The following is a 57,671-nucleotide window of genomic DNA, read 5'->3' on the forward strand; positions in this document are numbered from 1 at the left end:
GCGCCCTTCGCGCTCGGAGGAGCGTGACGCCCGCATTTCCGCGATGATGTCGGTGAGATTCGCCGCCTCGCTCTCGACCGCCCCGGTCAGCGGATAGCAGCCGAGCGTGCGGAAGCGGACCATCCTGGTCTCGACCACCTCGCCAGGCAGCAGCTCCATGCGCTCGTCGTCGCGCATGATCCACGCGCCGTTGCGGCGCACGACCGGGCGCGGCGCCGCAAAATAGAGCGGCACGACCGGGATGTTCTCGAGCGCGATGTAGTCCCAGACGTCCTTCTCGGTCCAGTTCGACAAAGGGAAGACGCGGAAGCTCTCGCCCTGGGCCTTGCGCGTGTTGAAGAGCCGCCAGGGCTCCGGCCGCTGGTTCTTCGGGTCCCAGCGGTGCTGGGCCGAGCGTAGCGAAAATACCCGCTCCTTGGCCCGGCTTTTCTCCTCGTCGCGGCGGGCGCCGCCGAAGGCCGCGTCGAAGCCGTGCTTGTCGAGCGCCTGCTTCAAGCCTTGCGTCTTCATCACGTCGGTGTGGAGCCGCGAGCCGGAAGCGAACGGATTCACGCCGGCGCGCACGCCATCCTCGTTGATGTGCACGATCAGGTCGAGCCCGAGCCGGCTGGCGGTCTGGTCGCGGAAGGCGATCATGTCCCGGAATTTCCAGGTCGTGTCGACATGGAGCAGCGGGAATGGCGGCTTGCCGGGATAGAAGGCCTTCATGGCAAGATGCAGCAGAACCGCCGAGTCCTTGCCGATCGAATAGAGCAGCACCGGCTTTTCGCAGGTCGCGACCACCTCGCGGATGATGAAGATCGCCTCGGCCTCGAGCTTCTGCAGATGACTGAGCTGGATCACGCCAAAACCTCCGCGGCCGGCTTCGACCGCACCAGACGACCATCAGGGCCGACATGCAGGCCGCACTCCTTGGCGGCCTCCTCCTCCCACCACCAGCGCCCGGCCCGCTCCGGCTCGCCCGGCTGGATCGCGCGGGTACAGGGCTGGCAGCCGATCGAGAGGAAGCCCTGCTCGTGCAGCGGGTTGAGTGGGACATCGTGCTTGCGGGCGAAGGCCAGCGCCTCGTCGCGCGACCAGTCGAGCAGCGGGTTGAGCTTGATCAGGCCGCGATCGCGGTCAACCTCGGCGAGAGTGACCCCGCCGCGCGCCGCCGACTGGTCGGCGCGCAGGCCGGTGATCCAGGCGGCAGCCCCTGCAAGCGCCCGGCCGAGCGGCTCGACCTTGCGGACATTGCAGCAGGCCTTGCGGGCCTCGATGGAATTGTAGAAGCCGTTGATGCCATGGCCGCGCACGAAGGCTTCGACGGCGTCGTGCCGCGGGTAGAACGACGTGATCGTGATGCCGTAGCGTGCTTCGGTTTCGGCCCAGAGCGCGTGCACCTCGCCGAAGAGCCGTCCGGTATCCAGCGTCACGATCTCGATCGGCAGGTTCTGGGTGGCGATCAGATGGGTGACGATCTGGTCCTCGAGGCCGAAGCTGGTGGTGAAGACGAGGCGCCCGCCAATATGCCGCACCAGCCCTGCCAGACGTTCGGCGGCATCCGACTTTCCGAACGCAGCATTGAGGTTTTCGGCCTGGTCCTGCAACTCGAACATGTGCTTGCTCTGCCCGAGCGAGGCCGGCGCGGACAGCTAAACGCTACCCTCGCTTGCCGCCGCCCGCCATTATCGCCGGTCAGTGGACTGTTCTGCAAATCGAACAATCCACATAGGACCTGAACGACAACCAATCAATTTACATTAAGTAGCGTGAATTTCTTTATTTCACCGAAGAAGGAGAAAATCCTTCCCGGGCCGCGCGCGGTGAGCTGTGAACGCCGACGCGCCGGCCCCTTTGCCGTAGGAACTTTCGCTGCGGCGCCCGCGTTGAGCGAGCAGGCAGGCTGGGCCCTGCGACGCAACAAGGGGACCATCATGACGAATTCCGCGAACAAGGCGGTCGAGAGCTTGCGCAAGGAACAGCGCGAACAGCGCGAGCACGAGAAGAAGGCGGCTGGCAAGGGAGAGAGCGAACTGGACCGGGCGCTTGAGGACACTTTTCCCGCCAGTGATCCCGTCGCGCCACAAAGTCCGACCAAGCCCGGAGCGCCCAAGCACCGGAGCTGATGCTGACACATGCCGTAGAAGACGGCGCTACGCTCCTCAATCCTGACCTGACCAGATGGAAACGAGCATGCCTGACCGCGCCAGAGTTGATGCCTTCGTTGCCGCCGTCGTCAGCGGCGATCATGTCGGCGCGGTCCGCGACTTTTATACCGACGACGCGACGATGCAGGAGAACGCCAACGAGCCGCGCCGCGGCCGCGAGGCGCTGATGGCACATGAGGCGCGGGCCCTGGCGCGGCTGGAGAAGATGCATACTTACCCGCCTGTCGCAGTGTTGGTCGACGGCGACCACGTCGTCATCCGCTGGATTTTCGACGCGACGGATAAAGCCGGCGTGACGCGCCGCCTCGAAGAACTCGCCTTCCAGCGTTGGCAGGGCGATCGCATCGCCGAGGAGCGCTTCTTCTACGACACCGGAAGCGCCTGGCAGATCGTTGGTTAGGCCGACGGGACCGACCTCGAAGCCGGCTTCCGGCCTCGCGAGCTGACCAGAAATGCACAAATCGCCCTGGGCGACCCGGGATCCATTCCGGAACCTCTTTCGGGTAATCTCAGGAATGGATCCCGAATCTTCGCTACGCTCCGTCCGGGATGACGCTGTGGTTGAGGCCAAGGCCCATTGACTCTCAGCGCAGGCCGCTCCGCCCCACAGCCAGCTTCTCACCGATCTGGATGAACTTCAGCGGGTTGCGCGCCTCGTCCGACAGCCGCGTCTCGTAATGCAGATGCGGGCCGGTCGAGCGTCCGGTCGAACCGACGCGGCCGATGATCTGGCCGGCGGCGACGAGCTGCCCTTCCTTGACGTCGAACGCCGAGAGATGGCCGTAGCGGGTGGTGATTCCATTGCCGTGGTCGAGCTCGATCAGGTTGCCGTAGCCGCCGGCGACTTCGGCGCGCAGCACCTTGCCAGCGCCGGGCGCGCGGATCGGCGTTCCAGTCTCGCCGCGGAAATCCATGCCGGCATGCATCGCCGTGGCGCCGGTGAAGGGGTCGGAGCGCGGGCCGAAATTGCTGGTCGTGCTGTCGTCGCCTTCGAGCGGGCGCTGGAACGGCATGATCGCCGCAAGATCACGCCAGCGGCCGAAGACCGCCCTCGCCTCGCCGAGCTGCATCAGCGCATGTTCGAAGGTGCCAGGCTTCAACGCCACGCTCATCGGCAGCAATGGCCCGCCCATGCCGGGCCGGCCCGGCGGCAGCTTGACCTTGGCCGGGTCGAGCCCGACCTCGACGAGAGCCGCCTTCACCTCCTGCACACGTCCGACGAGCTGGCGCCCGAGCGCAGGAAGCTGCTGGTTCTGGCTGTTCTGCACCCGGTCGAGCGACTGGGCGAGTATAGCGATGCGCTGGTCGAGCGACATGGTCTCGGCTGCCTTGACCGCCGCCGCGACCTGGCGGCGCTGCTGCGCCAGGATGGCCGGATTGACGCGGTCGAGCACGTTCTGGCCGTCGGCGAACTGGGTGCCGCCCGGCGCTTGCGCCCCGCCCTGCGGCAGGATCGGCCCGACCGCCTGCCCGGTGAGCGCGCCGAGCAGGGCCTGGCGGGCCTCCAACTCGATCTGACGGGTGATCAGGTCGGCGAGCTGGTCCCCCGCTTTGCCCGCCATGGCGGGCTGGCCCGGCTGCGCCGGCAGGCCGGGCGAATTGCCGGAGGCGACGATCGCGCTGACGAGGCGGCGCTGCAGTGCCTTGAGCTTCTCATCATAGCTACTCTGTAGGATCGCCTGCTCCTGCTGGAGAACGGCGACGCGGCCCTTCTCCTCGTAAAGCAGGTAGCCGATTGCGCCGGTCGCGATGAGACTCAGGCAAGCCAGGAACCAGGGCAGAACGCTGCCCCGGCGGCGCGGTGGGCGCCCGCCAGTCGGTGGTTCGCGAAAGCGCCGTCGAGAGGCGCTCTCGCCCTCAGAGCCGGCGACAGCCGGCACCGCCTCGTCGCGCCGCTTCAGCCTGACCGGTTGCATCACCCTTCCATCCCCATGGACACCCCTCAGCCGAACCAGGCCGGCGGGCGCACGATCAGAACTTTGCCGGTCTTGTCGATCTGGATGTATTTCGCGCCGCCACTAGACTTCACTCCTTCCCAGGACTTCCGGTTGTGCTTCGGCCCGTAGTGACCGCTGCCATCCGACGCACCGCTCGACTCGGCGATGAACAGGGTATCCGGCGCGACATCGACATAGGAGATCAGCGCGATGTGGCCCGGCGCCCTGGTCTCGACCATGCGGCTGTTCATCCACACCATCATATCACCGACGCGGACCTGATCCTGCTCCCAAATCAGCGCGCTTTCCAGACCGGGCGCCTTGTTCTTGACCGCTCGGCCCACGAGAAACGGGCAGCTGGCCCCGCCGCTGTACTTGTCGACGTTGATGCGGCCGATCTCGTTGTAATAAGCGACGACGAAGCCGGTGCAGTCGACGCCGAGGCATTGATCGGCCCAGGCCTGAAGATCGCCCGGCCTCACCAGCCCGCTCCGCACCGCCATGGTCAGAATATGTTGGCAATCGCCCGGCGTGACCTTGCCCATGCTGGCCCGGGTGAACGCCTTCTGATCGATGCGATGATTGAGTTTCGCTGCCGCCTGCTGGACGGCCTTGCGCTTCTGTGCCCCGGCATCGGAATTATGGATGCCGATCATGTATTTGTTGATCGAGATGTAGTCATCGTCGACCTGGATGTTCCAATAGGCCTCCACCATGTCGCCGGGCTGGAAATGGTAGTTGCCAATATCACTCGCATTGTTGATGTCAGGCACGGTCATGCTCGCATCTCCTCTACTGCCAATCCGAACGAACGGCCGCCGCGGCCTGGTCGCGCACGCGGCGGATCGAGCATCGCAATCGAGGCGCACTGTCTTCGCCGTGGCGAAGCGGCCTACCGCCATCAGTTGCAGACGTAGTGGAACGCCCCATCCTGGACGGTCACCTTCGCCTCGGTCAGCGGCTTCTTCTCCAGTTGCAGGTTGAGGATGCTGCGCGAAAGAGCCGGCAGCATCGAGTTGGTGATGATGTTGTCGATCATGCGGCCGCCCGAATCCGGGTCGTTGCACTGGGCGACGATGTGCTCGACGACGGCGTCGTCATAGGTGAAGGCGGCGTTGTGGTTGTCGCGCAGACGCTTGCCGATGCGGCCAAGCTGGAGGCGCACGATGCCGGCGAGCATCTCGCCGGAGAGCGGGTAATACGGGATCGTCACTAGGCGGCCGATCAGCGCCGGCGGGAAGACCTTGAGCAGCGCCGGCCGCAGCGCCACCGCGAGCTCCTCCGGATCGGGCCTGCTCGTCTCGTCGCCGGCCATGCGCATGATCTCGTCGGTCCCGACATTCGAGGTCAGGATGATCAGCGTGTTCTTGAAGTCGATGCGGCGGCCGGTGCCGTCCTCCATCTGACCCTTGTCAAAGACCTGGAAGAACAGCTCGTGCACGTCGGGATGCGCCTTCTCGACCTCGTCGAGCAGCACCACCGAATAGGGCTTGCGTCTGACGGCCTCGGTCAACCGCCCGCCCTCGCCATAGCCGACATAGCCGGGAGGCGCGCCTTTCAAGGTCGAGACGGTGTGCGCCTCCTGAAACTCGCTCATATTGATGGTGATGACGTTCTGCTCGCCGCCATAGAGCGACTCGGCGAGCGCCAGCGCCGTCTCGGTCTTGCCGACGCCGGAGGGGCCGCACAGCATGAACACGCCGATCGGCTTGTTCGGATTGTCGAGCTTGGCCCGGCTGGTCTCGATGCGCTTGGCGATCATGCCGATGCCATGGCCCTGCCCGACCACGCGCTTGTTCAGCGTCGCGGCCAAGTTGAGCACGGTCTCGATCTCATCCTTGACCATGCGGCCGACCGGGATGCCGGTCCAATCGGAGACGACGGACGCGACCGACTGCTCGTCGACATGGGCATAGATCATCCGGCCTGCCGGATCGATCGCGCCAAGCGCATCGAATTTTTCGCGGAGGCTGGCGCGCGTGGCTTCGGGGTCGACAGCTGCGGCCTCGGCCGGACCCTCGCCATCGCCGGGCGCTTCCGCGGCCGGCTTCTCGCCGAGCTTGCCGCGCAGCAGCGTGATCTCCTCGACGAGCGCAAGCTCGGAAGCCCAGTCGGCTTCGAGCGCCTCCAGCTTCGCCGTCAGCGCAGCGCTCTCCTCCTCGATCTTGCCGAGGCGCTCGTCGGTGGCATCGCCGAGATCCTTGTCGGCGATCAAGGCGAGCTTCTCCTTCTCCAGCGCCGAGATCGCGACCCGCGCATCCTCGATCGCCGCCGGCGTCGCGGTCTGACTGATCGCGACGCGAGCGCAGGCGGTGTCGAGCAGGCTCACCGCCTTGTCGGGCAGCTGGCGAGCCGGGATATAGCGCGACGAGAGCTGGACGGCGGCGACGATCGCAGCGTCGGAGATGCGCACCTTGTGGTGCTTCTCCATCGGCCCGATCAGGCCACGCAGCATAGTGCAGCAGCGCACCACGTCCGGCTCGTCGACCTGGACCGGCTGGAAGCGCCGGGTCAGTGCCGGGTCCTTCTCGAAATACTGGCGGTATTCCGACCAGGTCGTCGCGGCGATGGTGCGCAGCGTCCCGCGCGCCAAAGCCGGCTTCAGCAGATTGGCGGCATCACCCGTGCCGGCAGCCCCGCCGGCGCCGATCAGCGTATGGGCCTCGTCGATGAACAGGATCACCGGCGTCGGCGAGGACTGGACTTCGTCGATCACTGAGCGCAGGCGCTGCTCGAACTCGCCCTTCATCGAGGCGCCGGCCTGCATCAGGCCGATGTCGAGGGCGCAGACCTTGACCCCGCGCAGCGGCGGCGGCACGTCGCCTGCGACGATGCGCTGGGCGAAACCCTCCGCGATCGCGGTCTTGCCGACGCCGGCCTCGCCGGTCAGGATCGGGTTGTTCTGGCGCCGGCGCATCAGCACGTCGATGACTTGGCGGATCTCGTCGTCGCGGCCGAGGATCGGGTCCATCGTGCCCGAGCGCGCCTTCTCGGTGAGATCCTGCGAGAATCGGTCGAGCGCCGTCGTGCCCTTGGCGCCCTCGGCCTGCTCGGCGCCGGGCGTGCCGGCAGCGCGCAGGCCCGAGCCGTCCATCGGCCGCAGGTTCTCTTCCTCGGAATCCTTCCAGATCTTGGCATGGCCGGCGGCGAGCTCCTCGACCGGGATCTTGCCGAACTCCTTCGAGATGCCGGTCAGCGCCCGCTTGAGCTCAAGCGATTTCAGTGCGGCGACGAGGACGTGCCCGGTCCTGATCTGGGTTTCGCCGAAGAACAGCGTGGCGTAATGCCAGCCGCGGTCGAGCACGTCGACGACGTTGTTGGCGACACCGGGCATCTCCGTCTCGTTCTTGCGGAAGCCCTCGATGACGCCGCCGATATCGGTGGCGAGCCGGGCCATGTCGAGGCCGTAATGCTGGGCGGTCAGCCCGATATCGGAGGAGCGCCGCTGCAGGATCTGGGCGAGCCAGTGGGCCAGCTCGACATTGCGATTGCCCGCCCCTTTGGCCTGCCGCAACGCCTGGATGAAGGCCTCATAGCCGACGCGGTTGAGTTTGCCGGTAACGGCTTCGAGACTGATATCGGCCATGGCTGCCTCCTTATCGTCGGTTCTGTGTCTGCTGGCTGCGCTTCAGCCGCATGCGTTCGGCGGGGTGGAAGCGGGCGTCGCGGCGCAGGCTGCCATCGGGCACGTTCCAGTTCGGTGAGATCCAACTCGACCAGCCGAGCGCGCCGGAGCGGCCGAGCTGCATCGGCTTGACCTTGCCGACCGGCAGAGCGAGCTCGACATCCCATTCGAACTGCTCGCCGAGATAAAAGAACACCGCATCGGCCAAAGGCTCGCAGCGGTCGCCGTTGGGCAGGAATCGGTTGAACTGCTCGAGGTCCCGGGCGACCAGCTTGACCCGGAACTTGTCCTCGACGCTGTAGACGCTGGCGCCGAGCAGGACGTTGCTGCCGAGCGCGCACTGGCCGCGACCGAGCTTGGTGCGGTCCTCCGGGTCGAAGACCAGGCGCATGCCGACGAACTGCTCGACCTCGACCTCGATGTCGAAGAGCCCGGCGAGCAGGCTGCGCAGGCGCGAGGCCGACTTGGCCTGCGCGCCGGCGAGCCCGGCATGGGCAAGCTTCTCGGGATCGGGGACGCTGTCGCGGTTCTGGTAGGGCGAGGAGCCCAGCCCCACCATGCTGCCGACATAGGCGATGAAGCGGTCCTTGTCGGGCCGGTCATGCTGCGCGACCGGCCGCGAATCCGCCCAGGCCCGGTAGAAGAGCTGCAGGAAGCGGTTGTTGAAGATGTCGAGGAAGCGCGGGAAGGCGTCGTCGCGGACGAGCTGCCAGTGATAGCTCTCCTCGGTCGTCGCCAGCGGCAGCGCGCCCTGCGGGCCGAGCAGGCCGAGGAACTTGACGAAGAGCCGCAGGCGCCCCTGCAGATCGCGATCGGCCTCGGCGAAGGTCGAGGCCGGGAAGTCCATATAGGGTTGCTCGCCGAGCGCGACATACTCATCCCGCCTGGCGGCGACGTCACCGATGCGCTCGCGCTCGGGGAAGCTGCGCTCGATCCGGCGCAGCACCGCGTAAAAGTCGTGCCGCCAGGGTTCGGCCCGCAGCCCTTCGACGAAAGGCGGCTCGACGCGCAGATTGTCGAGCGCGGACGGCGGCGGCAGGGATGGCGCGGTCTCGTTCACAGGATGCGCCTCGTGCCGGCGCGCGGCGGAAAGCGCATGACCTCGCCGCGCTCGACAGTGCGGATCACCGTCTGGGTGAAATGGTTCATCGCGGCGTATTCGGCGAAGAAGCGATCGAGGATCGCCCCCAGCAGGAAGACGCCGCTGCCCTCGAAGGCCTTCTCGTCGAAGAGCACGGTGACTTCGAGCCCCCGGGCGGCGCCCGTTCCGGCCCGCTGCGGGAAGCGCCGGATCACCGGGCGGCTGTCGACGCTCTTGATGCCGCGGATGCGGCGCTCGGTGGCGCTGTCGGCGAGATCGGCGAAGAGCGAGAGCATCTCGCGCAGTGCCTCGGCGTTCTCGCCGGCGCCGCGCTGGACCAGGCCGAGATGGTTGAGGCTGAGCAGGTTGATCAGCCGCCAAGTGACGACGCCGGTGCTCGCCGTCTCGGAGCGCAGCCTGAGCTGCGAGACGATCGGCTCGCGCGGCGGCGTCGGCCCGGCGAGGCAGGTCACGTCGAGCACGACATTGTCGATCAGGCGGAAATCGGCGCCGCCCGTGCCGGTCGGCAGATGCTCGGTGAGATGTCGGTTGGAGCAGAGGGCGCGAACGCTCAACTCGGCCACGGACGCGGCATCGGATACGGTAGCCGGCTCATAAAGTGAGATGAACATCTCGGTGCCGGTGTAGTCGGAGGCTCGCCCCTCGCGGCGCTCGGCTGCCGAGCGCCGGCGCGGGAGCCGCCTTTGCGTATAGAGCAGGCCGTGCGTCGGCGACGCACCTTCGGGCGAGGAATAGAGCGGGTGGACCGGCTGCTTGTCACGACCGCCGGTGTAATGCGCATAGACGTCGAGGATCGAGTGCGGCTCGTAGTCGAGCATGCGGCTGCGATCGGGCACGACATGGTATTCGTGCTCGTTCCGGCGCACCGGGATGCGGTCGGTGGTCTTCTCGAACAGATTGACCGCGGGCGCGGCGTATAGCGCGAACATCTCTTGCTGAACCGCCGCCGACAGGCGCGTGTTGACCTCGTCGAAGACGAAGACGACATCGACCGTCTTGGCCTTGAGCCGGGACATCACCATGTCGAGGCCCGTCAGTTTGAAGCCGAGGAATTTGCGCGGGAACCAGAACTGCTCGCGCAGCAGGTCGAACCCGCGGAAGATGCGGGTATCGGCGGGCAGCAGCGCGTCGTCCTCGTCGAAACCGATCTGCTCGACGGCGCAGTCGGCGTCCGAGAGCACAACGGGGTCACCGAACTCGTCGAGATAACGGAAATAGATGCCGAGACGATCGCCGAAAATCTGCTCGTAGAGCGCGATCGCATCCGCCTCGGCGCCGAGCAAGTGCACGGTGAGCTCACGTGTCTTGCAGCCGGCAAACCAGGCTGCCGGCAGCTTCTTCGCCTCTTCCGGCGACGGCTCTTCGGCCGGGTCGCTGGCGACACGATGGGTCAAAGAGAGCCGCAAGCCCGACAGCACCCGCCCATCGACAGGAAGTCCGAGCGCCTGCAGCCGCCCGGGCGCGGCGATGTACTCGGCGGATGCGACGTCGAACGGCCAGAGCATCACCGCGGAGCCCAGCCGATAGCGGCAGGCGACCCGCCGGTCGCGCTCGACGTAAGTCGCGTCGAGATAGGAGCCGCGCGGCACCTCGACACCGTCGCGCAGGGCCGGATCGCCAAAGGTCGGCGCAATGCCGGCGAGCAGCGCCGACGGCGTCGGCGCCAGATAGTTCGGGATAAGCTGCTCGAGCAGATTGTTGGTGAATTCGGGAAACTCGTGCTTGAGCTTGAGCTGGACGCGCGCGGCGAGGAAGGCAGCACCTTCCAGCAGGCCGCCGACCATCGGGTCCATGCGCTCGCCGACGAGTCCGCCGAGCCGCTCGGCAATCCCTGGATATTCCTCGGCGAACTCCTTCGTATGCTCGGTGAAGAGCCGGAGCTCACGATTATAAAAATCGAGGAATTCCTGGTTCATCCGCGCTACCGGTTCCTGATCGCGATCTTGCCGGTGTCGAGCTCGACATCGGCGACGAATTGCACGGGGATGTTGAGCGGCTCGCAGTTCAGATCTGCCCGCACGACGAAGCGGATCTTCAGCTCGGCCTTGTCGAGCCCCTCGTCGCGCTCGACGATGATCGACTGCTTCAGCAGCCTGGGCTCGTATGCCAGCAAGACCTGAGCGAGCTCATCCTTAATCGAGCCGACCCGGTACTCGTCGATCGACTTGTTCTGGATGTCAGGGAAGCCATGATTGAGGACGGAGCGGCGCACATGCTCATGGCGCGAGAGATCGGTGGACGAGCCGAAATTGATCGTGTTGACCAAAGCTTCGAGATCGGTGGCGATCTCCTGGCGCAGCTTGCTTTCGGTGATCGCGGCCCGCGGCGCGGCGCGGCGACCGGCCACGACCCGCTCGCCGCCGGCGTCACGCAGATCGAGATGCACCTTGGCGTCCTTGCTGCGATGCGCCTCGCGGAAGGCGAACATCAGCGGTGGGCGCAACCGGTTCTTGGCCTTGGGGTCGACCATTCGCACTCCCCGAACGGTTTGCTGAAAGCGATGGACTCCCGAAGGCTGCTGCCGCAGTCGCGCGGGAGTCCGTTCTGAGCTGGGCAGGGCCGGCACCGCCAGTCGCCGGCGAACCGCGCCTTAGCCGGGCCCGCTGAAGCGAGCCCGGCGAGAGCAGGATGTTACTCCTTGTTCTCCTTGAGATTCCAGGTGCCGGTCGAGGTCGCGCCAAGCGAGCCGTCCTTGTTCTGGACCTTGTACTCGTACTTGATCTTGGCGAAGTTCAGCGAGAACTGGTCGGTCGGGACCGGGTTGCCGCCGGTCGAGTCGCCGGACTGATAGCTCGACACCAGCAGGTCCTCGAGGGTGACCTTGTAGAACTCCTGCTGCTCCTTGCCCTGCTTGCGAACGAAGAGCACGGCCTTCTTGATGTGCTCGCCGGTGGCGCATTTCAGCATCAGCACTGGCGAAGCCTTGCTGACATTGGACGTGCAGTGCAGGTCCTGGAAGCTCGCCTTGCCGGCGCCGCCGCCATGTCCGGCAGCATGCGTGCCGGAGTTGCTGACACCCCAGGAGAAGGACTCGATCTCGATCGTGTCCTTATGCTTGGAATCCTGGCTTTCGCCTTTGATACCGTCGATTTCGAGGAGGAAATCGCTAGCCATGGTGCTCTCCAATGGTTGGCTGTTTCAGGTTGATTTGGGCATAGAATTCGCGTCGCCTGGAGAGCTCCCCCCATGCGTCGCCACTCTCCCTGCGCGGCAAGCGCAGGGCCAACTATCGTCCTGGGGGTCCTGCGCGCCGGCGGCGCGCCCGGGTCTCAGGTCTTGGGCGCCGGCAGGCGCGAGACGAGGCTCAGGCCGATATCCATGCCCTCGAGCTGGAAGTGCGGCCGGAGGTAGAACTTGGCCGAATAGTAGCCAGGGTTCTCCTCGTCCTCGAAGACGTCGATGCGCGCTTCGGACAGGGGCTTGCGCGCTTTCGTCTCCTCGCTGGAGTTCAGCGGATCGCCGTCGACATATTCGGTGATCCACTCCTGCAGCCAGCGACGCAGGGGCTCGCGCTCCTTGTAGGAGCCGACCTTGTCGCGCACCATGCACTTCAGATAGTGCGCGAAGCGGGACACGGCGAACATGTAAGGCAGGCGCGAGGACAGGTTATCCGAGGCCGTCGCCGCGACGCCGTCGGGCCCGAAGAAGGCCTTGGGCTTGTAGAGCGACTGCGCGCCGATGAACGCCGCCTTGTCGGTGTTCTTGCGATGGATCAGCGGGATCAGGCCGGACTTGGCCAGTTCTGCCTCGCGCCGATCGCTGATCGCGATCTCGGTCGGGCACTTCAGGTCGACGCCGCCATCATCCGTCGGGAAGGTGTGGGTCGGCAGGTTCAGCACCTCGCCACCCGACTGGACGCCGCGGATGCGGGTGCACCAGCCATACTCCTTGAAGGCGCGGTTGATGTTCACCGCCATGGCATAGGCAGCGTTCATCCAGGCGTATTTCTCGCCCTTATGACCGTCAGTGTCCTCCTCGAAGGCGAACTCCTCGACCGGCTCCGACTTCGCACCGTAGGGAACCCGCGAGAGGACGCGCGGCAGGCAAAGCCCGATATATCGGGAGTCGGCCGCGTCACGCAGACCCTTCCAGGCGGCGTAGTCGGGCGTATCGAAGACCTTGCCGAGATCGCGCGGATTGGAGAGCTCGGTCCAGGAGTCCATGCCCATCAGGTTCGGGTCGGCGCCTGTGAAGAGCGGAGCATGGGCGGCGGCAGCGACCTTGGAGAGATCGCGCAGCAGCTGGACGTCCGCCGGGACATGACTGAAGTGATAGTCGCCGACCAGGGCGCCGAAAGGCTGGCCGCCGAGCTGACCGAATTCCTGCTCGTAGATCTGCTTGAAGAGCGGGCTCTGGTCCCAGCGAGCGCCGGGATAGGTCTTCAGATTGCGGTAGAGCTCGCTCTTGCCGACGTTCATGACCTTGATCTTCAACTGAGCGTCTGTCTCTGAGTTGAAGACGAGATAATTGAGGCCGCGCCAGGCGCTCTCGAGCTTCTGGAACTCGGGTGCATGCAGCACCTCGTTCATCTGCTCGCTGAGCTTGGCGTCGAGCCGGGCGATCATCTCCTCGATCGTGTCGAGGACATCGCCCTTGATCAGAGTGGAGTCGGCGAGCGCCTGGTTGACCAGGGTCGCGACCGCGTTCTCGACCTCGGTCGCCGCCCGTTCGGTCTTCGGCTTGAAGCTCTGCTTCAGAAGAGCTGAGAAATCGTCGGCGCCTTGCGTTTCAGCAGTTGCCGCGCCGGTTTGTTGGATCTGTGCTTCCGCCATGGCCGCCTCGCTCAACCGTTGCCGTCCTGCTTGTCGTCACCAGCCGGCTTTTCGCCGAGCTTGTCCTTGAGCGCCGCCATCAGCTGCGGATCGGCGAGCAAGGCCTTGAGCTGGTCGCTGGCCGCGACCTTGCCGTCCATGTAGCGCAGCAAATTGGCGAGCTGTTCGCGCGCTTCCAGCAGCTTGGCCGTCGCCGGGATCTGGCGAGCGATCGCAGCAGGGCTGAAATCGTCGAACTTCTTGAACTTTAGCGAGACGGAGAGCTTGTCGCTCCCGTCGCCGAGCTTGTTGGGCACTGCGAAAGCCGCACCGGGCTCGATCGCGGCCATGCGCTGGTCGAAATTGTCCATGTCGATATCGAGGAATTTGCGCTCGCCGACATCCGGCTTCTCGACAGCCGAGGCGTTGCCGGAGAGGTCGGCGAGGACACCCATCACGAAGGGCAGCTCGATCTTCTGATCCGCGTTGTAGGGATCCTCATAGGTGATGTGGACCCGCGGCGGCCTGTTGCGGCGAATAAACTTCTGCCCTGAATCTCCGGCCATGTCGGCGCCCCTTCCTCTAGAGGCATCACGCAAGGAGAGCGTGACACCACGCTAACGATCCAGCTCGCTACACCATACACATTTGCCGATCACTTGACAGTTCCTGTTGAACTGCTCGCGTCGGCGGCGAAGGATCCCAGCCAGACCAAGTTTGCAGACGAATAACGCCTGCGCATCCATCGAACGAATGATGCGGCCCGACCCAGCTGCGAGCCGCGTGGCATCATTCGTCGACGCTCTGCCTTATGCCGACATCAGGGAGGATATCGCTCAGCAAAGAGAGAAAATCCTGCTGGGCCAGCCCACAAGCCTTGTCCATCAGCAGCGGGACCGGATTGGACGGTTCGGCATGGCGATAGAAGGCGGCGATGGACTTCATCCGGGCGATCGCCTCGACGCGGCTGGAGACGACAATCGCAGGCGCGCCGGCGGCCGCGGCAGGCTGCTCCTTCGGCTCGGGCTCGGGCTCGGGCTCGGGCTGTTCCGCCTCGGCCCAATCGTCGGAGGCCTCTGCAGTCTCCGTTTCCCCGGAATCGTCGGCAGGCTCGTGCTCGCTGCTCGCCTCCTCCTCATACGAAGAGCCATCATCATAGGACGGGCTGTCCTCGTCGCCGGATGGATCGCTGTCATCGCCGTTGCCGGCGTCGGAGCCGTCGCCACCAAGCCGCTCCAGCGGCAGCTGGTATTTCGTGTCGTCGCCGATCTCGAGCATCGCCTTGTCGACGTGGTCGGGGAACATGATCTGGATGACCTCGATCAGCGACTTGCCGATCAGGCGCTGTGCCTGGCCGATCAATAGCACCGCCGGGCTCGACGGCTCGGTCCGCCGGAAATAGGCGAGACAGCCGGCGAGCGCGGCCTGCGCCTCGGCGACGGAGGCGCAGGCCCCGGCCGGGACCGCCACCTGGGCGACAGTGATCGTCCCGCCGGCGCCGGTAGGCACCTCCGCGACGGCGCTTGCCTGCCCGGCCGGCGCCTTGCGTTCGACCGCGCCTTCGAGGAACTCGGCGATCTGCTTGATCAGGCCGGCGAGCCGCGAGAAGGTCACGGCCTGGTCGGTACCGAGCTTCTCGCTCCAGATCTCGCGCAGCCGCGTGAGCGCATCGCGGATGGCGACGACATGGCCGAGCGTCGTCGTCAGATCTGACAGCTCCGCTTCCTTCAGCGCCGCGGCGATGCCGCCGGCATCCGGATGCTGCTCGTCCTCACCGGCGCGCAACTCGCCGAGCGCGATGAGGTGGCTGCGGAAGATCACCGGTCCCAGCCGCTTGCTGGTGAAAAGCGTCGCATGTTGCAGCGGCAGGACGATCGTCGCGTTCTCGTCGAGCCCCTGCAGCGCGACTTCGCGCATGATGAAATCGCCGTCCTCGGCCCTGGGGTAGACCTCCTCCCAGTAGTCGCCGAGATAGCTCACGATCAGGCCGAGACTGCCGGCAAAACCGGCGATGTCGCGATTGAGCAGGCAGAACTTGGCCGCGAGCACGAAGCCGCGCAGGTCGCGGCTCTGCTTCAGGATCTTGCCGAGATCGCCGAAAATCGCCGGGAAATCGATCGCGCTGCGATCGAAAGACACCTGGCGGCCCTCGTCGTCGCGCCGGAAATAGGAGGTCGGCAGCACCACTTCGAGGCGCGCCAGCACGTTCATGATGTCCGGATCGGCATCCGGATCGAGGCCGCAGGGCTCGTCGCCCGGAACCGGCTTCGCCAGGTCAGCGAAATTCAGCGCAGCCATGCCCCCTCACGGTCGATCGAACACGGCCGGACCCGGCTGGCTCGGCGTCATTCCACCTGCAACCGCGTCTCGACCCGGCGATTATCGGCGGAGAATTTGTCGGCGGAGAGCGGTTTGGTCTGGCCCAGACCCCGCGGCACCAGCTTGGCGGTATCGACGCCGCGCTCGCTGAGATAGCGCACCACGGCCTTGGCCCGGCGATCCGAGAGGCTGAGGTTGTAGTCGGCCGTGCCGCTGGCATCGGTATGTCCCTCGACCAGGAAGTTGCTGGTCGAAAGCTGCGGGTCCTTCAGCGCCTTGGCGAACTCGTCGAGATTCGCCTTCGCCTCCGGCTCGAGCACGTCGGAGTTGTATTTGAACTTGACGACGAGGTCGAAGGCGGTCGGCGGCTTCACGACGTGGCCGGCCTTGTTGCACTCGGCCTCGGTGCCGACGCACAGGCCGCGCGAGACACCCAGATTCGGCTTGGCGGCACCGAAGTGCTTGACGATGTCGTCCGCCTTGTAGGCTTGGGCCTGCGCGGAAAATGGCGACAGGGCGCAGAAGCCTGCGGCAAGAGCGGCACTAACCATGACAAGGGCCTGCTTGCGCACGGTCTTCCTCCCGTTTAGGTTCGCTGAGGCGGTTGAAGACTGACGGCGCAAATATGAACCGCAGCGTTTGCTGCGTCAATAGTCGTCTCTTATCGCAAGCCATGAGGTTTGGTTAATGGCCGCCGCCGTTGGACAATCGAAAAGACTTGCTTCCTTTACGACACCTGCGGGGCAAGATGTCTTTTCACTTCTCAAGTTCGAAGCGCGAGAAGCCCTCAGTGAATTGTTCGCCTACCAGGTCGAAGCGACGAGCACGACTGCGAACGCTGACCTGCAAAACTTGATCGGCGAGAAATGTGCCATCAAGATGACGTTGAAGAACGGCAAGGAACGAATCTTCAACGGCGTCTTGGTCGAGGCGCAATGGCTCGGCCGGGAGAACGATCTCGACCATTATCGCTTCATCCTGCGCCCCTGGCTCTGGCTGCTTTCGCAGCGCTCCGACTGCCGGATCTTCAAGAACAAGACCGCGATCGACATCATCAAGGTGATCTTCGGCAAGGAAGACAAGGCGAGTTTCGATGACCGCGTCAGCGAGAAACCGCCGACGATCGACTATTGCGTGCAGTATCGCGAGAGCGATCTCGACTTCGTCCTGCGCCTGATGGAGAAGTACGGCATCTATTATTACTTTCAGCATAGCGAGGGCGATCACAAGCTGGTCCTGTCGGATGCACGTAGCTCGCATGATCCCGTCACAGCCGCGGCGGAACCCACCTTCACTGGCGCCGGCAGTGCCTATCCGTTCATGCCGAAGGACAAGAGCCAGCGCCGGCATATCGAGCATCTGACGCAGTGGACGGCGCAGCGGCGGCTGCGCACCGGCAAGGTCGAGCTGAAGGACTACGACTTCGAGAAATCGACCTCCGACCTGACGTCCAAGGCCGAGGACGGCTTTCCGCGGACCAAGGCCTACGAGGCCTTCGACTATCCCGGCGCCTATCTCGACCGCGGCAAGGGCGAAAAGCTCGCCCGCATCCAAGTGCAGGCCGAGCAGGCGCAGGACGAGCGGCGACTCGCCATGGGCGAGGCTCCCAGCCTCAATCCCGGCACGCTGATGACCCTGGCCGATCATCCCGCCGGGGAGAATGGCGAGTATCTGGTCGTGCGCGCGACGCATGCTTACGGCGTTCAGAGCTATCGCTCGTCGCGGCGCACGGACGAGGCGATCTATCATGGCTCCTACGAGTTGCAGAAGGCCGACAAGCGCTTCCGTGCGCCACTGGCGACTCCCTCCCCCCTCCATATCGGCCCCGACACCGCCAAGGTGGTCGGCGAGAAGAACAAGGGCGAAGAAGGCGACATCGACGTCGACAAATACGGTCGTGTCTGGCTGCGCTTCCATTGGGATCGGGAGAAGGAATCGACCTCGTGCCGGGTGCGCGTGGCGCAAAGCTGGTCGGGCAAGAACTGGGGCGGCCAGATCATCCCGCGCATCGGCCAGGAGGTGGTCGTCTCCTATATCGGCGGTGATCCCGACCGGCCGATCATCACAGGCGCGGTGGTCAACGACCAGCACATGCCGCCCTACGACCTGCCCGCCAACAAGACCCAGTCGGGGCTCAAATCGGAATCGACCGATGGCGGCGGTAAATCGGGAAAGTTCAACGAGATCAAGTTCGAGGACCTTGCCGGCAAGGAGGTCTTCTCGATGCAGGCCGAGCGCGACCACAAGACCGAGGTCTTCAACCTCGAGACCCGCGATGTCGGCAAGAAATTCGAGGGCGGCCCGACCGATTTCGCCCGCACGACTCAGATCCTGAACGGCAGCGACAAGCTGCACGTCAAGCAGGGCAAGCGCTATGTCGAGGCGGCGCTGGAGATCAAGCTGGTCTGCGGCCAGAGCGAGATCACGATGACGCCGACCAATATCACCATCTCCTCGCCGACGATCACGGTCCAGAGCACCGGCAAGACAGAAATCCACGGCGGCGGTGCGACCACGATCACCGGCGGCATCATCAAGATCAACTGAGGCGGCGATGTCGAAACTTCGCTTCAGCACGGCGCGGCAGGTCTTCGAGGCCTTTCCGACGGCGCAGCAGGTCATCGGCACCGCGCCGACCACCGAGCCGCCGCTGACTTTCCTGCGCGGCCTCGTCGCCGCCGGCGAGCACAAGGACGCGATCGGCTTCTGCGCGTTCGTGATGCCTCGCCGCGAGACGGTCTGGTGGGCGCTGCAATGTGTCCAGCGCATGCAACCGGCGGGAACGCCGCCCGATCCCGCAATGAAGGCGGCAGAAACCTGGGTGCGGGACCCGACGGACGAGGCGCGCCGCACCGCCCTCGCGCTGGGGGAAGCGGGCCACCATGCCAGCCTTGGAACCTGGGTCGCGCTGGCGGCCGGCTACTCCGGAGGCAGCATGGTTTCGACCCATGCCGTCCCCTGCCCGCCGGACCTGACCGCGAAAACCGCGCGCATCGCCGTATTGACCGCGCTCGGCCGCGTTCCGGAGCGCGAGCGCGATGCCGCATTGCGAAATTGCGTCGAAGCGTGCATTCGTCTCGTCGATGACGAAAGCGGCAGGACGAGAGCATAGCATGGCCCCGGTGCCGATGCGGCGCCCGGGTTGCGATGCCGGCGAAGCGAGCGGCCCGACATGGCGCTGACGCTGACAATCGAGAACCAGGTCTCGCTGCCGGACGGCGGCCCGCTCAGCGTTACGCTGAGCGGCGGGCGCGGACTCGACATCGGCCGAGATCAGCATCTCGACTGGTGCCTGCCGGACCCGAGCCGTGCCATCTCCGGCCGACATTGCGAGGTCCGCTTCAGCGACAACGCCTATTGGCTGCGCGACATCTCGACCAACGGCACCTTCGTCAACGGCGGGGCTTACAGGGTGCAATCACCCTATCGGCTGCAGCATGGCGACCGGCTCGAGATCGGCCACTACATCATCGCTGTTGCGATCGACGAGGCCGAGCGCGGGTCGCCGGGCCTGGCCGAGCGACCGCCGATGCCGCCGCCACCCGGTGAATCGCTCTGGGATTCGAATGGCGACGAGGCGCCACCAATCGCCCGGCGCGATCTCATTCCGCCGCAAAAATACCAGCCGGTGCACGCGCCCTTCATCGATTGGGCCGCCGATATCCCGACGCCATCGGAGCCGGCACAGGCCTACCCCGCCCCGCCGCCGGGGCCCGCTTCGTCAACGCGGCCCGACGATTTCGCCTGGGCCCCCTACCAGGCGCCGCCAGTCCCCGAGCCCGAGCCGATCGCCCCGATTCCGACACCGCGCCGGCCGCCTTCGGCCGCACCGGCCAGCAACCCCTGGGACGAGGGGTCGGCCGAGCCACCGGCGCGCCCGAGCTTCGATGCTCCCTACGAGCCGCCGCCCCGGCCCGCAGCTTCACCACCGCCACCGCCGATGGGCATCCCGGCCGGCGGCCCGTCGATCTCGGCGGCCGAGTTCATCGCTCGCTTCGCGCGCGGCGCCGGGCTGCCGGTCGAGGAATTGTCCTGGCAGGATCCCGGCGCCTTCGCCGAGCAGACCGGCGCGCTGATGCGCCTGATCGCGATCGAGCTGAAGGCGCTGCTGGCGGCGCGCGCCGAGAGCAAGCGCATCGCCCGCAGCTCCAACCAGACGATGATCCAGGCCCAGGACAACAACCCGCTGAAGTTCTCGCCGACGATCGAGGATGCGCTGAAGCTGATCTTCGGCCGGCCGACCAGCGGCTATCTCAACGCCCAGAAGGCGTTCGAGGAGAGCTTCAAGGATCTCAAGGTCCACCAGATCAAGACTTATTCGGCGATGCAGCACGCGCTGCGCATGCTGGTCGAGGATCTCGATCCGCAGGCGGTCGCCGAAAGCCTGGAGGCGGGGCGCGGCCTCGACGGCCTGCTCTCGTCGCGCAAAGGCAAGCTCTGGGACGCCTATGTCGCACGCTGGGAGGCGAAGACCGCTCCTTACGAGGACGGGCTGGTCGACGCCTTCATGCTCTATTTCGCTGAGTGCTACGACCGCGGCGGGCGCTGAAACCGCTTCGTCATTTCTGGAGCGGCGGCGCCACTGTCCATCGACACGGACCGACGATCGTCAATCCTCGCGGTAGAGCTCACCCCACTCGTCCTGCCAGAGGCCTTCGGCATCCTCGACGACGATCGGCGCCTTGATCTCGTTGGCAAGGCGGACGGCCGAGCGGAAGCCCTCGACCGGATCGAGCTCGTCGCTGACGAAATCGTTGGCGAGATGGCCGGCCGCCAGCTCCGTCGGACAGGCGATACGGGCGAAAGTCTTGCCGTCGCGCTGGCCGAGGCTCAGCGTGATGGCATCGGGTTGCGGCTCATCGACCTGCTCGAACCGGTTCTTGGCCATCGTCGTCTCCTCGCCTCTGCGATCGGTTGATCATGGGCCAGCGCCGCCTCGGCGGCAAATTCGCTGCGCCCGCAAGCGCTTTGGTCCGACCTGGCGGTTATTCGCCACCGGCCCCTACTTCTGTGGCTGCCGCGCCGGCGCAGCCGTAGGTCCGCGCACGACCTTGTAGCGGTCGAGCCTGACCTTGATCATCTCGTCGAACTTCTTGTGCACCTCGGAGACCGAGAGCGTCTTGGTCTCGCCGCCGGACTGGGCATAGAAGATCGGCCGGTTGGCTTCGGCCGGCTTCGGCAGCAAGGCGGCCGCGCTGGCGCCGGGCGTCTCCTCCATCGTCTCGATGAAGGTCTGTGCCGCGTCGGGCCCGAGGAAGTGGATCAGGTAGATCTCGCCGCCGGTCAAATGGCGGCCCATCGCCTTCTCCAGCCGGAGCGTGTCGCGCTTCAGCATCTCGCCCGCCAGCAGCGCCGAGAGATAGGGCTCGCGCCTGAGATCGAGGATGCGCTGGCGCTCATTGGCGTCGGCGATGACGAATTGCCGGCCATTGCGGGAAATCAGAGCGGCCTCGGCATGGAGCCCATGCTTGCGGCCGAACTCGAAGATAACGCCGAACCAGGTCTGCTCGATGAACTGGTAGAGCCCGGTCGCCGAGGAGGTCTTCGCCTTCACCTCCGTCGCGAACGAGGATTCCTTGTCGGCGACGGCCATCAGCAGCGTGGGATCGGCACCGACGACACGCCCTGCCCTGACGATCATCTCGACCAGGTGCCGGCGGATCTTGATCGGCCCGAAGGTCAGGATCTGGTTGGGGTCGCCGGCATAGTTGATCGGCGCCTGCGGCAGCTGGCTGCGCGGCGCAGTGGCCGGAGCGCCCGGCCTACCGGGCAGCGTCGGCGGCACCAGGATGATGTTGGACGGCGGCATCACCGGGACCGGCATGGCCGGCTGGTTCGGCATCTCCGCCGCGACCTGCTCCTTGATCGCCGCCAGCGAGGGATCCGCGTTCAGCGCGAACTGCGTCGCCTGCCTGGCCGCTTCGAGATCGCCCTCGACCGAGGACAGGATCAGCGAGGGCCGGGTCGGCGCCTTCAATGACGGCGCCTCGACGCTCTCGATCGGCTCGAAACCGCCGCTCACCTCGGTGGAACCGGGCTTCAGCGTCGCGACCGCGACGCCGCCGGCGATCGCCAGTACCAATGCGCCGCCACCGACCAGGGAGGCGAGCCGAAGCCGCGAACCGCTATCGGCAGCGGCGAAGGGCACGCCGGCGGCGACATTGGTGGCGCTGGCGCCGCCGGCCACAGCCTTCTGCGCCAGAACCAGCCAGTCCGGTGCCTTGCCGTCGGCGCCAGCCGTCGCCTGCAGTTCGGCGATCATCCGGCGCGCCTGTTGGGCCGGAACATCCGCGTCGCGCTCCAGCGTCGCAGCGGCGGCGCGCGGCCCCTGCTCCGTCAAGGCCTTCAGCGCGAAGAACCAGAGCTGCAGCGAGATGCGCCGGCTCTCCAGCGGCGTGCCCTGGCAGGGCGAGACCAGGAAATTGCAATGCGGGCAGGCATAGGCGCGCAGCTTCACGCGCGGCGCGAAGGCCGCGGTCTTGCCGCAGGCCGAGCAGGTCAGCGTGGTGCCGCCTCGCCGCGCCCGCATGATGGTTTCGAGGCAGGCATCCTCTTGGAATGCGGCCTGAAACGGCTTGAAGCGCTGACTCATCCCTCGCTACCGCTGCTGCCGCCTTCCGCAATAGGCAGACGGCCTCTCCGCGACAAGCTCAGCCTGCCAGCAAGGCCAGCCGCGCGACATCCTTCAAATGCAGGTCGACCTCCTCCGCCGTGGCCCTCTTCGGCAGGGACGAGACGTCACGGCCGGATGCATGCGCCTCTGCCAGGAAGGCATTGACCTCGTCGAGCAGCATCGCCGGCGTCCGTGTCCCGTCGAGCAGGCTGACAAATTTGCGCACCACCACGCCATCGAGCGCGACCGCGCGATGGCGCAGATCGGTGACCTCATGGCTGCTCAGCGCCTGGCGCCGCGCCAAAAGGCTCGCGAGCGGCCGCTCGCTGATCAGCGTCGTTAACCGATGCGGCTCCAGGTTGATCTCGAGCAGGCCAGCCCGGTAGATCGCGGTCAGCGCCTCGTCGAGGCGGCCAGCCTCACGCTCGCTGTCGGGACCGAGGCTGTCCCTCGCCTCCCGCAAGGCCAGCGCCGCGAGCTCGTCATGAGCGATGCTGCCCGGCCAGGCCTTGCCGAGCGCCCGCAGCGCCGCGATGGCAGCCGGCAGATCGATGGCGAGGCGCACCCCGTCCGCGAACAGGAAGTTCACCGCATCCGGCCGCTTCTCGTCCTTTTCCACGATCTCCTGGACATTGGCGGCGAGATGGTAGGGCGTCAGGCTGAACCGCGAGAAGCCGCGATGCAGCGCGACATCGGCGCGGCAGAGCAGGGTCTGGCGAAAGCAGCGGCCGATCAGGAGGTCGAGCGACTGCTCCTGCCGGAGCGACTCGGTGATCGGGATCTCGTTCAGCACCTGTTGTGCGGGGCCGCGGGCGCCCCCGAAATTGTTCGGGAAGGAGGCTTCGGCGAGGAATTGCAGGCCATGCGGCTCGGCCGCGGCCAGCACCTCGTGCAGCGCGAAGGCGCGGGCGCCCGGATTGAGGTCGTCATGATAGAGGACATTGTCTGCAATATCCTCGATCTGCTTCATCCGCTCGCGCAGCGCGGCGCCGTAGAAGGTCTCGGCATCGGTCGCCTCGGCGAAGCGCTTGATCGCAGCGCGCGCCGCCCTGACTTTCTCGATGGGATCGTCGATGTCGCGCGTCTCGAACAGCATGACGTCGCGGGCAAGATCGCGCATCCGGCAGCCCGGCAAGGCGTTGTAGCTGACATAGGCGATGCCCTGCGGCGTCAGCAGCTCGCCGAAGAGCGCCATGATCCGCTCGCGCACCATCTGGGGCACCCAGGAATAAACGCCGTGCACGAGGATGTAGTCGAACCGTCCGAGCGCCGCCGACGCTGCCATGATGTCGAGATGGTGGAAGCTGACATTGCTCAAGCCGAGCTCCGCCGCCTCGGCCTTGGCGCGGGCGATCGCCCGCCCGCTCAGGTCGATACCGACGAGCTCCGCCCCGGGGCATTGCAGCGCCATCGGGATCAGATTGCCGCCACTGCCGCAGCCGAGCTCAAGCACCCGCATCGCCGTCGTCGGAGCCGGCGTCATGCCATGAACATGCGCGATCGTCGCCAGATGCGCCGGATGCGTCTGCGAAAAGGCGTGCCCGGGATAGGCGACCGCGTCGTAAGGGTTCGTCGCCAGGTCGTTCATCGAAGACATCCGCCCATCCGGTTCATCTCATTACGTATTCGACCGCCGATCAGCAGCCGATCACCTTGAACTCGACCCGGCGGTCGAGCGCGTCGCTGGCGTCGTCCTTGCCGGTGCCGATCAGGTTCTCGTTGAAGCCGCGCCCGGTCGCGATCATGCGGCCGCGGCTGTCCGGCGCGCCGGTCTGGAGCAGATCCATCACATATTGCGCCCGCAGCACCGAGAGCCGCTCGTTGACCAGCGGCAGGCCGGTGCGCGAGGTGTGGCCGACGATCTCGAGGCAGGCGCCCTTCTGCTTGGCGCGGGTCGCGATCTGGCTGAGCCACATCGGATAGGGCTCGGTGACCTGCGGATTGGCGATGAACTGGGTCGATCCGGGCTGGAACAGCAGCTTGACCATCAGCTGATTGCCGGAGAGGCCGCTGTCGACGAGGTCGCCGAAGGCCTCGACCGCGTCGTCCTTGCGTCCGAGCTTGCTGCTGGCGAGATAGGCGCCGATGCGGACCCGGTGCTGATCGCCGCCGGGCAGAGCCCGCGCAGTCCGGTAGAAGGCGAGCGCCTCGCGATAATGCTGCGCCTCGTATTCGAGGATGCCATCATTGATCAGGGCCGCGACGTTGAGGCGCTCGGCATAGGCCGGATCGATGGGGTCGCCGAGCTTGGTGGCCTGGCAGGTCTTGATATAGGCCTCGGTCGTCGGATCCTTCGTCCACATCGGCGCGTCCCTGTAATAGCTCGTCGGCGTCACGTCGACGCCTTCGGGCTTGGCCCGGGCCGTGCCCTTCGAGACGATCCGCTTCGCCTTCAGGTCGGCCAGCGCGAGGCAGATCCGGTAGGCGTCGCGCGCCCCCTTTGCATCGCCGGCATTGTTGACCGCCGTGAAGGTGCCGATCAGCACGACCGGATTGCGCGCCAGCGTCTCGGACGAGAAGGGCTGCATCTGGAAACGCGGATAAGACTTGCCGACCAGTTCGATCAGGCTCTGCTGCATCGAGCGCGTCGAAGTCGATTGGGCTGCGGAAATGCCGTCGATCAGCGGATCGATCACCAGCTCGACGCGCTCCGCGTCGAGCTGCGCCTTGGAAAACAGATCGTTGGCGGCGCGCTGCAGCGCCTCTGCAAACGGCACGGGAGTCGGGGCCGGCGGGGTCTGGGCCAAGCCAGCGGCCGGCGAAACCAGCAGCGCCGACAATGCGAAGCGGACGAGCGAAAAACGACGCATCGAAGCCCCCTTTTCCATACCGCCGGAGCGATCCCCGGCCAGCCGTCAGCGGCAGTTCTTCGGGACGCCGCCGTCGCCGAGTTGGGCCCGCATCAGCGCATCTGTGCAATCGGGCGCACCGCCACCACCCGGCCGGCGCCGGTTGTTGCGCTGTTGCGGCTCCGGCGTCGCCTCGACGCCGCCAGTCAGGACGCCGGTCGACTTGCGGTCGACCACCAGACGCTGCGGCGGCTTGACCTCCCGCGGCTCGTGCCGCTGGGGACGCGTGCCGGGCGCGGTGGGCAGCAGCGGTTTCGGCGGAGGCGGCAGCTCGGTCACGCCGCCAGAATTCATCCGCGTCGCCACTGCCTTCTCGCGCTCCTCACGTTCCTGCGAGAGCTTGGCCTTCTCGGCTTCGAGCGCGGCGAGTTCCTGCTCCTTCTTCGCCAATTCCCTGGCGAGGCGGTCGCGCTCGGCCGCGTCGGCCTGCTTGGCCGGTGTGGCATCGCCCGGCTTAGGCACGGCGCGCTCGGTATCGGCGGTCTTGCCGGCGTCGCGGCCCGCGAGATCGGTCGCCGCCTTGGCGCGGTCCTTTTCGGCCTGCTGGACGCGGTCCAGCAGCGCCTTCTCCTTCGCCGCGAATTCCTGCTCGAGCTTCTCGCGCTCGCCGGCTGCAAGGCCGCGGCGCTCGATCAGGTCGAGCCGAGTCTTGGCGTCGACGGCGAAGAAGCTGGTCGGGAAGCGCTGGATGAAAGCCTTGATCTCGGCGGGGTTGTCGCTGCTGCGCAGGCGCTTCCAGATGTCGGCGTCGGTCTCCTCGCGGTTGAGGTAGAAATCGCCGAGCAAGGACAGCGACAGCTCCGGCGTCTGCTTGCCGCCGGTGGAATCGTAGACCGCCTTCTGGACGCGGCGGAACATGGTCGCGATCTCGAGGCCTGGCTGTTTGATCTCCTGGATCAGCGCCGCGGTGAACGGGCTGTTGCGGCCGGCGCCGTCGGCGGCGACATCGTTGGCCTGCGTCGCATAGGCGGTCACCATGCCCTGCGCCTTGACGATCGGCGCGAGGCCAGCACCGACCGACATGCTGCGCGTCGTCGACTTCTTCGACAATTGGGCGAGGAAGGGATTGTTGCGGCAGGCGTCGAGCACCATGATCTTGACGCCCTTGGCGAAGCCGAGCGCGGTCGTCACCTCGCTGAGCTTGAGCGTCTCGTACTGGACCGAGACCTCGTCATCGATCTTGGCCTCGACCGGCACCAGGAAGTTCTCGCCGTTGAACTGGAAGCCATGCCCCGCATAGTAGAACATCACCGCATCGGCATCCTGGGCGAGGCGCGCGAAGCGGGAGACGGCGGCATCCATGCCGCGCTTGTCGAGATCGATGCCATCGACCACCTCGAAGCCGACCTTGCGTAGGGCTTCGGCCGTATCGCGGGCATCGTTCGGCGTATTGGGCAGGGCCGGCGCGTTCTTGTAGGCGGAATTGCCGATCACCAGGGCGACGCGGCGCTCCTGGGTTTGCGCCAGCGCCGGCAAAGCGACGAGCTGGGCAAGAAGAGCGATCAGTGCACAAAATCTGACGGCTGCAGTCATGGCACCATTCCCTGCGTCACCCTAAAGAAAGCGACCGCTAGAATCCAGTTCTATGCGCCTGTCGTGACAGGCGCTTTGCTTGCTCCGCTCCCAGCCCGCTGCTAACTTTACGACGGTCACGCGCCGCGAGGAAGAGCGCCGATGCGGAGGCTTCGACTTCAGCTGATTGTCGGGGTTACGGCGGTTTTCGCCGCGGCCATGCCGGCGAGCATCGCGCAGGAGCGCGCCCGGACGCGCAGCCCCGCGCCCGCCGGCGCCAAGCTCGCCTTCGTCGACTTGCAGAACAATGCCCGCATCGCCAGCAAGGTGACGCTGCGCTTTTCGATCACGGGCATGGAGATCGCGCCGGCCGGCACTGCACGCCGCAATGCCGGACACCACCACCTGCTGATCGACACCGAGCTGCCGCCGCTCGGCCAGCCGATCCCCAGCGATTTCAACCATCTGCATTTCGGCGGCGGCCAGAGCGAGGCCGAGATCCTGCTCTCGCCCGGCCGCCACACGCTGCAGCTCCTCTTCGCCGATCACGATCACGTGCCCCATGACCCGCCGGTGATGTCGGAGAAGATCACCGTCGAGGTCATGGCCGCGCCGGAGGAGAAGCCGCGCACCACAGCCGCGCCCAATGCCAAGGTCTTTTTCATCGGCCTGCAGGACGGCGCCGCGATCCCGCCCCGCTCGGTCGTCCGCTTCGGCCAGGAGAACATCGCGATCACCCCCGCCGGCACGAAGCAGGACAATGCCGGCCACCACCATCTCCTGGTCGATACCGAGCTGCCGCCGCTCGACCGCGAAATACCCAGCGATTTCAACCATCTGCATTTCGGTCGCGGTCAGACCGAGGCCGAGCTAACCTTGCCGCCCGGCGAGCACACGCTCCAACTCCTCTTCGCCGACCACGAGCATGTGCCGCACGACCCGCCGGTGATGTCGCAGAAGATCAGGGTGCGCGTGCAGGAGGCTTCGGCAGCAAGCCCGCCAGCGGCTGCCACCGCCCCTGCCCGCACACCCTCGGGCCGGACGCCGGCGCCCAACGACGCCGCGGTCTATTTCATCTATCCGCGCGACGGCACCCGGATCTTCGCGACGTCGACCATCCGCTTTGGCCTGCGCAACATGGGCGTCGCGCCGGCCGGCATCGTCAGGCCGAACACCGGCCATCATCACCTGCTCGTCAATGTGCCGACGCCGCCGCTGGATGCTGCGATCCCCGCCGACCTCAACCACATCCATCTCGGCAATGGCCAAACCGAGCGCAAGATCACCCTGCCGCCCGGCCAGCATACGCTGCAGCTCATCCTCGGCGACGACCAGCACGTCCCACACGATCCGCCGATCCTGTCCGAGCGCATCACGGTCTTTGTCGGTGCGGCGGCGAAGCGGAGCGTAAGGCGATGAATGCCGCCGCTCGCCATCGCATCCCAGCCGCGGTGCGGCTCCTGCTGCTCGCAGTGCTGCTATCGACAGCGCCTCCGCTCTCGGCCCAGACGAGCCAGCGCCAACCGGCGCCGCGCAACGCCCTGGTCTACTTCCACTATCCGCTCGACGGCTTGCGGGTGCCCGAGCGCTTCACCGTGCGGATCGGGCTGAAGGAGATGGGCGTCGCCCCCGCCGGCGTCGACAAGCCCGGCACCGGCCACCATCACCTGCTGATCGACACCGATCCCGGCCCGCCGGACCAGCCGATCCCGTCGGACTACAACAATATCCATCTCGGCAACGGCCAGACCGAGGTGGTCGTCACCCTGCCGAAAGGAACCCATACGCTGCAACTGCTGCTCGGCGATCACACGCACACGCCGCATCGGCCGCCGGTAATGTCCCAGAAGATCACAGTCTACGTCAGATGAGGGTTGCCTGCGGCCCCGCCGGGTTGCGCAACTGGCCGCAGCGAAGGGTGAACGCCATGTCCTGGTATCGTTGCCTTGCCATCGCCGCGCTGGCCATCCTCGCGCCGCTTGTCCCGGCTCTCGCTCAGGGCAGCGACCGCTCGCAACCGCGCATCGCCCTGGTCGTCGGTAACGGCGCCTATCGCACAGCGCCCCTGGCCAACGCCGCCGCCGATGCCCGCGCGGTCGCGGATGTCCTGCGGCAGGGCGAGTTCGACCTCGTCAGCATCGAGAATGCCGACCGCGCCGCGCTCGAGCAGGCGCTCGCGACCTTTCGCGGCAAGCTCGCGCGCGGCGCCCAGGTCGTGGTCTTCTATGCCGGGCACGCCGTGCAGTCGCGCGGCCGCAACTTCCTGGTCCCGGTCGACATTGCGCCGCGCGGCCCGGCCGAGGTTGCGCGCGACACCTTCGACCTCGACCAGCTCGTCGACGCGCTGATCGTCAGCCGGCCGGCGAGTGCGCTGATCGTGCTCGACGCAGCGCGCGACAATCCCTGGCAGGCCGGACTCGGCGGCGGCAAGGGCCTGGCTCCGATCGAGCCGGTCGAGGCGATCGCGTTCATGGCGCCGGTCGCTCCGGGACGGACGATCGCCGAGACCCCGGGCCGCGCCAATCCGGCGATCGAGGAATGGCTGAAGGCGATCCGCACGCCCGGCCTCGACATGACGACGGCGCTGAGCCGCACCCGCGACGCCGTCAGCCGGGCGACTCGACGCTCGCAGCAGCTCTGGATCTCCTCGCCACCACCGGCTGGATTGATCGTCACCCCGACCGGCCGACCGGTCGCGACCGCGCTCAACACGACTCGCGCCATCATCAGCGCACCGCCGCCGCCGGGCCCGCAATCGGACCAGCTCGGTCCCTACGAGCTCTCCTTCTGGGAGACCATCAAGGACAGCCGGAATCCGGACGAGTACCGCGCCTATCTCGACGCCTATCCGAGAGGCCGCTTCGCCGGGCTCGCCCGCACGCGCGAGCAATCGCTGCGCAATGCCATGCAGCCCGCTGCGACACAGGCCCCAGCTGCCGCATCGGCGAGCAGCGCCTCCGCCAAGACGATGCGCGATTGCGAGGATTGCCCGGACCTCACCCTGATCCCGGCCGGCAGCTTCGAGATGGGCTCGAACGAGATGTTCGAGTTCGAGAAGCCGGTGCGCACCGTCACCATCGCCAGGCCGTTCTATCTCGGCACCGACGAGGTCACCTTCGCGCAATGGGATGCCTGTGTCGCGGAAGGCGGCTGCAGCCACCGCCCCGGTGACCGCAATCTCGGCCGCGGCAGGCGCCCGGTCACCGACATCCACTGGAACGACGCCAACGCCTATGCCGTCTGGCTCTCCTACAAGACCGGGCGCAAATACCGGCTGCCGACCGAGGCCGAATGGGAATACGCCGCCCGTGGCGGCACGACGACGAGCTATCCCTGGGGCAATTCGGTCGACAAGGAGATGGCCAACTGCCTCGGCTGCAATGCGCAGCCGCGCCGACAGGCGAGCGAGGTCGGACAATTCCCGCCCAACCGCTTCGGCCTGCGCGACATGGCCGGCAACGCTGCCGAATGGGTGGCCGACTGCTGGAGCGAGAACTACCGCGCCGCCCCGCGCGACGGCAGCGCCTACGCGCTCCCTGGCTGCCGCGAGCGCGTGCTGCGCGGCGGCTCCTTCAACAACGACCCGCGCTATCTGCGCTCGGCCGCGCGCTTCAAATACGAGAGCGACGTGCGCTTCTACACCAACGGCTTCCGCGTCGCGCGCGAGCCCTAAGCCTTGGCTAGCCTCTATGAAACGGCCGGCTCGCACGATCGTGGGCGACCGTCCGGTGTTTACCCGACCTCGTCATAGCTCAGGCTCCAACCCTTGCCGATGAACCAGCACCGCCCCGCTTGGGCGGGCTGCATCCAGCGCAAGCTCCGGACCATCTCAGCGCCGCCGCTCTCGAACGCAGTGTTCAACGCCTCGCGCTCGTCCTCCAAAGGGGCGAGCATTCCGTCGGCGCAAACGAAGAAGGCCCGGCCAAGCCAGGCGGCAGCGAAGCCATGGTCCCGGCGCTCGATCCTGAAGCCGCCGCCGTCCGCATGCCTGCCTCCAGAGGTCCCATGCCGTCGTCCTGGTGCGCCGAGAGGGAAAATCAGGCGCCCGCCAGGAGCCAGGGCCTCGATCCAGGTCTTGGCCGGACGCGCCACGGCGAAATTGACATAGACGGCGTCGACGCTCTCGAAGGCCAGCGCTGCGCCATCGCCTTCGACGAGCGAGACATTGTCGAAGCTCTCGAGATTACGCTCAGCCAGCCTGGCGAGCTCCGGATCGCATTCGACGGCGACAACCCGGCCGCCCTCACCGACCAGCCGTGACAATATGGCGCTGTAATAGCCCGTGCCTGCGCCGACATGGACGACACGGGCGCCGGCGAGAGGCCCGAAGGCATTCAGCCAGAGCGCATGCAGGAACGGGCTGCCATTGTTGACGCCCCGCCCCGGCGACAGGGCAAAATTGACATCCTGATAGACGACGACCGGATCGTGCGACGGCACCGGTCGGTAGCCGCGCGGGCCGACGATTTGCCATGGCGGCGGACCGATGAAGCGTTCGCGCGGAACATCGGCGAAGGCTGCCTCGAGCGCAGGATTGTCGTCGACCCCGGCAATTGCCAGCATCTGCCTGGCATAGGCGCGTCGGACGGTCGTCAGATCCTTTGCGCTGAAGCGCATCTTGCCCGCCCCACCGACGGCCTCACCACATATCGAGCGCGACCCTCGCCTCGTCCGACATACGCGACTGGTCCCAGGGCGGGTCGAAGGTCATGTTGACGGTCACGCCCGAGACGCCCGGCACGGCGCCGACCGCATTCTCGACCCAGCCCGGCATCTCGCCGGCGACCGGACAGCCCGGAGCCGTCAGCGTCATGTCGATCGTCACCTGGCGGTCGTCGGAGATGTCGACGCGATAGATCAGGCCGAGCTCATAGATGTCGGACGGAATCTCGGGGTCGTAGACCGTCTTCAGCGCCGCGACGATGTCGTCGGTCAGCCGGTCGATCTCCTCCGGCGGCAGGCTGGCGCCCGCATCCAGGCTGGGCTGGTTCGGCTTGAGGTCGCCGACGACGTTGTCGTTCATCATCACGGTTCCGTTCGGCCGAGAATGGCCATTGGGCAGGCTCAGGAGAACAGCTCCTCGGCCTTGCGCAGCGCTTCCACCAATATATCGACTTCGTCCAGCGTATTGTAGAGGCCGAAGGACGCACGGCAGGTCGAGGTCACGCCATAGCGGGCGAGCAGCGGCATGGCGCAATGCGTGCCGGCCCGGACCGCGACGCCGGCGCGGTCGATCACGGTCGCGACGTCATGGGCGTGGGCGCCGGCGAGCTCGAAGGCGATGATCGCGCCCTTCTCCTTCGCCTTGCCGAAGATGCGGATCGAGTTCATCTGCCCGAGCCGTTCCATCGCATAAGCGTTGAGCCTGGCCTCGTGCGCGGCGATGTTCTCGCGGCCCAGCGCCATCATGTAGTCGAGCGCGGCGCCCAGGCCCACCGCCTCGACGATCGCCGGCGTGCCGGCCTCGAAGCGATGCGGCGGGTCGTTATAGGTGATCGCATCCTCACTGACGGTCGCGATCATCTCGCCGCCACCTTCATAGGGCGGCAGCTTCTCCAGCCATTCGCGCTTGCCCCAGAGGATACCGGAGCCGGTCGGCCCATAGGTCTTATGGCCGGTGAAGGCATAGAAATCGCAGCCGAGCGCCTGGACGTCAACCGGCAGGTGCACCGCGCCCTGCGAGCCATCGACGACGAGCGGGATGCGATAGGCCTGGCAGATCTTCGCGACCTCGGCGATCGGGACGATGGTGCCGATCGCGTTCGACATATGGGTCAGCGACACCACCTTGGTGCGCGGCGTGATCAGCTTCTCGAATTCCTCGATGAGGAAGTTGCCGTCCTCGTCGACCGGTGCCCATTTGATCACGGCGCCGTGCCGCTCGCGCCAATAGTGCCAGGGCACGATGTTGGAATGGTGCTCCAGGATCGAGAGGATGATCTCGTCACCCTCCTGGATCTGAAGGTACTGCCCGAGCGAGGAGGCGACCGTGTTCAGTGCCCCGGTCGAGGAGCGTGTGAACAGCACCTCCTCGATATGAGCAGCGTTGAGGAAGCGCCGGGCGCTCTCGCGGGCCGCCTCATAGGCCTCGGTCGAGGCATTGGCGAGATAGTGCAGGCCGCGATGGACATTGGCGTAGTCCTCGCGCATCAGCCGCGTCATCGCCTCGATCACCGCTTCGGGCTTCTGCGCCGAGGCGGCATTGTCGAGATAGACCAGCGGTTTGCCGTAAACCTCGCGCGAGAGGATCGCGAAGTCCTTGCGGATCGCCTCGACGTCGTAGGGCTTCGCGATCGCGTTCATCTCAGGCCTTTCCGGCAGGCTCGGCGGGGCGGTCGGCGACGAGCGTGCCGGCATGTCCCCAATCCTCGCGCTCGATCTCCTGGATCACGATATGAGTGTTCTGCGGGTTCTTGCCGAGCACGCGGACCAGAGTCTGCGTGAACTCCTTGACGATCTCGGCTTTCTGCTCGCGCGTCGCGCCCTTGGTGATCTGCAGGTTGACGTAAGGCATCAGGCGGCCCCTGGCTTGGGTGCACCCTCGCGCTGGCCGAGCCAGCAATCGATCTCGCGGGCAACGATCTCGCGCACGCCCTCGTCGCTGACCATGTCCGAGACCTCGCCGACGAAGGCGGCAAGCACCAGCGCCTCTGCCTGCGGCCGCGGCAGGCCGCGCGCCATCAGGTAGAACAGCTGCTCGCCGTCGATCTGCGCCACGGTGGCGCCATGGCCGCAGACCACGTCATCGGCGAAGATCTCGAGCTCCGGCTTGTTGAACATGGTCGCGCCGTCGTTGAGCAGCAGCGCATGGCTCTTCATGCTGCCGTCCGTCTTCTGCGAATGCTGGCGGACGACCACCTTGCCCTGGAAGACGCCGGTGCCTTCACCCTCGATGATGCTCTTGAACAGCTCGCGGCTCTCGCCATGGGCCGCCGCATGGTCCATCACCAGCGTGACGTCGGAATGCTCCTGCTTGCGCAGGAGGTTGATGCCGCGCAGCGCCGCACGGCTGTGCTCGCCGCCATAGCGCAGGAAGCTCTGCTGGCGCAGCACGCCGCAGTTCACGGCGACCACGACCGAATCGAAGCTGGCGTGGCCCCCAAGCTCGACCAGCAACGACTGCACCTGCACGGTCTCGGCGCGCTGCCGCGAGACCATGCGCACATGCTCGACCTCTGCGCCCTCACCGATGACGAAAGAGGTCGCGTGGTTGACCTGCACTGGCGCTGCGCCGACGCTCTCCTGCAGCTCGACGACCGTGACCTTGGCGCCAGCGCCGATCTTGATCAACGCCCGCGAGACGATCGACGCCTCGCTCGCGCCGGAACCGAGCGCCAGCAGGACGATCGGCTGATCGAGCTCGGCGCCATCGGCGATCTCGATCACGACGCCGTCCTGGGCGAAGGCGGCGTTGAGCATCAGCGCGCTGTCGTCGCGCGCCACCTCCGGCGGCGTGAAGGCCGCGGCGATCTCGTCCGAGCTCTCCGCCAGCGCCTCGGCCAGGCTGCGCGCCCTGACGCCTTCGGGCAGGCCCGTCAGGTCGGAATCATCGGCACTGAACACGCCGTCGATGGTGACGAAGCGCCGGCCGGCGATGGTCTGCAGCGCCAGCCGGTCGGCGATCGCCTGCGGCCGCGCCGGACGGCGGACCAGCGGCATCGCCTCGCGCACCAGGTTGCGCAGGTCGGTGTAGCGCCAGGATTCGAGCCGGCGATGCGGCAGGCCCTTGGCCTCGAAGCCGGCGAAGGCGTCCTCGCGCAGCTTGCGCATCGCGCCGGCGCCCGGCAGCTCGGCCTTGATGTTGGCGAACTGCTCGGCGAGCTGCTGCTCGGCCGCGGTCTTGAGCGGGGTGATGATCGCCATCACGCAGCCTCGCCATAGGAGGCATAGCCGCTCTTCTCGAGCTCGAGCGCCAGCTCCTTGCCGCCGGTCCTGACGATCTTGCCCTTCGACATCACGTGCACGGTGTCGGGCACGATATGGTCGAGCAGGCGCTGATAGTGGGTGATGACCAGGAAGCCGCGATCTTTAGCGCGCAGTGCATTGACGCCCTCGGCGACGATGCGCAGCGCGTCGATGTCGAGGCCGGAATCGGTCTCGTCGAGGATGCACATGGACGGCGACAGCAGCGCCATCTGCAGGATCTCCATGCGCTTCTTCTCGCCGCCGGAGAAACCGACATTGAGCGGCCGGCGCAGCATCTCGCGGTCGATGCCGAGCTTGTCGGCGGCGCCGTTGACCTGGCGGATGAAGTCCGGCGTCAGCAGTTCGGCCTCGCCGCGCGCCTTGCGCTGCGCGTTCATCGCCGCCTTGAGGAAGGTCATGGTGGCGACACCGGGGATTTCCAGCGGATACTGGAAGGCGAGGAAGATGCCGGCGGCGGCGCGGGCATCGGCCTCCATCTCCAGCAGGTTCTCGCCATTGAGCAGGATCTCGCCGTCGAGGACCTCGTAGTCCTCCTTGCCGGCGATGACGTAGGACAGCGTCGACTTGCCGGAGCCGTTCGGCCCCATGATCGCAGCGACTTCGCCGGCGTTCACGGTGAGGTTGAGGCCGTTGAGGATCTGCTTGTCCTCATCGGCGATCTTGACGACCAGATTGCGAATTTCGAGCATTGTCTTAATCCTGAGAGAAGAATTCTTTGCGTTTCTGAGCGATTTGCTCGTCACTCGAGCCTGCCGCTCTCCAAAATCGAACGAAAGCTCGTTCTTGATGCGCGGTCGCTCTCAAAATCCCGGCTACGCAAGCGACCGCGCAGACTCCTAGGAGCAAGAGAACAAGCGTGGCGTTGAAGAAGAAGCTGGCTAGAAGCGCGGCCAGAAAGCAGCCAAGCAGAGCCCATATCCAACGGTGAACCCAACGTGTGGATGCGTCTTGATCAGCAGATTGCCGCTCAAGATCGCTCACCCCACGCTCCCCTCGAGCGAGATCGTGATCAGCTTCTGCGCCTCGACGGCGAACTCCATCGGAAGCTGCTGCAGCACCTCCTTGACGAAGCCGTTGACGATCAGCGCAACCGCCTCCTCCTCGGAGAGGCCGCGCTGCTGGCAGTAGAACATCTGGTCCTCGCCGATCTTCGACGTGGTCGCCTCGTGCTCGAAGATCGCGGTCGCGGTCTTGGCCTCGATGTAGGGGATCGTGTGGGCGCCGCACTGGTCGCCGATCAGCAGCGAGTCGCAATTGGTGAAGTTGCGCGCGCCGGTCGCCTTGCGGTGGGCCGAGACCATGCCGCGATAGGTCGAGTCGGACTTTCCGGCCGCGATGCCCTTGGCGATGATCTTCGAGGTCGTGTTCTTGCCGAGATGCAGCATCTTGGTGCCGCTATCGACCTGCTGGGCGCCGTTCGACACCGCGATCGAGTAGAACTCGCCGCGCGAGCCGTCGCCGCGCAGGATGCAGGACGGGTACTTCCAGGTGATCGCCGAGCCGGTCTCGACCTGCGTCCAAGAGATCTTCGAGCGCTTGCCGCGGCAGTCGCCGCGCTTGGTCACGAAGTTGTAGATGCCGCCCTTGCCCTCGGCGTCGCCGGGGAACCAGTTCTGCACGGTCGAGTACTTGATCTCGGCATCGTCGAGCGCGATCAGCTCGACCACCGCCGCATGCAGCTGGTTCTCGTCGCGCTTGGGCGCGGTGCAGCCTTCGAGATAGCTCACATAGGAGCCCTCGTCGGCGATGATCAGCGTGCGCTCGAACTGGCCTGTGTTCTGCTCGTTGATGCGGAAATAGGTCGACAGCTCCATCGGGCAGCGCACGCCCTTGGGGATGTAGACGAAGGAACCATCGGTGAAGACCGCGCTGTTCAGCGTGGCGAAATAGTTGTCGGTCACCGGCACGACGCTGGCGAGGTACTTCTTCACCAGCTCGGGATGCTCGCGGATCGCCTCGGAGATCGAGCAGAAGATCACGCCGGCCTTGGCGAGCTCGTCCTTGAAGGTGGTGACGACCGAGACCGAGTCGAACACCGCATCGACCGCGACCCGGTTTTCCGGCGCGACGCCGGCCAGGATCTCCTGCTCGCGCAGCGGGATACCGAGCTTCTTGTAGGTCTCCAGGATCGCCGGATCGACCTCGTCGAGCGACTTCGGATCGGCGCCCTTCTTCGGCGCGGCGTAGTAGTAGATGTCCTGGTAGTTGATCGGCGGATAATTGACGCGCGACCAGGTCGGCTCGGTCATCGTCTTCCAGCGGCGGAAGGCATCGAGCCGCCATTCCAGCATCCATTCCGGCTCGTTCTTGCGGGCCGAGATGTAGCGGACCGTGTCCTCGGTCAGGCCCTTGGCCGGCTTGTCGACCTCCAGCTCCGTGACGAAGCCGTATTTGTACTCGGTCACGTCGATCGACTTGACCTGATCAATGGTCTCCTGGACCGCTGCCATCTCTACACTCCTGTCGCGGGTTCAAGGCCCGCCGGTTCGGTCTTGCTCTTGCGGGAGGCCTCAGGCGGCTGCCTGAACCTTCCGGTTCGGGTTCGCCGCCAGCGCCTTGGCATAGGCCGCGATAAACTGGTCGATATCCGCCTCGCAGGTGGTCCATCCGAGCGAGGCGCGCAAGGCCCCTTCGCTCATGACAGGGTCAATGCCCATGGCCGACAAGACGTGCGAGCGCCTGACCTTGCCTGACGAGCAGGCCGAGCCCGAGGATAGGGCGACGCCGGCGAGATCGAGCTTGATCAGCGCCGTCTCGGCCTTGATGCCGGGCGTCGCGAAGGCGGAGGTATTGGGCAGGCGCGGAGCCCTGCCGCCGAAGATCGCCGTATCCGGCGCCAGCGCCATCAATCGAGCCTCCAGCTGGTCACGCAGCCCGGCCAGCCGGGTGGCCTCGGTAGCGAGCACCTTGCCCGCTTCCTCGGCCGCGACGCCGAAGCCAACGATGCCCGGCAGGTTCTCGGTGCCGGCGCGCCAGCCGCGCTCCTGGCCGCCACCGCGCAGGGGCTTGTCGGCGAGTTCGAGTGCGCCGGTGCGGAACACGATTGCGCCGACGCCCTTGGGGCCACCAATCTTGTGGGCGGACAATGTCAGAGCATCGACGCCCAAGCCATTGATATCGATCGCGATCTTGCCGGCGGCCTGGACGGCGTCGGAGTGCACGAGCGCGCCATGACGCCTGGCGATGGCGACGATCTCGGCGATCGGCTGCAGCACGCCCGTCTCGTTGTTGGCAAGATGGACCGAGACCAGAGCGCGCTCGGCCGGCTTCTCCGCCGCAAAGCGCGCAAGCCGCTCGTCGAGCCAGCCGAGATCGACGAGCCCGTCGCCATCAACCGGGATCGCCTCGGCCTGGCCGGCCGGGAAGCGATGGCCGTCACGCACGCAAGGGTGCTCGCTGGCGCTGTACAGCAAGAGCGTCACTGGGGCCCGCACGCAATCGCGCGCACCGCTGCAATCGCTGAGACCGGGCGACAGGATCGTCGCATTGGCCTCGGTGCCGCCGCTGGTGAAGACGACATTGCTCGCCTTGGCGCAGACGAGTGACGCGACCTGCTCGCGGGCCTGTTCGATGGCGCCGCGGGCCGCGCGGCCCTCGTTATGGACGGACGACGGGTTGCCCGGCATCTGCAAGGCCCGCAGCATCGCCTCCGCCACGGCCGGGCGGACCGGCGTCGTGGCGTTGTGGTCGAGATAGCTGCGGGTCGTCGCGAACACCTGCGCTTTTGCTCCGCTCCGGAGGGCTTGCCCGAAGACGCGGCACGAAATGCTTGAAATCGCACCCCTGCGCCGTGCTATAGCCGCCCGTCCAAGCCATGATGGACCGGAACCGCAAGCGGCCTTCGCCTGCATGTTCCAGTTCTGTTCACGGCTGTTAGAACCATTCTAAGCGATTGATGTAGGGCGCGAGTGGCGGGGCCGTCAAGGGTGAGCAGGCTTTTCAGCGGCAGCGAAGCCGCTTTTCAGCAGGCTGCCCGCGAGCCACGCCCGACAAAAGGCGAGATGTGATGCCAGAGGTGATTTTCAACGGTCCGGCCGGCCGGATCGAAGGCCGCTACCAGCCCGCCAAGAAGCGCGGCGCGCCGCTGGCGATCATCCTGCACCCGCACCCGCAATTCGGCGGGACGATGAACAACCAGATCGTCTACAACCTGTTCTACACCTTCGTGAACCGCGGCTTCTCGGCGCTGCGCTTCAACTTCCGCGGCGTCGGCCGCAGCCAGGGCCAGTTCGACCACGGCGCCGGCGAGCTCTCGGACGCCGCCGCGGCGCTCGACTGGATGCAGGCGCTGAACCCCGAGGCCAAGAGCTGCTGGATCTCCGGCGTCTCGTTCGGCGCCTGGATCGGCATGCAGCTCCTGATGCGCCGCCCGGAGATCGAGGGCTTCCTCTCGATCGCGGCGATGGCCAACCGCTACGATTTCTCCTTCCTCGCCCCCTGCCCGTCCTCCGGCCTGTTCGTGCACGGCTCGGAGGATCGCGTCGCCCCGGTCAAGGAGGTGATGGCGGTGATCGAGAAGGTGAAGACCCAGAAGGGCATCCAGATCGAGCATGCCGTGGTCGAGGGCGCCAACCATTTCTTCGACGGCCGCGTCGACCAGCTGATGGAGCAGGTCGGTGTCTATCTCGACCGCAAGGTCGGTCCCGAGATCATCAAGAGCGAGCAGGAAAAGGCCTGAGCGCCAACGCCGTCATGCTCGCCCTTGTGGCGAGCATCCACGTCTTGCACACCGCCTGCGATCAGCGAAGACGTGGATGGTCGGGACAAGCCCGACCATGACGCGAGAACCGTCAAACCATCGAGCTCTATCATGACCGCCTTCAAGTCCGATTTCCTGCGCGTGCTCGACGAGCGCGGCCTGATCCACCAGATCTCCAATCCAGAGGAGCTCGACAAGCTCTGCCTGCAGGGGCCGCAGACGGCCTATGTCGGCTATGACGCGACCGCGACCAGCCTGCATATCGGCAACCTGATCTCGGTCACCATGCTCTACTGGTTCCAGGAGACCGGGCATCGGCCGATCACGCTGATGGGCGGCGGCACCTCGATGGTCGGCGATCCGTCCTTCCGCGACGACCAGCGCAAGCTGCTCTCAGTCGAGGAGATCAACGCCAATATCGAGAGCATCAAGAAGGTCTATTCGCGCATCCTGCGCTATGGCGACGGCCCGACCGACGCGTTGATGGTGAACAACGCCGACTGGCTGCTCAAGCTCAACTATGTCGAGTTCCTGCGCGATGTCGGCCGGCATTTCTCGGTCAACCGCATGCTCTCCTTCGACTCGGTGAAGCTGCGGCTCGATCGCGAGCAGTCGCTGTCCTTCCTCGAATTCAACTACATGATCATGCAGGGCTACGACTTCGTCGAGCTCAGCCGCCGCTATGATTGCCGCCTGCAAATGGGCGGTTCCGACCAGTGGGGCAACATCATCAACGGCGTCGACCTGTCGCACCGCATGGAGGGCAAGCAGCTCTTCGCGCTGACGACGCCGCTGCTGACGACCTCGTCCGGGGCCAAGATGGGCAAGACCGCTAGCGGCGCCGTCTGGCTGAATGGAGACCTCTTTAGCCCCTATGAGTTCTGGCAGTATTTCCGCAACACCGAGGACGCCGATGTCGGCCGCTTCCTCAAGGTGTTCACGCGCCTGCCGCTGAGCGAGATCGCCAAGCTCGCCGCGCTCGGCGGCTCGGAGATCAACGAGGCCAAGAAAGTGCTGGCGACCGAGGCCACCGCGCTGCTGCACGGCCGCGAGGCCGCCGAGGCCGCGGCCGAGACCGCCCGCAAGACCTTCGAGGAAGGCGGGGCAGCGCAGGACCTGCCGAGCATCGAGGTGCCAGCTGCCGAGCTGAACGCCGGCCTCGGCGTGCTCAGCGCCTTCGTCAGCGCCGGCCTCGTGCCCTCGACCGGCGAAGCCCGCCGCCAGATCAAGGCCGGCGGCCTGCGCGTCAATGACTCGCAAGTGAGCGACGAGCGCGCGATGTTGACGCCGGCCGATCTCGTGGACGGCGCGGTGAAGCTTTCCTTCGGCAAGAAGAAGCACGTCCTGCTGCGGCCTGTCTGACGGCCGCTGTCGCCAAAGGCCATCGGTTTCGCGTGCTCGGTTCGCCTAGCGAGCTGAGCGCTTCTTCTCGAGCATTTTCGATCGAAGTGGGCACCGGGTCGCGTGAAGAAAATGCTATAAAACAAGGAGCTAGAGCAATTTCGCGATTCGAAGACTTGCGAAAAAGCCCTAGCGCTCGGGCGTGCCGGGCGCGGGCAGGTTGCTGCCCGGCCGGGACTGCTCCAGCGGGCCGCCGCCGAGCGGATCGACAAAGCGGCGCAGGATGCCGGGCGCTATCGCCGAAAGCGGATTCACCGTCATGGTCGGCTGGCTGGCCGAACCGGAAACGCGGAAATTCACGGCGAAGAGCCCGCCATACTGTCCGCCGCCTAGGATCATGCCGACGACGGGAACCTGGGCGAAGGCGTTGTTGAAGGCATAGCCCGGCACGAAGGTGCCGCCGATGTCGACCCGGTCGCGGGCATAATCGACATTGCCCTGGATGGTAAAGCCGACCTGCTGGCCCCAGAGCACGGCGTCATTGATGTCGATCCGGCTGGCGCTGCGCACGAATTCAGCGCGCAGCTTGGTGAAGGCGACATCACTCGCATCGATGCGCGGCGCCGGCGCGCCGGTGCTGTCCTGCGCGCCCGGCCCTTGCGAGCCCGGCGGACCGACGACGCGGCGCAGAGCCGGCTCGTCCCGCACCGTGAAATTGCGCATCAGCAGCTCGCCGGGCTGGCGCCCCTCGCCGGCGCCTAACTGCAGGATCAGGTCACCGCCATACGCGCGGCGATAGAGATCGAGGAAGCGCAAGATCGCGCCGCCATTCTCCGACTGCACCACGACCCGATCACCTTGTCTGGCCTGCTTGATCGAGAGATCGGCCTTGCCGATGCGTCCCTGATAGCCGATCGAGCGCATCGCCCCGCTGCGGCGCGACAGCTTGAGCTGCGAATTGCCGAGCGCCTCGTTGTTGAAGCCGGTCAGAATCGGCACGTCGAGGTCGAGATCGAAATCCGGACCGGGCGCCGCGTTCTGGTTGCCGCGTCCGCCGCGTGTCGGCGCCGGCGTATCGAAGAGGTCGCGGACGAAGGGCCGGGCATCGAGAACCGTCCCGCGCACCGAAAGCTTGGTCACGGCGCCATCGCGCCCGATCTCGACCTTGGTCAGATTATCGCCCGGCGACAGGCGCAATTGCGAGAAGCTAGCGCTCTCGAACGCATTCTGCTTGTTCAGCGAGATGCGGCCCTTGGCGAAAAGCGGCGCGCTCTCGATCGTCAGGTCCTCCAGGTCCGGGCCATCGTCATCGACGACGTAGTTGAACGCCGCCTTCCCCGCCCGGCCCGCCGGCTTGCTCACGCCGGGAACGCCGGTGTCGATCGCGGCCCTGGCCAGGTCGACCTCGACCCGCGGCGGCGCGTCCGGGCTCCTGCCGAGAGGCTTAGTGACCTTGACCTGCAGCGGCCCGCTGATGCCGGTGTCGGGACCGAAGCCGCGCCGCTTGAGCGCGGCATTGTCGAGCATCAGCGTGACGGTCGCCTCGCCCTGCCCCTTGGCGTTCTGCTTGAGCTCGATCGGCGCCTTGTCGCCGCCGACCCTGCCCTCGCCCTTGATCGAGAGCTGGCCGCGGTCGTAGTTCAGCGCGAGATTGGCGCCCTCCAGCTTTTCGCCGCCGAGCAGGCTGTCGGAGGCGATGTTCGACAGCATGCCGCTACTGCGGATCACGACGTCGCTGAAGGTCAGATCATTGATGAGCGGCAATGTGATCTGCTCGGTCAGGTCGATCGTCCCCCGCAGCGCACCCGGCTCGATCTTGAGCGGCGAGAACTCGCGCAGCGACGGGAAATTGAGGAGCGCGACCATAGCATCGGCCGATCCCGTCGACCTGAAGCCGATCCGCGCCTGCGGCCGCTCCGCCCAGGTGTCGGACATGGCGAAGGTACCGTCGCTCAATTGCAGCTTGCGGCCCTCGCCCAACTCGGCCGTCGCCTGGGAGATGGCGAGGTCGACGGTGCGGCCGGTCGTCGAGCCGACGACGCGTGCATCCGTCAGCAGCGGCAGGCCGGGATTGGGCAGGAAGCTGACCTGCGAAGCCTTCAAGCGTACGGCGACGGCATCGTCATCCATGCCCTTGCCGCTCCACAGCCGCATATTGGCCTCGGGCGACATCGTCACCTTGACGTCGATCTCCTCGACCCGGCCGCCCTTGACCATCTCGGAGAGAGCCCCATGCAACCCGGGCGAGGTGACCGCCGGCCAGACCGCGAGCGCGGCCCGCATGTCGGTATCCACGGCCCTGATCTGGAACTGATGCGAATTCTGCTCGTCGCGCCGACGCGCCATGCCGGAGCCCTCGGCATTGATCAGCGGCCCCTTGAACGAGAAGTTGTCCATCCGCACTTCGCCCGCAGCCGGATCGACTTCGATCTGCGTGCGCAGCGCCGATAGAACGACGGCGGCATCTTTGCCGATGCCGGCCACCTGCCCGGAGCCGTCGAGCGCCAAATGCCAGATGCCGCCCTCGTTTCGCGCCTGCCCGCTTCCGGCCAGCCTGGTTTCGCCGGCCAGAATCTGGGCGCTCGCGACCTTGATCGTCTTGAGGCCGTCGTCGCTGCCGAAGTCGAGCTTCGCTCCCTGGACCTCGATCGGGTCGAGCCCGGCGTCATGAACCCGGATCACACCCGGAGCGACGGCGAGCCCCGCCGCAAGCCTGCGCTCGCCGCTGCCTGTCTGGGTGAAAGAAATCTTGCCGCTGAGCGCGAGACCGTCGAGCGCGACCATGGCGTTGCCGAAAGCCAGCGCCACGGCCTCAGCCGGCTCGAATCGCTGGATGTCGACGGTGGCGCTGCGCGTGCCGTCCGGTGCGCTCGCCAGATCGATCGCCAGCTCCTTCCAGCGCGGCCCGACCCGCCCTCTCATCGACAATCGCGCCTGGCCGCCACCGAAGCGCTCCAGCCTGATGTCGACGTCTTCGAGCCCGGAGCGCTGTCGCCCTGCCGGGTCGATCAGCGTCACCCGCGCGCCCCCGATCCCGGCGACCTCGAGCGAGCCGAGCAGGCCGTCATTGGAGACCAGCGCGCCGATCGCGTTCATAGCGCCGGCGAAGGCGTCCCAGTCCACCGGATCGCCCGCCACGGGCGTCTTCGAGACCTGCTCCGGCTGCGCATCCTGCTCCAGCAGCAGCGAACCATCCTGCCGGACGCCGAGCCGGATGTTGACGCCGCGCAGGTCGAGCGAGACCAGGCGGAAATCGCCGCGCAGCAGCGCCATCGGATCGTAGCCAAGGACGGCTTCGGGCGCTCGGAACGAGGCCCCGCCGGCATGTCGGAACGAGACTTCGCGCACCCGCAGGCGCGAGCGGCCATCGGTGCGGGTGAGTTCCGCCTGCGCGGCTTCGACTTTCCAGTTCGGGCCGAGCCGCTCCTCGATCGCGGCCGAGATCCGCCCCTCCAATCCCGAAAGCGGAATGAAGCCGCTGACCAGCAACACGGCCGCGGCGAACCCCAGCGTGACGACGGCGACGCACACCGTGACCGCTATGGTGACGACACCGCGCCAGGCGCGCTTGGCCACGGCGGCCACTTCCTGACATTCCGCCTCGGCAGCCGTGGCAGGTGTGGGGACCGGGTCGATCTTGTTGTTCTCGCTCAAACGAAATCGCTTCTTGTCTTGCTGCTCGAATCGTGCGGATCGATGCGGCGGCTATAGCAGCCGAGCCGCCTTGCCGTCCGTATGATGCGCCTGATCCCGGGAGCCGTACAGCAGCGACAAGCTAGCTGATTCGTCCCTGTCGGTTCCGGTTTGTGGTCTGAGCCGGCTTGGTGCTCGCGGCTTGCCCGGCCGTTGCACGTGATCGCGACCAAAGGAAGGCGAAGATGGCGTTGAACGAAGGCATTCAGGCTCCCGACTTCACCTTGCCGACAGATGGCGGCGGCTCGTTGACACTGTCCGGGCTGCGCGGTCGCAAGGTCGTGCTCTACGCCTATCCCCAGGACGATACGCAGAGCTGTACCAACGAGGCGCTTTCCTTCGACGCCCTGCTCGCGGATTTCACCGCCGCCGGCACGAGCGTCATCGGCATCTCTCCGGATTCGGTGAAGCGCCACGACAAGTTCAAGCAAAAGTACAATCTGAAACTGACGCTCGTCTCCGACGAGGAGAAGACCGCGATCGAGGCTTACGGCCTCTGGGTCGAGAAGCAGATGTATGGCCGTCACTATATGGGCGTCGAGCGCAGCACCTTCCTGATCGACGAGACCGGGACGATCGCCCGCGTCTGGGCCAAGGTCAGGGTCAAGGGCCATGCCGAAGCCGTGCTGGCTGCGGCGCGCGAGCTTTGAGGTCATCGCCAGGACTTCCCCTTGCCCTCATCCTGAGGAGCGATCGCAGGTCGCGTCTCGAAGGATGCTCCAGCTTTCTCTAGACCCTCCAGGACCATCCTTCGACACGCCGCGGCGCGGCTCATCAGGATGAAGGCTGAGTGTCCAAGGCAGCATTGAGAAACGCCAGCTCGCATACGAGGAAACCTACGGCGATTTGCGATTGATTAACCCTAACGGGGTCTAATCCCCCTATCGCAGCGTCACGTCCGGTTTTGCGTATGACCTCCTCGAATTCCCGCGTCCAAGCGACCGGCCACGAGCTTGCCGTCACCGGCCTCCTCTCCCGCCGGAGCTTCACGATCAGCCGCGCGACCGCCTTGCTCGGCCTCAGCCTGCTGGCTCTCACCACGGCCTGGAGCGGCGCGACGAGCTGGTACATCCTGCGCAAGGACGACCTCGCCGCCCGGCTGATCAGCCGCGAGACCTCCCGCCAATACGCCTATGAGGACCGGATCGCGGCGCTGCGCGCCGATGTCGACCGGCTCGCCAGCCGAGCCCTGCTCGATCAGGACGGCGTCGAAGCCCGTGTCGGCGAGATCGCGATGCGCCAGGCCGAGCTCGAATCGCGCCAGTCGCTGGTCAACGCCGTCGCCGAGAGCCTGCAATCGGCCGGGATCGGCGTATCGCAGGCCGCCAAGAACCCGCTGCGCCAGCGCATGATCAAGCCGGAGGAGCCGGTCCGCGCCTCCGGCGTCACCAGCTTCGCCCCGTTCGCCTCGGGCAAACCGACCCCGGCGCCGGAGACGCTGCCCTTGCGCGGCGCGGGTGAGCGTTCGGCGCCCTGGCAATCGGGCGAGATCGAGGAGCCGGTGCCACCGGCCAAGCGCGTCGCCGAAGCGCTGATCCAGCTCGATCAGTCGATCGAGCGCAGCTCGGCCACTCAGCTCGCGGCCCTGCGGGAGATCGACAAGACCCTCGGCGATACCCAGAAGACGCTGCGCAGCGCTCTCGCCGAAACCCGCCTCGACACCGACAAGCTCGCCGTCGCGACCCCGGCGCCCAAGGGCGTCGGTGGCCCCCTGGTGCCAGTCAATCTCGACGCCTCGGCGGGGCCGTTCGAGGCGACCTTGAGTTCGTTGCAGCCGCGTATCGCAACAGTCTTCCGCCTGCGCAGCCTTGTCGAGCAACTGCCGATCCGCCGGCCGCTCGCGGGAGAGCTGGAGCTGAGCTCCAATTACGGCTACCGCGCCGATCCCTTTACGCGCGGCGCCGCGCTGCATACCGGCATGGACCTGCGCGCCGAGCACGGCGCACCGATCCGTGCGACCGGTCCGGGCAAGGTCGTGACAGCCGAGTATTCCGGCGGCTACGGCAACATGGTCGAGATCGAGCATGCCGGCGGCATCACCACCCGGTACGCTCACATGTCGGCGATCCTGGTCAGCGAGGGCCAGGCGGTCGCCGCCGGCACGCTGATCGGCCGCGTCGGCTCGACCGGTCGCTCCACCGGCCCGCATCTGCACTACGAAACCCGCATCGACGGCGACCCGGCCGATCCGAATCGGTTCTTGCGTGCCGGCGACAAGCTCGCCGGGCAGCTCTGACACTTAACCGACCAACGCGCAAAATTCTTCAGAGCATGCTGCAGCGCTCGGCTGCAGCATGCTGTTCTATTTCGACAAACGTCGATATCCGACCTTGCTCTCGGAGCACATTCCGATCGGCCCGTAGCCCAGTTCGACCGGAAGGCGCTCTCCCTCTCAAATCGAGAGACGGCTTCACCCGATCAGATCGATTCGATCTGATCCAGACCTAGTCGATATCCTCGACTTCGACGCTCGTGCCGTAGACCCGCTGCGCCAGCGAGGCCTCCATGAACGGGTCGAGATCGCCGTCGAGCACGTCGGAGGGCGCCGTCGACGAGACCCCGGTGCGCAGGTCCTTCACCAGCTGGTAGGGCTGGAGCACGTAGGAGCGGATCTGGTGGCCCCAGCCGATATCGGTCTTGGAGGCCTGCTCGGCGTTGGCCTTCTCCTCGCGCTTCTTCAGCTCGACCTCGTAGAGGCGGGCGCGCAGCATTTCCCAGGCCTTGGCCCTGTTCTTGTGCTGCGAGCGCTCCTGCTGACAGGCCACTGCGATCCCGGTCGGGATATGGGTGATGCGCACCGCCGAATCGGTGGTGTTGATGTGCTGGCCACCCGCGCCCTGCGCCCGATAGGTGTCGATCCGGCAGTCGGATTCCTTAACGTCGATGACGATGCGGTCGTCGACGACCGGATAGACCCAGACCGACGCAAAGGAAGTCTGTCGGCGAGCATTCGAATCAAACGGCGAGATGCGCACCAGACGGTGCACGCCGGATTCGGTTTTCAGCCAGCCATAGGCGTTGTGGCCCTTGAACTGCAGCGTCGCCGACTTGATGCCGGCCTGGTCGCCGTCCTGATAGTCGAGCGTCTCGACCTTGAACTTCCGCCGCTCGCCCCAGCGCCGATACATGCGCAGCAGCATCTCGGCCCAGTCCTGGCTCTCGGTACCGCCAGCGCCGGGGTGGATCTCGACATAGGTGTCGAGCATGTCGGCTTCGCCGGAGAGCAGCGATTCGACCTGCAGCCGGCCGGCCTCGGCCTCGACAGCCTTGATCGCGGCCTCGCCCTCGGCGATCGTCGCCTCGTCCTCTTCCATCTCGCCGAGCTCGATCAGCGTGAGCGCGTCCTCGACGTCACGTTCGAGCTTGGTGATGCCCGCGATCTGCGTTTCGAGCTGGGTGCGCTCGCGCATCAGCTTCTGCGCGTTCTCGGCGTCGTTCCAGAAGTCGGGGCCTTCGGAAAGCGCGTTCAGCTCCGCCAGGCGTCGTTGTGCGACATCCCAGTCAAAGATGCCTCCTCAGCAGTCCGATCGACTGCTTGGCGTTGTCGAGTTGCGTCTGGATTTCGGGGCGCATGATCGTTTCGTCTTGGTCCGTCGCTTGAGGCTGACTGGCTGGGCCGCTGACATAGGCACGAAGCGCAGCCGTGTAAATGGTGCTGGCGCCGTCCGGTTCGTCAGAAAGCGCAGGCGAGGCATTCGCCCCCGTGACGATACTCCGCTTTCCAGTGATGCGGATCGTCGACGACCTGATAGGCCAGCCCGGCGGTGAGCGGATAGCGCTTGCGGAACGGTCGGGCGAGCAGGACGAAGAGGTCGCAATGCGGCGGCCATTCGCCGTGGTCGAGAACCCGTTGCCGCGCGCCAACTCGGCCTCGAGGATCGCCTGGAGCGGCGCGGCCGTCAGGGCCGCGCCCTTGGCTTACCTCAATACAGCCCGCCGGTGCCCGAGCCGACCGAACGACCGCCCGCCGGGGCGACGCTCATCGCGCCGCCGCTGCCGTCGGAGGCACCGATCACCGAATAGCTGTCCGGCGGCGCCGTGCCCGGCTTGAAGGCTTCGAGGATGCCGCCCTCGCCGCCGGCGCGCATGCCGGAGCGCGGGTCGACGCGGATCAGCTTGATGCCGGGCGGCACGCGGAACGGCGTCGCCGGCTTATCCTTCAACGCGACCTGCATGAAGTCGCGGAAGATCGGCGCGGCATACTGGCCGGCAGTCGCCGAGTTGCCGAGCGATTTTGGCTTGTCGAAGCCCATGTAGACGCCGACGGCGAGGTCCGGCGAGAAGCCGACGAACCAGACGTCCTTGGCGTCGTTGGTCGTCCCGGTCTTGCCGGCCAGCGGCTTGCCGACCGACTTGACCACCGTCGCAGTGCCGGCGTTGACGACGCCTTCCAGCATCGAGACCATCTGATAGGCGGTGAGCGGATCGAGCACCTGCTCGCGATTGTCGACCAGGCGCGGCTCGCGTTGATTGGCCCATTTGTCTGCCTCGCACCCTTCGCAGACGCGCTGGTCGTGCTTGTAGATCGTCGCGCCCCAGCGATCCTGGATGCGGTCGATCAGCGTCGGCCGGATGCGCTTGCCGCCATTGGCGAGCATCGAATAGGCCGCGGTCATGCGCATGACCGTCGTCTCGCCGGCGCCGAGCGACATCGAGAGCACCGGCAGCATGTCGTCATAGATGCCGAAGCGGCGGGCATATTCCGCGATCAGCGGCATACCGACATCCTTGGCGAGTCGCACGGTCATCAGGTTCTTCGAGAACTGGATGCCGTAGCGCAGCGTGCGCGGACCAGTGAACTTGCCGTCGTAGTTGCTCGGCGTCCACATGCCGAGCCCGCCGCCCTGATCGACCTCGATCGGCGCGTCGAGCACGATGCTGGACGGGGTGTAGCCGTTGTCGAGCGCCGTCGCATAGACAAACGGCTTGAAGGAGGAGCCCGGCTGGCGCAGCGCCTGCGTCGCCCGGTTGAACTCGGACTGGTCGTGCGAGAAGCCGCCGACCATGGCGAGCACGCGGCCCGAGAACGGGTCCATCACGGTGATCGCGCCATTGACCTCGGGCATCTGGCGCAGGCGGACCTGGCCAGGCTTGCCGTCGATCGGCTCGACATAGACGACGTCGCCCGCCGAGACCGCCTGCGAGACGCGGGTGCGCCGCGTCCACTTGATGCCCTCGGGACCAAGGGTGGCCGTCTCGCGCTCCGGCCTGAGCAGGCCGGAGGCTTCGCGGATCGGCTGTAGGCCGACGCGGGCGCTGTCGCCGGCAACGTCGAGTACGACGGCGAGGCGCCAGGGCTTGACGTCGCCGAGCACCGGCAATTCGCCGAGGGCGAGGCCCCATTCGCGGCTAGCCGCATCGATCTTCTGGATCGCGCCGCGCCAGCCGCGCGCCTCGTCGAAGCGCACGAGACCGTCGACCAGCGCCTTGCGCGCCATCAGCTGCATCTTCGGATCGACCGTGGCGCGCACCGAGAGGCCGCCTTCGAGCAGCTTCTTCTCGCCATAGCGATCCTGCAGCTCGCGCCGGATCTCCTCGGCGAAGTAGCCGGCGGCGATCTGGTTCGGCGAGACCGTGCGCGGGTTGACGCCGAGCGGCTGCTTCTTGGCGGCGTCGGCATCGGCGCGCTTGAGGAAGCCGTTCTCGGCCATGCGGTCGAGCACATAGTTGCGGCGCTCGATCGCGCGCTCGCGGTTGCGGAACGGGTGCAGGTCGGTCGGCGCCTTCGGCAGGGCGGCGAGATAGGCGGCCTCCTGCGCGTTGAGCTCATGCACCGACTTGCCGAAATAGTTCAGCGCCGCCGCGGCGACGCCATAGCTGCCCTGCCCCGGCGCCGGCGCGCCGAGATAGATCTCGTTGAGATAGAGCTCGAGGATCTTGTCCTTCGAATAGGTCGACTCGATGCGCAGCGCGATCAGCGCCTCGCGGATCTTGCGCTCGATGCTCTGCTCGGAGCCGACCAGGAAGTTCTTCGCCACCTGCTGGGTGATGGTCGAGGCGCCCTGCGGGCGACGGCCGGAGCCGCGGTTGCGGAAGTTCGCGATCGCGGCGCGGGCGAGGCCCTCGGGGTCGACGCCGAAATGCTTGTAGAAGTTCTTGTCCTCGGCCGAGAGGAAGGCGTCGATGATCAGCTTCGGCACGGCCTGGATCGGCAGATAGAGCCGTCGCTCACGCGCGAACTCGGCGATCAGGCTGCCGTCGCCGGCATGGACGCGGCTCATCACCGGCGGCTCGTAGTTCCGCAGCTGCGCCGAATCGGGCAGGTCCTTGGAATAGTGCCAGATCACGCCGGCAGCGCCCGCGACGCCGATCACGAACAGGATCGTACCGGCGGCGAACGCCCATCCGAAAAGGCGCAAAATGAACCGCATCGAGAACTTTGACCTCGGCTAGCGGCAGTATTCGGCGCCCTCCCCCTTTGGCGTCGCGACCTGCCCGGCTGATATTCAACTCGTCTCTATATCATGGTGGAGATGGCGGAACCGTGGCTTTGCGACCACAAATCGCCATGTTCGACCATTGCCCCGTCAAGGCTTGCTTTGCGCGGCCTTGCCCGGGGTCTGCAAGCGCTCGAAATACTGGTCGACAGCCTGCTGAACCGCGGCCGCTGCCTGATTGCGCCAACCCTCGGAATTCAAGAGCTCGGCATCCTTCGGGCTCGACATGTAGCCGAGCTCGATCAGCACCGACGGCACGTCGGGGGCGGTCAATACGCGAAAACCTGCCGAACGCAACGGCACCTTGTGCATTTTCACCGATCCGCCGAGCTTCTCGACCAGATTTCGGGCGAAGATCGTCGAGAAGCTGCGTGTCTCGCGCTTGGCGAGATCCATCAGGATGCCGGCGACATCCTGCACATCCTCGCTCGAATCAAGACCGGCGACGGCGTCGGCCTGGTTTTCCTTGGCCGCCAGCCGCGCCGCCTCGGCGTCGCTGGCGCGCTCGGAGCCGGTGTAGATGGTGGCGCCGCGCACGTCCTGCGCCTGGGCCAGCGAATCGGCATGGATCGAGATGAAGAGATTGGCTTCGACGCCGCGCGCGATGCGGACGCGGTCGTTCAGCGAAATGAAGGTGTCGTCCGAACGGGTCATGATCACCCGGTAGCGCCCCTGTGCCTCGAGTTGCTCCTTCAGCTTCAGCCCGAAGGCGAGCACTACGGCCTTCTCAGCAATCGCAGCAACCTGAGTGCCGGGATCGATGCCGCCATGGCCGGGATCGATCACCACGATGCGGCGCGAATCGCCCTCGGCCTTGCGCTCGACCGGAATGCTCGGCAGTTGCGTCTTCGCCGCCGCCTCGCGGGCGAGCGCCGCGAATTCCTCGCGGCTCGTCCGTTTCAACTCGACCACGAGTTCGCCGAAGCCGCCGCGCACCGGCTTGACCGAGACATTCGCGATCGCGGCAGGCTGAGCGAGATCGAGGATGATGCGAGCCCGGTCGGCCATGAACAGGCCATAGCGGAAGCCGGAGACGAAGCCCGCCGATTTGCGGCCATGCTTCGACTCGACCTGAAAGTTGATCGACGGCAGATCGATGATGACGCGATCCGGGCCCGCCATGACCGTCGCGCTCGCGGCAACCGGCCGGGACAGCGCCATGGTCAGCCGAACAAGGTCGCCTTGGGCTTCGAGCCGCGCATCGGTGGCGACCGGAAGATCGCTGCCGAGACGCCCCGGCGAATTCGCAGCCGCGAGCGAGAGAGAGGACAGCAGCAAAGCCGCGCATGCGATTAGCCGCAACGCCGACATGGCGATGCGGCGCGAGACGCCCCTGGCAGACAGGCGAAGCCGGTGAAGCAGGAGAAAGCTCCTCGATTCGCTGGTTCGACGCTTAACAAGCCTTAACCATAGCGTCGTCAACCCTTAACCACGGGTTACCATGACGGGCCGACGGCGGAAACCGCGCCCTGCCGATCACCCACCGTTAACGCGCTTGCAAAAATGCATCGCCTGTCTGTAATGGAGATGGTTGCATCGCGAAGGCTACCGCAGCGCACAAGCCGGGCCATAAGCCCGCCGACGCCCTGCGAAACGGCCGAACGACCGGATCTGTCACATGATCCGCGCCGGCGCGGGGGCAGCCAACAACGGAATCGTCCGCGGACGGGCTTGCGCCAGGCAGCAATCGGCGCCGGTACTCTTGTCCGCGAGCGTGTCAAACGCGGTGTGCTTTCCGGCGCGCCGCAGGTCAAAGGTAAGATGTCGGGGCAAACGACGCCGCTTTCTCTTTCGGTGTTTCGTCGAAACCTCTCAGGTGGTGACGGGCTGTCCGCCCGCTCCGCTGCCCGCTTCCGTCGTCCTTCCCTGATCGAAATCCTCTCCCTGCAACATGCCGGCTTCAGCCGGTCGACGCGCGGCGCCCCTGCCCGCGGCCGCGGATTCATGTCCGCAGGCCGGCGGATTGCCAAGGCTGCCGCGCCAATGGAATTGTCCCATGGCCAACAAGATGCTCATCGACGCCACCCACCCGGAAGAGACCCGGGTCGTGGTGTCCCGCGGCTCGCGTATCGAAGAGTTTGATTTCGAATCAGCCAGCCGCAAGCCGCTCCGCGGCAATATCTATCTGGCGAAGGTGACGCGGGTGGAGCCGTCGCTCCAGGCCGCCTTCGTCGAATACGGCGGCAACCGCCACGGCTTCCTCGCCTTCTCCGAAATCCACCCCGACTACTACCAGATCCCCGTCGCCGACCGGCAGGCCCTGCTCGCGGAGGAAGCCCGCGCCGAGCGCGAGGAGGAGCGTGACGAGGAAAAGCGCGAGCGCCGTGGCCGTCGCGGTCGACGCGATCGCGACAACCGGCCCAAGCGCGCCGCCGAGACCGGCGAGACCGTCAGCGCCGAGGTCGAGGCTGGTGAAATCAGCAACGGCCATGTCGAGACCGACGGCAAGGAAGCCGCTATGGTCAACGAGGGCGCGCCGGCCTTCGGCGAGTCCTTCGCCCCGACCGTCACCGAATCCGACGGCGAGGGCGTCGTCGAAAACGCTGCGCCGCTGACCTTCGAGACCACGACGGAGGCGCCAGCCGCAGAGGACGGCGAGGAAGCGGCCGAAGCGCGCCGTCCGTCGCAGGACGACGAGAACGGCGACGACGAGAATGGCGGCGAGGACGCGCAGGAGGAGCCGGAACAGCTCGGTGGCGGCGATGCGCTCGACGACATCGCCGAGCGGCCGCATCGCCATTCGCGCCGCCAGTACAAGATCCAGGAGGTGATCAAGCGCCGCCAGATCATCCTGGTCCAGGTCGTCAAGGAAGAGCGCGGCAACAAGGGCGCCGCCCTCACCACCTATCTCTCGCTTGCCGGTCGCTATTCGGTGCTGATGCCGAATACCGGCAAGGGCGGCGGCATCTCGCGCAAGATCACCAATGCCGAGGACCGCAAGCGCCTCAAGGAGATCGCCCAGGAGCTGGAGGTGCCGGAGGGGATGGGCATCATCCTGCGCACCGCCGGCGCCTCCCGCACCAAGCCGGAGATCAGGCGCGACTACGAATACCTGATGCGGATGTGGGAGAGCGTGCGCGAGCTCACGCTCGGTTCGGTCGCTCCGGCGCTGGTCTATGAGGAGGGCAACCTCGTCAAGCGCTCGATCCGCGATCTCTACAACAAGGATATCGACGAGGTTCACGTCGCCGGCGAGAGCGCCTATCGCGAGGCGAAGGACTTCATGCGCATGCTCATGCCGAGCCATGCCAAGAGCGTGAAGCCCTATCGCGAGCAAACCCCGCTCTTCGCCGCCTTCGGCGTCGAGAGCCAGCTCGACGCGATGTTCTCGAACACGGTCACCCTGAAGTCGGGCGGCTACATCGTCATCAACCAGACCGAGGCGCTGGTCGCGATCGACATCAACTCCGGGCGTTCGACCCGCGAGCACAATATCGAGGACACCGCCCTCAAGACCAATCTCGAAGCGGCCGAGGAAATCTCGCGCCAGCTGCGCCTGCGCGACCTTGCCGGCCTCATCGTGATCGATTTCATCGACATGGAGGAGAACCGCAACAACCGCGCGGTCGAGAAGAAGCTGAAGGAGTGCCTGAAGAACGACCGGGCCCGTATCCAGGTCGGCCGCATCTCCGCCTTCGGCCTGCTCGAGATGTCGCGCCAGCGCATCCGCACCGGCGTGCTGGAGAGTTCCTCGGTGCCGTGCCCGCATTGCGCCGGCGCCGGCCTCGTCCGCTCGACGCCCTCGATCGCGCTGCAGATCCTGCGCGCCCTCGAAGAGGCGCTGATCAAGAGCGCCTCGCATAATCTCGAGGTCCGCACCCGGCCCGAGGTCGCGCTCTACGTGCTCAACCAGAAGCGCGCCCATCTGCGCGACCTGGAAGAGCGCTTCAACATCGCGATCACCGTCTCGGCCGACGCCGCGTTGCTCGGCACCCGCTATTTCGAGGTCGAGCGCGGCGAGTTCGTCGGCAACGAGAACCGCGTCGTGCCGATCTCCAGCATGCGCGCCGAGGCGATCATCGACGAGCCCGAGGACGAGGACATCGTCGAGGTCGAGGTCGAAGCCGAGGAGGCCGTGAGCGAAGCCGTGGCAACGCCGCGTGACGCCGCTGCGGAGGGCGAAAGCCAGGAGAGCCGTGACGGCCGCCGTCGCCGTCGTCGGCGGCGGCGTCGGCGCGGCGGCGAGCGTGACGCTCAAGGCCAGCTCCTGGAGAGTGCGGCCGACGAGTCCGAAGAGCAGGACGACGAGGGGAGCGACGACGGCGCTGTCGGCGAGTCGGACGATGCGGCGCCAACCCCCGTCGCGGCCTTCGAGGAAGTGGCCGCCCCGGTGATCGAGGCTTCTGCGCCCGAGCCGGAAGCGGATGCCAAGCCGAAGCGCCCCCGCCGTGGCCGGGCGAGGAAGGCAGACAGCGAAACGGAAGCCGAAGTCGGGGTGGCCGAAGCCGCCAAGGCTGTCGCCTCCGCAGAGGAGACGGTCGCCGCACCGGCCGAGAAGCCCAAGCGCAGCCGCTCGCGCAAGAAGGTCGTGCCGATCACCGAGGACGGCGTAGCCGCCGCACCGGCCGAGGCAGCGCCTGCACCCGAGCCCGCCGCGGCTGAAGCAGCGGCGCCTCAGCCGGAACCCGTCGCCGAAGAGCCGGCGCCGGCACCACGCGTGGTGGAGGAGCCGGTCGCGGTCGTGCTGACCCCGCCCGATCCGGACCGGCCCAAGCGCGGCGGCTGGTGGAACAAGCTGGCCGGACGCAAATAGCGATCGAGGCCGCCGCGAGGGATCGCGGCGGCTTTTTTCGTGGGAGGGAGAATGAGGCCGCCGCGCAACCGCGAGCGCCTGCTTATAAGGGCGCTTGCCTGCGCTGGCCTGATCGGACTGGCCTGGCTCGCCCAACAGGCGATCGGCTGGCTCGGTGTCGGCTTGCTCGGCCTGTTCACCCTGTTCGTTGCGGTGCGCTACGAACTGGAAGGCAATCTTCCCGTCGGCCCGCAGATGACGCCGGACCGCTATGCCAGCCAGTTCGGCAAGCACGGACGCGAACAGGAGGCCGAGAGCGCCGGTCGGCGCCATGAATGGCTGGGACAGCTCTCGGCTGCCCGCCTCGCCGCCGCCATGGGGGCCATGCTGGCGCTGGTCGGCTTCGGCTTCTTTCTGATGCTGGAATTCGGTCAGCCGCCCGGCTGACGGCAGTTGCGGTCACTCCGCCGCCGGCACCAGCGGGGTCGGCGGCGGCACGGTCGCGATGGCGGCGGCGGCACTCTTGGCACCCCCCTCTTTCACCGTGACCGCATTGGAGGCGAACGGCACCTGCGCCTCGATCAGGCCGCGATAGACCCGCTTCAGCGCCTCGCGCTGCAGCATCGAGGCCTGGTTCGGCTTGGCGGTGAACTTCAGCCTGATCACGATGGCCGAGTCGGTGATGTCGGCGACGCCCTGCATCTTGAGCTGGGCGATGAAATGCGGCCCGTATTCGGGGTCCTCCAGCAGCGCCGCCCCGATCTTCTTGATCGTCTTGCGCGCCTTCTCGATATCGGCGGAGTGGTCGAGGCGGACGTTGAACTTCACCGTCGCCCAGTCGCGGCTGGCATTGGTCAGGGATTGGACCTGCCCGAAGGGGACGGTGTGGACCTGCCCGCTCTGATGGCGCAGTTGCATCGAGCGCAGCGAGATCTTCTCGACCGTGCCTTTCAACCGGCCGGTATCGACATATTCGCCGACGCGGAAGGCGTCCTCCAGCATGAAGAAGAAGCCGGAGACGATGTCGCGCACCAGCGCCTGCGAGCCGAAGGAAATGGCGAGGCCGAGGATACCGAAACCGGCGAGCAAAGGCCCGATATCGACGCCAAGCCGCGACAGCAGAACCAATGCGGTCAGTCCGAATACGGCGGTGAGCACGACGCCGCGCAAGACGGGCAGCACCGTCGCCAGTCGCGACGGAACATGGTCGTGCGGGACAGCGTCTTCGTCACCGGGCTGGCTGATTGCGAGCTTTGGCGTATACGCGTCGAAGAAGCTGCGCAGGAAGACGATCGCCACCCAACCGCCGAAGGCCAGGATCGCAACGCCGCCGGCCTGACGCATCAAGATGGCGAACTGGTCGGAACTGACGCCGAACAGGCAGCCGACCCATAGCCGCGCCAGCAGATAGAAGCCGCCGGCCCAGATCGCGCCGCCGGCCGCGGCGCGCAGGGCATGGCCGACCGCGATCGAGAGCGGTGTGACCTCGCCCGCCGCCGCCGCATGCGCCTGCCGACAGGCCATCAGGCTGGTGATGCCGACGGCCAGGATCGGAGCGAGCACGATGATGAACTGCGTCAGTGCAGCAGCCTCGGCCCAGCGCGCCCCGCCCTCCATCATCGAGGAGGCATTGCCGACCATCCAGATCAGCACGGCGAGCGCGGCATAGAGCCAACCCGTCGACAGGGCGATCACGCGGCGCGCCGGGCCCGGCTCATGTGCGGAGTGAAGGATCAGCGCCGCCAGATCGTGCCGCGCATCGATGAACCACCAGACCTTGAGCACGGTCGAGACAATGCCGACCAGAGCGAACAGCCCGGCGACGGCTCCGGGGCCGGTGGCATGCTGGATCGACACCGTCGCCGTCAGCAGAACGGGCGTCAGAATGCCGAACAGGATCAGGAAGTTGAAAGCCCGCTCGGCCCGCGGCAACGGCATGATCCGGCGTTCCGGCGCGCCGGGGGCAAGCAGGAAGCGTCCGATGA

General features: G+C 66.4%; 44 protein-coding genes and 2 pseudogenes (2 of these 46 running past the window's edge). 14 read left to right on the forward strand and 32 right to left on the reverse strand.

Going from position 1 to position 57,671, the window contains the following annotated elements:
• Together cysD and ACFPOB_RS06875 are read right to left on the reverse strand one after the other, a co-directional pair.
• Positions 1-843, reverse strand: the 5' portion of a protein-coding gene (gene cysD, locus ACFPOB_RS06870) for a sulfate adenylyltransferase subunit CysD (RefSeq protein WP_377796971.1). Its footprint begins 60 nt before the window's first position; only the first 843 of its 903 coding nucleotides appear in the window; its start codon is at positions 841-843; the stop codon falls past the left edge of the window.
• Positions 840-1,598 (reverse strand): phosphoadenylyl-sulfate reductase, encoded by a 759-nt coding sequence (locus ACFPOB_RS06875; RefSeq protein WP_377796972.1) that lies wholly within the window; start codon positions 1,596-1,598, stop codon positions 840-842. Before ACFPOB_RS06875 ends, cysD begins: the two co-directional genes overlap by 4 nt.
• A 318-nt stretch (positions 1,599-1,916) precedes the next feature.
• Here ACFPOB_RS06875 and ACFPOB_RS06880 point away from each other — a divergent pair.
• Together ACFPOB_RS06880 and ACFPOB_RS06885 are read left to right on the forward strand one after the other, a co-directional pair.
• Positions 1,917-2,105, forward strand: a pseudogene (locus ACFPOB_RS06880) (hypothetical protein); the annotation flags it as partial.
• A gap of 70 nt (positions 2,106-2,175) precedes the next feature.
• Positions 2,176-2,550, forward strand: coding sequence for a nuclear transport factor 2 family protein (locus ACFPOB_RS06885; RefSeq protein ID WP_377796974.1), 375 nt, complete (start codon positions 2,176-2,178; stop codon positions 2,548-2,550).
• Positions 2,551-2,734: 184 nt separating this feature from the next.
• On the opposite strand, the gene ACFPOB_RS06890 is transcribed toward ACFPOB_RS06885, so the two are convergent.
• The 11 genes from ACFPOB_RS06890 to ACFPOB_RS06940 all read right to left on the reverse strand — a co-directional run bounded on the left by ACFPOB_RS06890 (position 2,735) and on the right by ACFPOB_RS06940 (position 16,456).
• A complete protein-coding gene (locus tag ACFPOB_RS06890; RefSeq protein WP_377796976.1) occupies positions 2,735-4,066 on the reverse strand; it encodes a M23 family metallopeptidase in 1,332 nt (443 codons plus the stop codon).
• A gap of 26 nt (positions 4,067-4,092) precedes the next feature.
• Complete coding sequence (locus ACFPOB_RS06895) at positions 4,093-4,989, reverse strand: hypothetical protein (protein ID WP_377796977.1); 897 nt, start codon at positions 4,987-4,989, stop codon at positions 4,093-4,095.
• Positions 4,989-7,673, reverse strand: coding sequence for a type VI secretion system ATPase TssH (gene tssH / locus ACFPOB_RS06900; RefSeq protein WP_377796979.1), 2,685 nt, complete (start codon positions 7,671-7,673; stop codon positions 4,989-4,991). Before tssH ends, ACFPOB_RS06895 begins: the two co-directional genes overlap by 1 nt.
• Positions 7,674-7,683: 10 nt before the next feature.
• A complete protein-coding gene (gene tssG, locus ACFPOB_RS06905) occupies positions 7,684-8,772 on the reverse strand; it encodes a type VI secretion system baseplate subunit TssG (protein ID WP_377796981.1) in 1,089 nt (362 codons plus the stop codon).
• Positions 8,769-10,730, reverse strand: coding sequence for a type VI secretion system baseplate subunit TssF (gene tssF / locus ACFPOB_RS06910; protein WP_377796982.1), 1,962 nt, complete (start codon positions 10,728-10,730; stop codon positions 8,769-8,771). Before tssF ends, tssG begins: the two co-directional genes overlap by 4 nt.
• A gap of 5 nt (positions 10,731-10,735) precedes the next feature.
• Complete coding sequence (locus ACFPOB_RS06915; RefSeq protein ID WP_244543145.1) at positions 10,736-11,284, reverse strand: type VI secretion system baseplate subunit TssE; 549 nt, start codon at positions 11,282-11,284, stop codon at positions 10,736-10,738.
• 161 nt (positions 11,285-11,445) lie between these two features.
• Positions 11,446-11,928, reverse strand: coding sequence for an Hcp family type VI secretion system effector (locus ACFPOB_RS06920; RefSeq protein ID WP_377796983.1), 483 nt, complete (start codon positions 11,926-11,928; stop codon positions 11,446-11,448).
• Between the two features lie 155 nt (positions 11,929-12,083).
• A complete protein-coding gene (gene tssC / locus ACFPOB_RS06925; protein WP_377796984.1) occupies positions 12,084-13,586 on the reverse strand; it encodes a type VI secretion system contractile sheath large subunit in 1,503 nt (500 codons plus the stop codon).
• Positions 13,587-13,597: 11 nt separating this feature from the next.
• Positions 13,598-14,131, reverse strand: coding sequence for a type VI secretion system contractile sheath small subunit (gene tssB, locus ACFPOB_RS06930; protein WP_377796986.1), 534 nt, complete (start codon positions 14,129-14,131; stop codon positions 13,598-13,600).
• Between the two features lie 223 nt (positions 14,132-14,354).
• Positions 14,355-15,863, reverse strand: coding sequence for a type VI secretion system protein TssA (locus ACFPOB_RS06935; protein ID WP_377796987.1), 1,509 nt, complete (start codon positions 15,861-15,863; stop codon positions 14,355-14,357).
• A 47-nt stretch (positions 15,864-15,910) separates the two neighbouring features.
• The gene (locus tag ACFPOB_RS06940; RefSeq protein WP_244543144.1) at positions 15,911-16,456 is read right to left on the reverse strand and encodes an OmpA family protein; all 546 of its coding nucleotides are present in this window, start codon (positions 16,454-16,456) and stop codon (positions 15,911-15,913) included.
• Positions 16,457-16,571: 115 nt separating this feature from the next.
• Here ACFPOB_RS06940 and ACFPOB_RS06945 point away from each other — a divergent pair, with 115 nt between their 5' ends.
• From ACFPOB_RS06945 to tagH, 3 genes are read left to right on the forward strand one after another with little or no spacing between them, the layout of a single operon-like run.
• Entirely contained in the window at positions 16,572-18,431 is a 1,860-nt protein-coding gene (locus ACFPOB_RS06945) for a type VI secretion system Vgr family protein (RefSeq protein ID WP_377796989.1), read from the forward strand.
• Between the two features lie 7 nt (positions 18,432-18,438).
• Positions 18,439-18,996, forward strand: a complete 558-nt coding sequence (locus tag ACFPOB_RS06950) for a DUF6931 family protein (RefSeq protein WP_377796991.1) — start codon at positions 18,439-18,441, stop codon at positions 18,994-18,996.
• Positions 18,997-19,056: 60 nt separating this feature from the next.
• Complete coding sequence (gene tagH, locus ACFPOB_RS06955; protein ID WP_377796993.1) at positions 19,057-20,433, forward strand: type VI secretion system-associated FHA domain protein TagH; 1,377 nt, start codon at positions 19,057-19,059, stop codon at positions 20,431-20,433.
• A 60-nt stretch (positions 20,434-20,493) separates the two neighbouring features.
• Here tagH and ACFPOB_RS06960 read toward each other — a convergent pair whose 3' ends face one another.
• The 5 genes and pseudogenes from ACFPOB_RS06960 to ACFPOB_RS06980 all read right to left on the reverse strand — a co-directional run bounded on the left by ACFPOB_RS06960 (position 20,494) and on the right by ACFPOB_RS06980 (position 26,879).
• On the reverse strand, positions 20,494-20,772 hold the full coding sequence (locus ACFPOB_RS06960; RefSeq protein WP_377796995.1) for a hypothetical protein: 279 nt from the start codon (positions 20,770-20,772) through the stop codon (positions 20,494-20,496).
• A 114-nt stretch (positions 20,773-20,886) separates the two neighbouring features.
• Positions 20,887-21,585: pseudogene (locus ACFPOB_RS31120) on the reverse strand (transglycosylase SLT domain-containing protein); the annotation flags it as partial.
• 949 nt (positions 21,586-22,534) lie between these two features.
• Positions 22,535-24,085, reverse strand: a complete 1,551-nt coding sequence (locus ACFPOB_RS06970; protein ID WP_377796999.1) for a methyltransferase domain-containing protein — start codon at positions 24,083-24,085, stop codon at positions 22,535-22,537.
• A 49-nt stretch (positions 24,086-24,134) separates the two neighbouring features.
• Positions 24,135-25,307 carry an OmpA family protein gene (locus ACFPOB_RS06975; RefSeq protein WP_377797001.1) on the reverse strand — a complete coding sequence of 391 codons (1,173 nt, stop codon included), beginning with the start codon at positions 25,305-25,307 and terminating at the stop codon, positions 24,135-24,137.
• Between the two features lie 45 nt (positions 25,308-25,352).
• Complete coding sequence (locus tag ACFPOB_RS06980; RefSeq protein ID WP_377797003.1) at positions 25,353-26,879, reverse strand: caspase family protein; 1,527 nt, start codon at positions 26,877-26,879, stop codon at positions 25,353-25,355.
• 141 nt (positions 26,880-27,020) lie between these two features.
• Here ACFPOB_RS06980 and ACFPOB_RS06985 point away from each other — a divergent pair, with 141 nt between their 5' ends.
• From ACFPOB_RS06985 to ACFPOB_RS06995, 3 genes are read left to right on the forward strand one after another with little or no spacing between them, the layout of a single operon-like run.
• A complete protein-coding gene (locus tag ACFPOB_RS06985) occupies positions 27,021-28,277 on the forward strand; it encodes a DUF4399 domain-containing protein (protein ID WP_377797004.1) in 1,257 nt (418 codons plus the stop codon).
• Entirely contained in the window at positions 28,274-28,729 is a 456-nt protein-coding gene (locus tag ACFPOB_RS06990; protein ID WP_377797006.1) for a DUF4399 domain-containing protein, read from the forward strand. The genes ACFPOB_RS06985 and ACFPOB_RS06990 overlap by 4 nt, the downstream gene beginning before the upstream one ends.
• 56 nt (positions 28,730-28,785) lie before the next feature.
• A complete protein-coding gene (locus ACFPOB_RS06995) occupies positions 28,786-30,531 on the forward strand; it encodes an SUMF1/EgtB/PvdO family nonheme iron enzyme (RefSeq protein ID WP_377797008.1) in 1,746 nt (581 codons plus the stop codon).
• A 59-nt stretch (positions 30,532-30,590) separates the two neighbouring features.
• On the opposite strand, the gene ACFPOB_RS07000 is transcribed toward ACFPOB_RS06995, so the two are convergent.
• The 8 genes from ACFPOB_RS07000 to ACFPOB_RS07035 all read right to left on the reverse strand — a co-directional run bounded on the left by ACFPOB_RS07000 (position 30,591) and on the right by ACFPOB_RS07035 (position 38,500).
• Positions 30,591-31,475, reverse strand: coding sequence for a protein-L-isoaspartate O-methyltransferase family protein (locus ACFPOB_RS07000; RefSeq protein WP_377797010.1), 885 nt, complete (start codon positions 31,473-31,475; stop codon positions 30,591-30,593).
• 22 nt (positions 31,476-31,497) lie between these two features.
• Positions 31,498-31,881, reverse strand: a complete 384-nt coding sequence (locus ACFPOB_RS07005) for an SUF system Fe-S cluster assembly protein (protein WP_377797012.1) — start codon at positions 31,879-31,881, stop codon at positions 31,498-31,500.
• 41 nt (positions 31,882-31,922) lie between these two features.
• The gene (locus ACFPOB_RS07010) at positions 31,923-33,161 is read right to left on the reverse strand and encodes a cysteine desulfurase (protein ID WP_377797014.1); all 1,239 of its coding nucleotides are present in this window, start codon (positions 33,159-33,161) and stop codon (positions 31,923-31,925) included.
• A 1-nt stretch (position 33,162) separates the two neighbouring features.
• Entirely contained in the window at positions 33,163-33,372 is a 210-nt protein-coding gene (locus ACFPOB_RS07015; RefSeq protein ID WP_377797016.1) for a tautomerase family protein, read from the reverse strand.
• Positions 33,372-34,721 carry a Fe-S cluster assembly protein SufD gene (sufD, locus tag ACFPOB_RS07020; protein WP_377797018.1) on the reverse strand — a complete coding sequence of 450 codons (1,350 nt, stop codon included), beginning with the start codon at positions 34,719-34,721 and terminating at the stop codon, positions 33,372-33,374. The genes ACFPOB_RS07015 and sufD overlap by 1 nt, the downstream gene beginning before the upstream one ends.
• Positions 34,721-35,473: a Fe-S cluster assembly ATPase SufC gene (gene sufC, locus ACFPOB_RS07025; protein ID WP_377797020.1), complete on the reverse strand. Its 753-nt coding sequence runs from the start codon at positions 35,471-35,473 to the stop codon at positions 34,721-34,723. Before sufC ends, sufD begins: the two co-directional genes overlap by 1 nt.
• A gap of 288 nt (positions 35,474-35,761) precedes the next feature.
• Entirely contained in the window at positions 35,762-37,234 is a 1,473-nt protein-coding gene (gene sufB, locus ACFPOB_RS07030) for a Fe-S cluster assembly protein SufB (protein ID WP_092153685.1), read from the reverse strand.
• 60 nt (positions 37,235-37,294) lie between these two features.
• Positions 37,295-38,500 carry a cysteine desulfurase family protein gene (locus tag ACFPOB_RS07035; protein ID WP_377797022.1) on the reverse strand — a complete coding sequence of 402 codons (1,206 nt, stop codon included), beginning with the start codon at positions 38,498-38,500 and terminating at the stop codon, positions 37,295-37,297.
• A gap of 290 nt (positions 38,501-38,790) precedes the next feature.
• Here ACFPOB_RS07035 and ACFPOB_RS07040 point away from each other — a divergent pair, with 290 nt between their 5' ends.
• Complete coding sequence (locus ACFPOB_RS07040) at positions 38,791-39,462, forward strand: alpha/beta hydrolase (protein ID WP_137880940.1); 672 nt, start codon at positions 38,791-38,793, stop codon at positions 39,460-39,462.
• Positions 39,463-39,594: 132 nt separating this feature from the next.
• The gene (tyrS, locus tag ACFPOB_RS07045) at positions 39,595-40,845 is read left to right on the forward strand and encodes a tyrosine--tRNA ligase (protein ID WP_377797023.1); all 1,251 of its coding nucleotides are present in this window, start codon (positions 39,595-39,597) and stop codon (positions 40,843-40,845) included.
• A gap of 168 nt (positions 40,846-41,013) precedes the next feature.
• Here tyrS and ACFPOB_RS07050 read toward each other — a convergent pair whose 3' ends face one another.
• Complete coding sequence (locus ACFPOB_RS07050) at positions 41,014-44,478, reverse strand: hypothetical protein (RefSeq protein ID WP_377797024.1); 3,465 nt, start codon at positions 44,476-44,478, stop codon at positions 41,014-41,016.
• Positions 44,479-44,702: 224 nt separating this feature from the next.
• Here ACFPOB_RS07050 and ACFPOB_RS07055 point away from each other — a divergent pair, with 224 nt between their 5' ends.
• A complete protein-coding gene (locus ACFPOB_RS07055; RefSeq protein ID WP_377797026.1) occupies positions 44,703-45,167 on the forward strand; it encodes a peroxiredoxin in 465 nt (154 codons plus the stop codon).
• Between the two features lie 260 nt (positions 45,168-45,427).
• A complete protein-coding gene (locus ACFPOB_RS07060; protein WP_377797028.1) occupies positions 45,428-46,753 on the forward strand; it encodes a M23 family metallopeptidase in 1,326 nt (441 codons plus the stop codon).
• Positions 46,754-46,961: 208 nt separating this feature from the next.
• Here ACFPOB_RS07060 and prfB read toward each other — a convergent pair.
• The 4 genes from prfB to ACFPOB_RS07080 form a co-directional block, all read right to left on the reverse strand.
• A protein-coding gene (gene prfB / locus ACFPOB_RS07065) for a peptide chain release factor 2 (protein WP_377797030.1) occupies positions 46,962-48,090 on the reverse strand; the annotation gives its coding sequence in 2 pieces (ribosomal slippage) (positions 46,962-48,020 and positions 48,022-48,090; 1,128 coding nt in all).
• Positions 48,019-48,381, reverse strand: coding sequence for a hypothetical protein (locus ACFPOB_RS07070; protein WP_377797353.1), 363 nt, complete (start codon positions 48,379-48,381; stop codon positions 48,019-48,021). The genes prfB and ACFPOB_RS07070 overlap by 72 nt, the downstream gene beginning before the upstream one ends.
• A gap of 59 nt (positions 48,382-48,440) precedes the next feature.
• Positions 48,441-50,888, reverse strand: coding sequence for a penicillin-binding protein 1A (locus tag ACFPOB_RS07075; protein WP_377797031.1), 2,448 nt, complete (start codon positions 50,886-50,888; stop codon positions 48,441-48,443).
• 156 nt (positions 50,889-51,044) lie between these two features.
• Entirely contained in the window at positions 51,045-52,232 is a 1,188-nt protein-coding gene (locus tag ACFPOB_RS07080) for an N-acetylmuramoyl-L-alanine amidase (protein ID WP_377797033.1), read from the reverse strand.
• A 718-nt stretch (positions 52,233-52,950) separates the two neighbouring features.
• Between ACFPOB_RS07080 and ACFPOB_RS07085 the strand changes: the two genes are divergently transcribed.
• Both ACFPOB_RS07085 and ACFPOB_RS07090 read left to right on the forward strand, forming a co-directional pair.
• Positions 52,951-55,707, forward strand: coding sequence for an Rne/Rng family ribonuclease (locus tag ACFPOB_RS07085; RefSeq protein ID WP_377797035.1), 2,757 nt, complete (start codon positions 52,951-52,953; stop codon positions 55,705-55,707).
• A gap of 51 nt (positions 55,708-55,758) precedes the next feature.
• On the forward strand, positions 55,759-56,133 hold the full coding sequence (locus ACFPOB_RS07090) for a hypothetical protein (protein ID WP_377797036.1): 375 nt from the start codon (positions 55,759-55,761) through the stop codon (positions 56,131-56,133).
• Between the two features lie 12 nt (positions 56,134-56,145).
• Here the strand turns inward: ACFPOB_RS07090 and ACFPOB_RS07095 are convergent, their stop codons facing one another.
• Positions 56,146-57,671 carry the 3' portion of a mechanosensitive ion channel family protein gene (locus tag ACFPOB_RS07095; RefSeq protein ID WP_377797037.1) on the reverse strand. 736 nt of this gene lie beyond the right edge of the window, so the window shows 1,526 of its 2,262 coding nt (coding positions 737-2,262); the start codon falls outside the window, past its right edge; it ends in the stop codon at positions 56,146-56,148.

The organism is Allobosea eneae (assembly GCF_042657265.1).
In the GTDB taxonomy this organism is placed as follows: domain Bacteria; phylum Pseudomonadota; class Alphaproteobacteria; order Rhizobiales; family Beijerinckiaceae; genus Allobosea; species Allobosea eneae.

What these genes read in the sequence shown, in the direction of transcription:
- tssB (WP_377796986.1), bottom strand. Translation starts at nt 14,131, where the DNA reads ATGGCCGGAGATTCAGGGCAGAAGTTTATTCGCCGCAACAGGCCGCCG.
- ACFPOB_RS06895 (WP_377796977.1), bottom strand. Translation starts at nt 4,989, where the DNA reads ATGGCGGTAGGCCGCTTCGCCACGGCGAAGACAGTGCGCCTCGATTGC.
- ACFPOB_RS06885 (WP_377796974.1), top strand. Translation starts at nt 2,176, where the DNA reads ATGCCTGACCGCGCCAGAGTTGATGCCTTCGTTGCCGCCGTCGTCAGC.
- ACFPOB_RS06935 (WP_377796987.1), bottom strand. Translation starts at nt 15,863, where the DNA reads ATGGCTGCGCTGAATTTCGCTGACCTGGCGAAGCCGGTTCCGGGCGAC.
- sufD (WP_377797018.1), bottom strand. Translation starts at nt 34,721, where the DNA reads ATGGCGATCATCACCCCGCTCAAGACCGCGGCCGAGCAGCAGCTCGCC.
- ACFPOB_RS07000 (WP_377797010.1), bottom strand. Translation starts at nt 31,475, where the DNA reads ATGCGCTTCAGCGCAAAGGATCTGACGACCGTCCGACGCGCCTATGCC.
- ACFPOB_RS06945 (WP_377796989.1), top strand. Translation starts at nt 16,572, where the DNA reads ATGGCCGCCGCCGTTGGACAATCGAAAAGACTTGCTTCCTTTACGACA.
- tagH (WP_377796993.1), top strand. Translation starts at nt 19,057, where the DNA reads ATGGCGCTGACGCTGACAATCGAGAACCAGGTCTCGCTGCCGGACGGC.
- ACFPOB_RS07090 (WP_377797036.1), top strand. Translation starts at nt 55,759, where the DNA reads ATGAGGCCGCCGCGCAACCGCGAGCGCCTGCTTATAAGGGCGCTTGCC.
- ACFPOB_RS07075 (WP_377797031.1), bottom strand. Translation starts at nt 50,888, where the DNA reads ATGCGGTTCATTTTGCGCCTTTTCGGATGGGCGTTCGCCGCCGGTACG.
- ACFPOB_RS06950 (WP_377796991.1), top strand. Translation starts at nt 18,439, where the DNA reads ATGTCGAAACTTCGCTTCAGCACGGCGCGGCAGGTCTTCGAGGCCTTT.
- ACFPOB_RS07015 (WP_377797016.1), bottom strand. Translation starts at nt 33,372, where the DNA reads ATGCCTTACGTCAACCTGCAGATCACCAAGGGCGCGACGCGCGAGCAG.
- ACFPOB_RS06960 (WP_377796995.1), bottom strand. Translation starts at nt 20,772, where the DNA reads ATGGCCAAGAACCGGTTCGAGCAGGTCGATGAGCCGCAACCCGATGCC.
- tssF (WP_377796982.1), bottom strand. Translation starts at nt 10,730, where the DNA reads ATGAACCAGGAATTCCTCGATTTTTATAATCGTGAGCTCCGGCTCTTC.
- ACFPOB_RS07010 (WP_377797014.1), bottom strand. Translation starts at nt 33,161, where the DNA reads ATGAACGCGATCGCGAAGCCCTACGACGTCGAGGCGATCCGCAAGGAC.
- ACFPOB_RS07060 (WP_377797028.1), top strand. Translation starts at nt 45,428, where the DNA reads ATGACCTCCTCGAATTCCCGCGTCCAAGCGACCGGCCACGAGCTTGCC.
- ACFPOB_RS06975 (WP_377797001.1), bottom strand. Translation starts at nt 25,307, where the DNA reads ATGCGTCGTTTTTCGCTCGTCCGCTTCGCATTGTCGGCGCTGCTGGTT.
- tssC (WP_377796984.1), bottom strand. Translation starts at nt 13,586, where the DNA reads ATGGCGGAAGCACAGATCCAACAAACCGGCGCGGCAACTGCTGAAACG.
- sufB (WP_092153685.1), bottom strand. Translation starts at nt 37,234, where the DNA reads ATGGCAGCGGTCCAGGAGACCATTGATCAGGTCAAGTCGATCGACGTG.
- tyrS (WP_377797023.1), top strand. Translation starts at nt 39,595, where the DNA reads ATGACCGCCTTCAAGTCCGATTTCCTGCGCGTGCTCGACGAGCGCGGC.
- ACFPOB_RS07040 (WP_137880940.1), top strand. Translation starts at nt 38,791, where the DNA reads ATGCCAGAGGTGATTTTCAACGGTCCGGCCGGCCGGATCGAAGGCCGC.
- ACFPOB_RS07005 (WP_377797012.1), bottom strand. Translation starts at nt 31,881, where the DNA reads ATGAACGACAACGTCGTCGGCGACCTCAAGCCGAACCAGCCCAGCCTG.
- ACFPOB_RS06970 (WP_377796999.1), bottom strand. Translation starts at nt 24,085, where the DNA reads ATGAACGACCTGGCGACGAACCCTTACGACGCGGTCGCCTATCCCGGG.
- tssH (WP_377796979.1), bottom strand. Translation starts at nt 7,673, where the DNA reads ATGGCCGATATCAGTCTCGAAGCCGTTACCGGCAAACTCAACCGCGTC.
- sufC (WP_377797020.1), bottom strand. Translation starts at nt 35,473, where the DNA reads ATGCTCGAAATTCGCAATCTGGTCGTCAAGATCGCCGATGAGGACAAG.
- ACFPOB_RS06995 (WP_377797008.1), top strand. Translation starts at nt 28,786, where the DNA reads ATGTCCTGGTATCGTTGCCTTGCCATCGCCGCGCTGGCCATCCTCGCG.
- ACFPOB_RS06890 (WP_377796976.1), bottom strand. Translation starts at nt 4,066, where the DNA reads ATGCAACCGGTCAGGCTGAAGCGGCGCGACGAGGCGGTGCCGGCTGTC.
- ACFPOB_RS06915 (WP_244543145.1), bottom strand. Translation starts at nt 11,284, where the DNA reads ATGGTCGACCCCAAGGCCAAGAACCGGTTGCGCCCACCGCTGATGTTC.
- ACFPOB_RS06990 (WP_377797006.1), top strand. Translation starts at nt 28,274, where the DNA reads ATGAATGCCGCCGCTCGCCATCGCATCCCAGCCGCGGTGCGGCTCCTG.
- ACFPOB_RS06920 (WP_377796983.1), bottom strand. Translation starts at nt 11,928, where the DNA reads ATGGCTAGCGATTTCCTCCTCGAAATCGACGGTATCAAAGGCGAAAGC.
- ACFPOB_RS06985 (WP_377797004.1), top strand. Translation starts at nt 27,021, where the DNA reads ATGCGGAGGCTTCGACTTCAGCTGATTGTCGGGGTTACGGCGGTTTTC.
- ACFPOB_RS06980 (WP_377797003.1), bottom strand. Translation starts at nt 26,879, where the DNA reads ATGACTGCAGCCGTCAGATTTTGTGCACTGATCGCTCTTCTTGCCCAG.
- ACFPOB_RS07055 (WP_377797026.1), top strand. Translation starts at nt 44,703, where the DNA reads ATGGCGTTGAACGAAGGCATTCAGGCTCCCGACTTCACCTTGCCGACA.
- ACFPOB_RS06875 (WP_377796972.1), bottom strand. Translation starts at nt 1,598, where the DNA reads ATGTTCGAGTTGCAGGACCAGGCCGAAAACCTCAATGCTGCGTTCGGA.
- ACFPOB_RS07085 (WP_377797035.1), top strand. Translation starts at nt 52,951, where the DNA reads ATGGCCAACAAGATGCTCATCGACGCCACCCACCCGGAAGAGACCCGG.